The organism is Burkholderia sp. PR2, assembly GCF_052372875.1.
GTDB lineage: Bacteria > Pseudomonadota > Gammaproteobacteria > Burkholderiales > Burkholderiaceae > Burkholderia > Burkholderia diffusa.
This window is the reverse complement of sequence record NZ_JBQRWH010000001.1, coordinates 455445-511515: the sequence shown is the minus strand read 5'-3', so window position 1 is coordinate 511515 and position 56071 is coordinate 455445. Positions and strand designations below refer to the sequence as shown.

The 56071-nt window shown below is 67.7% G+C and carries 55 protein-coding genes and 1 pseudogene (1 of these 56 running past the window's edge); 21 read left to right on the top strand and 35 right to left on the bottom strand.

Annotation, left to right across the window (positions count from 1 at the left end):
* Positions 1-34: 34 nt before the first annotated feature.
* The 8 genes from ACT2FV_RS02310 to ypfJ all read right to left on the bottom strand — a co-directional run bounded on the left by ACT2FV_RS02310 (position 35) and on the right by ypfJ (position 9954).
* Positions 35-1243, bottom strand: a complete 1209-nt coding sequence (locus ACT2FV_RS02310; protein WP_151048491.1) for a porin — start codon at positions 1241-1243, stop codon at positions 35-37.
* A gap of 171 nt (positions 1244-1414) precedes the next feature.
* The gene (locus tag ACT2FV_RS02305) at positions 1415-2353 is read right to left on the bottom strand and encodes a helix-turn-helix domain-containing protein (protein ID WP_444503104.1); all 939 of its coding nucleotides are present in this window, start codon (positions 2351-2353) and stop codon (positions 1415-1417) included.
* A 60-nt stretch (positions 2354-2413) separates the two neighbouring features.
* Entirely contained in the window at positions 2414-3004 is a 591-nt protein-coding gene (locus ACT2FV_RS02300; protein WP_444503103.1) for a DUF3156 family protein, read from the bottom strand.
* Positions 3001-4503, bottom strand: a complete 1503-nt coding sequence (locus ACT2FV_RS02295) for an APC family permease (RefSeq protein WP_059599171.1) — start codon at positions 4501-4503, stop codon at positions 3001-3003. The genes ACT2FV_RS02300 and ACT2FV_RS02295 overlap by 4 nt, the downstream gene beginning before the upstream one ends.
* A gap of 253 nt (positions 4504-4756) precedes the next feature.
* Positions 4757-6097: an aspartate aminotransferase family protein gene (locus tag ACT2FV_RS02290; protein WP_444503102.1), complete on the bottom strand. Its 1341-nt coding sequence runs from the start codon at positions 6095-6097 to the stop codon at positions 4757-4759.
* A 95-nt stretch (positions 6098-6192) separates the two neighbouring features.
* A complete protein-coding gene (locus ACT2FV_RS02285) occupies positions 6193-7695 on the bottom strand; it encodes an aldehyde dehydrogenase family protein (protein ID WP_444503101.1) in 1503 nt (500 codons plus the stop codon).
* Between the two features lie 218 nt (positions 7696-7913).
* Positions 7914-8654, bottom strand: coding sequence for a helix-turn-helix transcriptional regulator (locus ACT2FV_RS02280; protein ID WP_151052099.1), 741 nt, complete (start codon positions 8652-8654; stop codon positions 7914-7916).
* Between the two features lie 421 nt (positions 8655-9075).
* Positions 9076-9954, bottom strand: coding sequence for a KPN_02809 family neutral zinc metallopeptidase (gene ypfJ, locus ACT2FV_RS02275; RefSeq protein WP_059599167.1), 879 nt, complete (start codon positions 9952-9954; stop codon positions 9076-9078).
* Between the two features lie 426 nt (positions 9955-10380).
* Between ypfJ and ACT2FV_RS02270 the strand changes: the two genes are divergently transcribed.
* The 5 genes from ACT2FV_RS02270 (at position 10381) to ACT2FV_RS02250 (ending at position 15334) form a co-directional block, all read left to right on the top strand.
* Positions 10381-11172, top strand: coding sequence for an SDR family NAD(P)-dependent oxidoreductase (locus ACT2FV_RS02270; protein ID WP_059599165.1), 792 nt, complete (start codon positions 10381-10383; stop codon positions 11170-11172).
* A 190-nt stretch (positions 11173-11362) separates the two neighbouring features.
* Positions 11363-12397, top strand: coding sequence for a LysR family transcriptional regulator (locus ACT2FV_RS02265; RefSeq protein WP_444503100.1), 1035 nt, complete (start codon positions 11363-11365; stop codon positions 12395-12397).
* Positions 12398-12496: 99 nt separating this feature from the next.
* A complete protein-coding gene (locus ACT2FV_RS02260; RefSeq protein WP_444503099.1) occupies positions 12497-13195 on the top strand; it encodes a hypothetical protein in 699 nt (232 codons plus the stop codon).
* A gap of 68 nt (positions 13196-13263) precedes the next feature.
* Positions 13264-14583 (top strand): MFS transporter, encoded by a 1320-nt coding sequence (locus ACT2FV_RS02255; protein ID WP_059599233.1) that lies wholly within the window; start codon positions 13264-13266, stop codon positions 14581-14583.
* Between the two features lie 49 nt (positions 14584-14632).
* Positions 14633-15334, top strand: a complete 702-nt coding sequence (locus ACT2FV_RS02250) for a DUF2848 domain-containing protein (RefSeq protein ID WP_151052232.1) — start codon at positions 14633-14635, stop codon at positions 15332-15334.
* Between the two features lie 76 nt (positions 15335-15410).
* Here the strand turns inward: ACT2FV_RS02250 and ACT2FV_RS02245 are convergent, their stop codons facing one another.
* The gene (locus ACT2FV_RS02245) at positions 15411-16391 is read right to left on the bottom strand and encodes an NAD-dependent epimerase/dehydratase family protein (protein ID WP_444503098.1); all 981 of its coding nucleotides are present in this window, start codon (positions 16389-16391) and stop codon (positions 15411-15413) included.
* Positions 16392-16490: 99 nt separating this feature from the next.
* Between ACT2FV_RS02245 and ACT2FV_RS02240 the strand changes: the two genes are divergently transcribed.
* Positions 16491-17390, top strand: a complete 900-nt coding sequence (locus ACT2FV_RS02240) for a LysR family transcriptional regulator (RefSeq protein ID WP_444503097.1) — start codon at positions 16491-16493, stop codon at positions 17388-17390.
* A 40-nt stretch (positions 17391-17430) separates the two neighbouring features.
* Here ACT2FV_RS02240 and ACT2FV_RS02235 read toward each other — a convergent pair whose 3' ends face one another.
* The 3 genes from ACT2FV_RS02235 to ACT2FV_RS02225 are packed head-to-tail and all read right to left on the bottom strand — an operon-like array spanning position 17431 to position 18968.
* A complete protein-coding gene (locus tag ACT2FV_RS02235) occupies positions 17431-17751 on the bottom strand; it encodes a DUF7660 family protein (protein WP_151049051.1) in 321 nt (106 codons plus the stop codon).
* Between the two features lie 26 nt (positions 17752-17777).
* Positions 17778-18044 (bottom strand): hypothetical protein, encoded by a 267-nt coding sequence (locus ACT2FV_RS02230; protein WP_151049052.1) that lies wholly within the window; start codon positions 18042-18044, stop codon positions 17778-17780.
* 51 nt (positions 18045-18095) lie between these two features.
* Entirely contained in the window at positions 18096-18968 is an 873-nt protein-coding gene (locus tag ACT2FV_RS02225; RefSeq protein WP_444503096.1) for a LysR family transcriptional regulator, read from the bottom strand.
* 160 nt (positions 18969-19128) lie between these two features.
* Between ACT2FV_RS02225 and ACT2FV_RS02220 the strand changes: the two genes are divergently transcribed.
* Positions 19129-20589, top strand: coding sequence for an MFS transporter (locus tag ACT2FV_RS02220; RefSeq protein WP_444503095.1), 1461 nt, complete (start codon positions 19129-19131; stop codon positions 20587-20589).
* Positions 20590-20652: 63 nt separating this feature from the next.
* Here ACT2FV_RS02220 and ACT2FV_RS02215 read toward each other — a convergent pair whose 3' ends face one another.
* Positions 20653-20856, bottom strand: coding sequence for an oxidoreductase-like domain-containing protein (locus tag ACT2FV_RS02215; RefSeq protein WP_444503094.1), 204 nt, complete (start codon positions 20854-20856; stop codon positions 20653-20655).
* 12 nt (positions 20857-20868) lie between these two features.
* Between ACT2FV_RS02215 and ACT2FV_RS02210 the strand changes: the two genes are divergently transcribed.
* Positions 20869-21000: a hypothetical protein gene (locus ACT2FV_RS02210; RefSeq protein ID WP_257129478.1), complete on the top strand. Its 132-nt coding sequence runs from the start codon at positions 20869-20871 to the stop codon at positions 20998-21000.
* A 32-nt stretch (positions 21001-21032) separates the two neighbouring features.
* On the opposite strand, the gene ACT2FV_RS02205 is transcribed toward ACT2FV_RS02210, so the two are convergent.
* Positions 21033-21746, bottom strand: coding sequence for an SDR family NAD(P)-dependent oxidoreductase (locus ACT2FV_RS02205; protein WP_444503093.1), 714 nt, complete (start codon positions 21744-21746; stop codon positions 21033-21035).
* Positions 21747-22067: 321 nt separating this feature from the next.
* Here ACT2FV_RS02205 and ACT2FV_RS02200 point away from each other — a divergent pair, with 321 nt between their 5' ends.
* A complete protein-coding gene (locus tag ACT2FV_RS02200) occupies positions 22068-22745 on the top strand; it encodes a dihydrodipicolinate reductase (protein WP_444503892.1) in 678 nt (225 codons plus the stop codon).
* A 91-nt stretch (positions 22746-22836) separates the two neighbouring features.
* Here ACT2FV_RS02200 and ACT2FV_RS02195 read toward each other — a convergent pair whose 3' ends face one another.
* Together ACT2FV_RS02195 and ACT2FV_RS02190 are read right to left on the bottom strand one after the other, a co-directional pair.
* Positions 22837-23646, bottom strand: a complete 810-nt coding sequence (locus ACT2FV_RS02195; RefSeq protein ID WP_444503092.1) for an SDR family oxidoreductase — start codon at positions 23644-23646, stop codon at positions 22837-22839.
* Positions 23643-24476, bottom strand: coding sequence for a molybdenum cofactor biosynthesis F family protein (locus tag ACT2FV_RS02190; RefSeq protein WP_151049091.1), 834 nt, complete (start codon positions 24474-24476; stop codon positions 23643-23645). Before ACT2FV_RS02190 ends, ACT2FV_RS02195 begins: the two co-directional genes overlap by 4 nt.
* Before the next feature lie 170 nt (positions 24477-24646).
* Between ACT2FV_RS02190 and ACT2FV_RS02185 the strand changes: the two genes are divergently transcribed.
* The 3 genes from ACT2FV_RS02185 (at position 24647) to ACT2FV_RS02175 (ending at position 27261) form a co-directional block, all read left to right on the top strand.
* On the top strand, positions 24647-25444 hold the full coding sequence (locus tag ACT2FV_RS02185) for an AraC family transcriptional regulator (protein ID WP_151049059.1): 798 nt from the start codon (positions 24647-24649) through the stop codon (positions 25442-25444).
* 193 nt (positions 25445-25637) lie between these two features.
* Positions 25638-26561, top strand: a complete 924-nt coding sequence (locus tag ACT2FV_RS02180) for a DMT family transporter (RefSeq protein ID WP_151049061.1) — start codon at positions 25638-25640, stop codon at positions 26559-26561.
* Positions 26562-26712: 151 nt separating this feature from the next.
* Entirely contained in the window at positions 26713-27261 is a 549-nt protein-coding gene (locus tag ACT2FV_RS02175) for a permease (RefSeq protein WP_124628271.1), read from the top strand.
* Between the two features lie 90 nt (positions 27262-27351).
* Here the strand turns inward: ACT2FV_RS02175 and ACT2FV_RS02170 are convergent, their stop codons facing one another.
* A complete protein-coding gene (locus ACT2FV_RS02170) occupies positions 27352-27486 on the bottom strand; it encodes an entericidin A/B family lipoprotein (RefSeq protein ID WP_006752948.1) in 135 nt (44 codons plus the stop codon).
* 233 nt (positions 27487-27719) lie between these two features.
* Between ACT2FV_RS02170 and ACT2FV_RS02165 the strand changes: the two genes are divergently transcribed.
* The gene (locus ACT2FV_RS02165; RefSeq protein WP_059526663.1) at positions 27720-29015 is read left to right on the top strand and encodes an aspartate carbamoyltransferase; all 1296 of its coding nucleotides are present in this window, start codon (positions 27720-27722) and stop codon (positions 29013-29015) included.
* A gap of 157 nt (positions 29016-29172) precedes the next feature.
* Here the strand turns inward: ACT2FV_RS02165 and ACT2FV_RS02160 are convergent.
* Positions 29173-29451, bottom strand: a pseudogene (locus ACT2FV_RS02160) (VapC toxin family PIN domain ribonuclease); the annotation flags it as partial.
* Between the two features lie 231 nt (positions 29452-29682).
* On the opposite strand from ACT2FV_RS02160, the gene ACT2FV_RS02155 reads away from it, so the two are divergent.
* From ACT2FV_RS02155 to ACT2FV_RS02135, 5 genes are all read left to right on the top strand, one after another.
* On the top strand, positions 29683-31926 hold the full coding sequence (locus ACT2FV_RS02155) for a TonB-dependent receptor (RefSeq protein WP_124628203.1): 2244 nt from the start codon (positions 29683-29685) through the stop codon (positions 31924-31926).
* A 3-nt stretch (positions 31927-31929) separates the two neighbouring features.
* Positions 31930-32685: a tetratricopeptide repeat protein gene (locus tag ACT2FV_RS02150; protein ID WP_124628201.1), complete on the top strand. Its 756-nt coding sequence runs from the start codon at positions 31930-31932 to the stop codon at positions 32683-32685.
* On the top strand, positions 32682-33365 hold the full coding sequence (locus tag ACT2FV_RS02145) for a Fe2+-dependent dioxygenase (RefSeq protein ID WP_124628199.1): 684 nt from the start codon (positions 32682-32684) through the stop codon (positions 33363-33365). Before ACT2FV_RS02150 ends, ACT2FV_RS02145 begins: the two co-directional genes overlap by 4 nt.
* A gap of 415 nt (positions 33366-33780) precedes the next feature.
* Positions 33781-34365 (top strand): nucleotidyltransferase family protein, encoded by a 585-nt coding sequence (locus ACT2FV_RS02140; RefSeq protein ID WP_059600060.1) that lies wholly within the window; start codon positions 33781-33783, stop codon positions 34363-34365.
* A 200-nt stretch (positions 34366-34565) separates the two neighbouring features.
* Positions 34566-34709, top strand: coding sequence for a hypothetical protein (locus ACT2FV_RS02135; RefSeq protein ID WP_179955245.1), 144 nt, complete (start codon positions 34566-34568; stop codon positions 34707-34709).
* Positions 34710-34798: 89 nt separating this feature from the next.
* On the opposite strand, the gene ACT2FV_RS02130 is transcribed toward ACT2FV_RS02135, so the two are convergent.
* The 8 genes from ACT2FV_RS02130 to panE form a co-directional block, all read right to left on the bottom strand.
* Complete coding sequence (locus ACT2FV_RS02130; RefSeq protein ID WP_444503091.1) at positions 34799-35557, bottom strand: SDR family oxidoreductase; 759 nt, start codon at positions 35555-35557, stop codon at positions 34799-34801.
* Complete coding sequence (locus ACT2FV_RS02125; protein WP_444503090.1) at positions 35554-37101, bottom strand: FGGY-family carbohydrate kinase; 1548 nt, start codon at positions 37099-37101, stop codon at positions 35554-35556. Before ACT2FV_RS02125 ends, ACT2FV_RS02130 begins: the two co-directional genes overlap by 4 nt.
* Positions 37102-37135: 34 nt before the next feature.
* Positions 37136-38224, bottom strand: a complete 1089-nt coding sequence (locus tag ACT2FV_RS02120; RefSeq protein WP_444503089.1) for an alcohol dehydrogenase catalytic domain-containing protein — start codon at positions 38222-38224, stop codon at positions 37136-37138.
* A 46-nt stretch (positions 38225-38270) separates the two neighbouring features.
* Entirely contained in the window at positions 38271-39278 is a 1008-nt protein-coding gene (locus ACT2FV_RS02115; protein WP_124628186.1) for an ABC transporter permease, read from the bottom strand.
* Positions 39265-40785: a sugar ABC transporter ATP-binding protein gene (locus tag ACT2FV_RS02110; protein ID WP_124628184.1), complete on the bottom strand. Its 1521-nt coding sequence runs from the start codon at positions 40783-40785 to the stop codon at positions 39265-39267. Before ACT2FV_RS02110 ends, ACT2FV_RS02115 begins: the two co-directional genes overlap by 14 nt.
* 62 nt (positions 40786-40847) lie before the next feature.
* The gene (locus ACT2FV_RS02105; RefSeq protein ID WP_444503088.1) at positions 40848-41789 is read right to left on the bottom strand and encodes a substrate-binding domain-containing protein; all 942 of its coding nucleotides are present in this window, start codon (positions 41787-41789) and stop codon (positions 40848-40850) included.
* Positions 41790-41906: 117 nt separating this feature from the next.
* Positions 41907-42866 (bottom strand): AraC family transcriptional regulator, encoded by a 960-nt coding sequence (locus tag ACT2FV_RS02100; protein WP_059600066.1) that lies wholly within the window; start codon positions 42864-42866, stop codon positions 41907-41909.
* Between the two features lie 295 nt (positions 42867-43161).
* A complete protein-coding gene (gene panE / locus ACT2FV_RS02095) occupies positions 43162-44100 on the bottom strand; it encodes a 2-dehydropantoate 2-reductase (protein ID WP_151049083.1) in 939 nt (312 codons plus the stop codon).
* A 258-nt stretch (positions 44101-44358) separates the two neighbouring features.
* On the opposite strand from panE, the gene ACT2FV_RS02090 reads away from it, so the two are divergent.
* Positions 44359-45912 carry a methyl-accepting chemotaxis protein gene (locus ACT2FV_RS02090; RefSeq protein WP_174906407.1) on the top strand — a complete coding sequence of 518 codons (1554 nt, stop codon included), beginning with the start codon at positions 44359-44361 and terminating at the stop codon, positions 45910-45912.
* Between the two features lie 123 nt (positions 45913-46035).
* Here the strand turns inward: ACT2FV_RS02090 and ACT2FV_RS02085 are convergent, their stop codons facing one another.
* The gene (locus tag ACT2FV_RS02085; protein ID WP_151049087.1) at positions 46036-46713 is read right to left on the bottom strand and encodes a response regulator transcription factor; all 678 of its coding nucleotides are present in this window, start codon (positions 46711-46713) and stop codon (positions 46036-46038) included.
* Between the two features lie 373 nt (positions 46714-47086).
* Here ACT2FV_RS02085 and ACT2FV_RS02080 point away from each other — a divergent pair, with 373 nt between their 5' ends.
* A complete protein-coding gene (locus tag ACT2FV_RS02080) occupies positions 47087-47578 on the top strand; it encodes a hypothetical protein (protein WP_059600069.1) in 492 nt (163 codons plus the stop codon).
* A 58-nt stretch (positions 47579-47636) separates the two neighbouring features.
* On the opposite strand, the gene ACT2FV_RS02075 is transcribed toward ACT2FV_RS02080, so the two are convergent.
* The 8 genes from ACT2FV_RS02075 to ACT2FV_RS02040 form a co-directional block, all read right to left on the bottom strand.
* The gene (locus ACT2FV_RS02075; protein ID WP_151049089.1) at positions 47637-49058 is read right to left on the bottom strand and encodes a sigma-54 dependent transcriptional regulator; all 1422 of its coding nucleotides are present in this window, start codon (positions 49056-49058) and stop codon (positions 47637-47639) included.
* Between the two features lie 112 nt (positions 49059-49170).
* On the bottom strand, positions 49171-49755 hold the full coding sequence (locus ACT2FV_RS02070; protein WP_059600071.1) for a hypothetical protein: 585 nt from the start codon (positions 49753-49755) through the stop codon (positions 49171-49173).
* Between the two features lie 155 nt (positions 49756-49910).
* The gene (locus ACT2FV_RS02065; RefSeq protein ID WP_174919667.1) at positions 49911-51587 is read right to left on the bottom strand and encodes a chemotaxis protein CheA; all 1677 of its coding nucleotides are present in this window, start codon (positions 51585-51587) and stop codon (positions 49911-49913) included.
* A 44-nt stretch (positions 51588-51631) separates the two neighbouring features.
* On the bottom strand, positions 51632-51913 hold the full coding sequence (locus ACT2FV_RS02060; RefSeq protein ID WP_124901261.1) for a hypothetical protein: 282 nt from the start codon (positions 51911-51913) through the stop codon (positions 51632-51634).
* 77 nt (positions 51914-51990) lie between these two features.
* Positions 51991-52581 carry a hypothetical protein gene (locus ACT2FV_RS02055; RefSeq protein ID WP_151051884.1) on the bottom strand — a complete coding sequence of 197 codons (591 nt, stop codon included), beginning with the start codon at positions 52579-52581 and terminating at the stop codon, positions 51991-51993.
* 111 nt (positions 52582-52692) lie between these two features.
* Complete coding sequence (locus ACT2FV_RS02050; protein ID WP_124901259.1) at positions 52693-53019, bottom strand: hypothetical protein; 327 nt, start codon at positions 53017-53019, stop codon at positions 52693-52695.
* Positions 53020-54193: 1174 nt separating this feature from the next.
* Positions 54194-54430 (bottom strand): hypothetical protein, encoded by a 237-nt coding sequence (locus tag ACT2FV_RS02045; protein WP_151051886.1) that lies wholly within the window; start codon positions 54428-54430, stop codon positions 54194-54196.
* A gap of 495 nt (positions 54431-54925) precedes the next feature.
* Positions 54926-55852 carry an AraC family transcriptional regulator gene (locus ACT2FV_RS02040; protein ID WP_124628159.1) on the bottom strand — a complete coding sequence of 309 codons (927 nt, stop codon included), beginning with the start codon at positions 55850-55852 and terminating at the stop codon, positions 54926-54928.
* A 183-nt stretch (positions 55853-56035) separates the two neighbouring features.
* On the opposite strand from ACT2FV_RS02040, the gene ACT2FV_RS02035 reads away from it, so the two are divergent.
* Positions 56036-56071: the start of a (2Fe-2S)-binding protein gene (locus tag ACT2FV_RS02035; protein ID WP_124628157.1), read on the top strand. It continues 426 nt past the right edge of the window; only the first 36 of its 462 coding nucleotides appear in the window; its start codon is at positions 56036-56038; the stop codon falls past the right edge of the window.

The following is a 56071-nucleotide window of genomic DNA, read 5'->3' as shown; positions in this document are numbered from 1 at the left end:
CGGCCGCCCCGACCGCCTCGCCACGCGCGCGCCGTCAGAAGTTCACGCGAATCCCGGCCATCACCGCCAGCTGCCGGCTCGAATTGCTGTTCGCGAGCACCGGAATCTGCGCGTAGTTCACCGCATTGCCGTTCGCGTCGGTGCCGAGCCCCGTGCCGCTCGAGATCTGGCCGATCGCGACCGCATACAGCGCGGTGCGCTTCGACAGGCTGTAGTTCGTGCCGACGTTGACCTGATGGAAGCGCGTCGTGCCGCGCCCGTCCGTGTGCGCGGCATTGAAGATGTATGCGACGCCGCCCTGCAGCGCGGGCGTGAACATGTACGTGACGTTCAGCTCGCCGATGTCGAACGTGAACGCCTGCTTGCGCGGCTGCGCGTCGGTCGAGAAATAGCGGCTGTCGCCGAGGCGCGTGTGCGTGTAGGTCAGTGCGACCGTCGCGGCGCCGAGCGTCACCGAGCCGCCCGCGCCGAACGCACGCATCGAGCCGGCGTCCTGGAGCAGGCAGTACATCGCGCCCGGATTGCTGCACGCGAAGTCGCCGATATAGCCGCTCGCGCCGCCGAGCGCGGCGTCGAGCGGCTGGTGCAGGTCGAGATAGCCGACCGAGAACGCGACCGGCGCACGCGTGTAGGTCGCGGCGACCGCATAGCCGCGCTTCGCGGAAAAGTCGCCGGCCTGCCCGCCGAAGCTGAACGTGCCGCCGAACGTCAGGCCGTTGAAGTCGGCGCTGGTGAACTTCACCGCGTTGTTGAAGTTGAACGCGGCGTTCAGGTTGTCGACGTCGCCGAGATGCGAGCCGTACGGCGTCGCCCAGTTGTTGCTCGATACGTATGCGCCGAGCATGTCCGTGTACGAATCGTACTGGCGGCCGAGGCCGAGCGTGCCGATCGAATCCTGGCGCAGCCCGACCCACGCCTGCCGGCTGAACGCGGTGCCGCCCTGCAGCGCCTGCCCGTTCGCGGACAGGAATTGCTGCTCGAGCGAAAACACCGCGTCGAGCCCGCCGCCGAGCGGCTCGGCACCCTGAAATCCGAAGCGGGACGGCACGAGGTTGCCGCCGCCCATCTGCCATGCGTGGCCGCTGCCGGTGCTGCCGTCGGCGCGCGTGAACTGCTGGTTCGTCGAATAGATGATGCCTGTGTCCACGGTACCGTACAGCGTCACGCTGCCCGATGTTTGCGCGTGTGCGTTCATGCAGCCCAGCGCGGCCGCGGCCGCGGCCAGTCTTCTTCCGATCTTCATGTCCCGCCCCTCTGATGTCATCGATTCGCAGTGCAGATCGATGGTGTTGTCGATATGGGTGACAGGACTCTATCCAGCGAAAATTCGGGACCCCTATCCCAAATCAGCAAATGATGAAGCGAACGGGCGACACGCGACCGCGCCCGGCAAAACCGGCGCGATGCGCAAACGTCATTCGGGACGCAGGGTCTGCGACGGCAACTCGCCGAACAGGTCGCGATACTCGCGTGCGAAATAGCCAAGATGCGTGAAGCCCCAGCTCGCGGCGGCCTCGCCGACGCCGAGTTGCTGCGCCGAGGTCGTGCGCAGCAGGCGCCGCACCGCATTCAGCCGGATCGTGCGCAGATAGCCAACGGGCGTGACGTCGGCGACGCGCTGGAAGCTCGTCTGCAGGGTGCGGCGGCTGCAGCGCAGCGCGCGGCACAGTTCGAGCACGGTGACGGGTTCCTCGGGCCGGTCGCGCAGGTGTTTCTCGCAACGGCTGACGATATCGCTGTAGGTCGCGTGCGTGATGTCGCGGCGCTCGGCGCCGATGCCCTGGTCGAGCGCATCGAGGAACATGCCGAGCATCGCGTCGCGGAACATCTTGCGGGTGGCCGCATATTCGAGGCAGTCGGGGTTGCGCTGGGCGTCGTCGATCAGCGACGACAGCCGCGCGCCGAGCGCGACGCCTTGCGCGTCCGACAGCCGCGTGACGTGCCGCAGCTTGCGCGCGCCGGCCGCGCCGAACTCGGCTTCGCACAGCTCGTCGATCATGTCCGACGCGGCGCTGATCCCGACGAGCCCCATCCCTTCCGGCGTGTGGAATTCGAAATCCTCGCCGGCGCGCAGCGCGAGCAGCGCATAGCCGTCGACCGGCTGGCCCTGGAACGTGCCGGCGAGCGGCATCGACAGCGGCACCGCGAGCGACGTACGCCCGGCCGGCGCAACGCCGGTTTGCGCGACACGCCGGTTGGTCGTCTCGCGGAAGAAATGGAACTCGTCGTACAGCACCTGCGTGACGGTGCCTCTGAACCGGCCCGGCGTCATCTGGCGGTAGACCTGATGCCAACCCGCGATCGCGAGCCCGTGGTCATGCACGTCTTCGTGTGAGCGTGACTGGAACAGCATCGGCATCTCCGGTGAAACCCTGAATCCGCGTTGCGCCCGCACGGCGCGCAACGGCATAGCTTACCCCCGCAAAATTCCGCGTAGTGCAGTTTCGAATGCAAGGCAGGCCACCGACAGCTCGGTGGCCTGCTCGCCGGTCAGGCGGACATAGCGCCGAAACGACGGCATCCGGTTCACGATCTCGCTGCCGCCGAACGGCACGACGGCGAGCGTCCAGCGCCCGTCGCGCGCGGCGATTCCGCATTCGGTCAGGTGCAGCGGGCGTAGCGCATCGGCAAGTGACGAATCGGCGACGAGCGCGGCCACCGCCCTCACGAATCCGGGGTCGCATCCCGGCGCAGGCGCGGCCGCGATGCCGGTGCGCCGCAGCCAGCCCGTCTGCAGCACGCGCGCATGGCCCTGCGCGGGCGGGCCGTCGGCACTGATCGACACCTGCACGCTGACCGTATGCATCAGGAACTGACGGTCGACGCGTTCCTCGATGCTCACGCGCACGCCGTTCGGCAGCCGGGCCAGCGGTTCGGCAGCGCCGCAGTGCGCATCGCGCACCGCACCGAGGTCCGCCAGCACGCGCGCGGCGATCGCGCCGGGCCGGTAGCCGGGCGGCGGCGTGTCGGGCGCCGCGCGCCACCGAGTGAATGCGAGCCTCACGACGCGACGTGCTCGTTGCGCAGCACTTCCTCGACCGGCACCGGTTTGAACGGATGCCGGCGCTGCACGACAACCGTCCAGAACAGCGCGTACAGCGCGGTGAGCCCGAGCATTGCGCCGAACGGCACGTAGATGTCGCGCGCGTTCATGCCGGGTGGCGTGATGTACCAGATCGCGAGCACGATACCGACGCTCGACACGATCTGCGGCAGCGGGAACAGCGGCGAACGATACGGACGCGGCAGATCCGGGCGGCGGATGCGCAGCATCACGACCGACGCGGTGACGAGCAGATACGCGGTGCCCCACGCGCAGGTCGCGGCGAGCACGAGGTGCAGGATACTGTCGAGGTTGCCGTTGATCAGCCACGCATGGAAGATCGGCACGATCGCCGACGCGACGATGCCGACCACCGGCGTCTTGAAGCGCGGATGCAGATACGCGAAGCAGCGCGGCAGCGCGCCGTCGATCGCCATCCCGTACAGGATGCGCGGCAGCCCGGCCATCAGCGTGTTGATCGTCGCGGCGCCCGCGCACAGGAACGCGATACCGAACCACACGCGGCCGAAGGGCCCCAGCACCTGCAGCGCGAACGCGGGGATCGCGCCCGGCGTGTCGAGCAGGTGCGTGAGGCCGTCCGGGCTCACCGGCACGTTCGCGACCTGGCGGCGGATTGCCGCGCCGTACAGGAACATGCAGATCGCGACGCCGACGAGGCCGAGCGCCATCGCGCGCGGGATCGTGCGACCGGGGGACTTCATTTCCGGCGCGAGCGGCGTGACGAACTCGCAGCCGACGAACATGAACATCGCCATCCCGACCAGCGACAGCACCGCCGGCACCGACGTGCCGACTTCCGAGCCGCCGAACCAGCCGTCGAGATGCACGGCCGGCGCGGCCGCGAGGCCGAGAATGCCGAAGATCATCAGCGACAGCCACATGCCGGCCGTCAGCACGATCTCGAGCTTGCTGAACACCTTGATGCCGATGATGTTGGTGATCGCGAAGGTGACGACGAGGCCGACGCCGACGAGCCAGGAACTGTTGTGCTTCTCGAACGCGGCGTTCAGCGATTCGAAGTTGACGAGCGCCATGATGCCGCTCAGGATCGTCTCCGCCGTGCCGGCGAACACGTGCACGAGGAAATACGCGGAAATCGTGCCGGTGATCGCCCAGAAGCGGCCGAGCCCGCACGACAGGTAATCGTAAACCGAGCCGGCCGTGGGCAGCATCGCGGCGGCTTCGGAGAAGGTGGTCGCCTGCGCCTGCATCATCACGAACGCGATGATCATCGCGACCGCGAACGCCCAGCCGCCCATTCCGAAGCCCGACGTCGCGGTGAGAATCACCGGGCTCGCCATGATGAGGCCGACGGCGCTCGCCAGCGCGGTCGGAAAACCGACCGCGCCCGCCTTCAGCACCGTGCCGCCGCCTGCTTCAGCCGACTTGCCGGCGGGCGTATCGCCCGCGGCGCCGGTCACTCCAGACCATCCCGACATGTTCGTCTCCTTCCCTTTTTGGGCGGAGCCGGCGCTGCGGCGCCCGCTCCGTTCCGTGCTTCGCGGTCGGCCCGGGGCGGCGCATAAGCACGTCGCCACCGGAGCCCCAGTCGATCCAATCCGGATCCGATGTCGAAAAAATACGCAGGCAAAATAATCCGGTCATAGCGCAAATCGGCAAACCGGCGGTGGAGAACGGGTTATCCCGCCCTCCACCGCCGGTTCGGCGTCACGCGATTCCCGCTTTACGGCCTCACGCGAATGGCACGGCCTCGAAGCCCGCCGCGAGCGCGTCGACGATCCGGTCGAGCTGCTCGCGCTGGATCACGAGCGGCGGCGACAGGATGATCTTCGTGCCGACCGGGCGCACCAGCACGCCATGCTCGCGCGCCACTTCCGCGACGGCGTTCGCGTAGCCCGACAGTGGGTCGATCGGCTCGCGGGTCTGCTTGTTCGCGACGAGGTCGAGCGCGAGCATCAGCCCCTTGCCGCGCACCTCGCCGACCGCCGCGAAGCGTTCGGGGAACGACTGCAGCGCTTCAAGCAGATACGCGCCCTGCTTCGCCGCGTTCGCCGGCAGGTCTTCCTTCACGACGATGTCGAGGCTCGCGATCGCGGCCGCGCAGGCAACCGGGTGGCCGGCGTACGTGTAGCCGTGCATGATCGCGCCGCCAAAGTCCGCGTTCGCGGCGAACGCATCCTCGATCCGCGCGTTCACGGCCGTCGCGCCGAGCGGCACGTAACCGGACGAGATCCCTTTCGCGAGACACATGATGTCCGGGCGCACGCCCCAGCCGCGACTGCCGAACATGCTGCCGCTGCGGCCGAAGCCCGTCACGACTTCGTCGGCGATCAGCAGCACGCCGTAGCGATCGCACACCTCGCGCACGAGCGGCCAGTAGTTGGCCGGCGGCACGATCACGCCGCCCGCGCCCTGCACCGGCTCGGCGATGAACGCGGCGACCGTGTCGGGGCTCTGGAACTGGATCTCGCGCTCCAGCATTTCCGCGCAGATCCGGCCGAGTTCCTCCGGATCCTGCGTGAACGGATTGCGGTACAGCCACGGCGTCTCGACGTGGAAGCAGCCGGGCAGGTTCGGTTCGTAGTTGCGGCGGAACACCGTGTTGCCGTTCACCGATGCGCCGCCGAAGTGCGTGCCGTGATAGCCCTGCTTCAGCGAGATGAACTTCGTGCGATCGGCCTGGCCGCGCACCTTCCAGTACTGGCGTGCGATCTTCAGCGCGGTCTCGATCGAGTCGGAGCCGCCCGAGCTGTACAGCACGCGGCGCATTCCTTCAGGCTCCAGCATGTCGATCAGCTTCTTCGACAGCTCTTCCGCGCGCGGATGCGAGATGCCGTCGAACAGCTGGAAGTATTCGAGTTCATCGAGCTGGCGCACGATCGCATCCTTCACTTCCTGGCGGTTGTGCCCGACGTTCACGTTCCACAGACCCGCGACGCCATCGACCAGCTGCTTGCCGGTTTCGTCGAACACGTAGCAGCCGTCGCCGCGCACGACGCGGATCGGCTTGCGCTGTTTCATTTCGTTCGGGTGCAGCATCGGGTGCCAGAACTTCGCTTCGTTGTAGCTCATTGCAGTCTCCACTTTCGGATCGTTTGAACCGCGATCGCTCGCGTTCGAGGATCGGGGGTCGAGGTTTTCGGGGTGTTCGGAACGGATGCCGCGCGTCAGTGCGCGATGCACACGGATTTGGTTTCGGTGAAGCCTTCGATCGCGTACTGGCCGAACTCGCGGCCGATGCCCGACTGCTTGTAGCCGCCGAACGGCATCGACGGGTCGAGCGGAATGTGACAGTTCACCCACACGGTGCCGGCCTCGATCTGCGGCACGAGATTCATCACGCGCTTCAGGTCGTTGCTCCAGATGCTCGCGGCGAGGCCGTACGGCGACGCGTTCGCGAGGCGCACGGCGTCGGCCGCATCGTCGAACGGCACGACGACGATCACCGGGCCGAACACCTCGTCGCGCACGATCGCGCTGTCGGGATGCGGATCGGCGATCACGGCAGGCTTCACGTAGTAGCCGGGCAGGTCGTCGGCCGGCGTGCCGCCCGCGAGGAACGTGAGGCCCGCGCGGCGCGCCCCCTCGATGTGCTGCACGACGTTGTCGCGATGGTGCGCGGAGACGAGCGGGTTGATCTGCGCGGTGGTGTCGAGGCCCGCGCCGAGCTTCATCGACTGCGCGACGCCCGCGAGGCCGTCCGCGAGTTGCGCGAACTTGCTGCGGTGCACGTAGATGCGCGACGCGGCCGCGCACACCTGTCCCTGGTTGAAGAACGCGCCGGCGGCGACACCGTCGAGCGCCTGCGCGACGTCGACGTCGTCGAGCATCACGATCGGGTTCTTGCCGCCGAGTTCGAGCGAGAAGCGCGTCATGTTCTGCACGGCCGCCGCGCCAACCTGCTTGCCGGTCGCGGTCGAACCCGTAAACGAGATCTTCGCGATCGACGGGTGGCTCGAGAGTGCGGCGCCGCACGTGCGCCCGCCGGTGACGACGTTGAACACGCCGGGCGGCACGCCGGCGTCGAGGGCGAGTTCGGCGAGGCGCAGCGCGGTGAGCGGCGTTTCCGGCGACGGCTTCAGCACGATCGTGCAGCCGGCCGCGAGTGCCGGGATCAGCTTCCACACGGCGATCATCAGCGGGAAATTCCACGGCACGATCGCGGCGACCACGCCGACCGGCTCCTTGCGCGTATAGGCCGTATAGCGCGCGCCGGGCGGGAACGGGATCGACACGTCGAGCGTCTGGCCGGTGATCTTGGTCGCCCAGCCGGCCATGTAGCGCACGTATTCGACGCTCGCGCCGACCTCGATCGCGCGCGACACGTGGATCGACTTGCCCTGGTTCAGCGTTTCGAGCTGCGCGAGCGTTTCGGCATCGGCTTCGATCAGGTCGGCGAGCTTCAGCAGGATGCGCTCGCGGTCGGCCGGGCGCAGCCCGCTCCACACGCGGGTGTCGAACGCATGCTTCGCGCTGGCGACCGCGCGCTCGACGTCGTGCGCGTCGGCATCCGCGACCGTCGCGAGCCGCTCGCCCGTCGCCGGGTCGTACACGTCGAGTCGCGCGGCCGCGTGCGCGGGCTGCATGGCGCCGTCGATGAAAAGGCCGAAATCGCGTGCGACGAAGGTGCGCACGGTGTCGCTGACCGCGACGAAGTGTGTGGTGCTCATGGGCGTCTCGATGATTGTCGTGGCTGGGCCGCGTGCGCTCCGGCATGCGGGTGTCGAACCACTGTATCGACGAGGGATCGCGCCCCGTGAGCGCAAATTGGCAAGCGCGCGGGGGATCGAAACGCGGGTGAGTCGGGAACGGGGAATGAAGGCGACCGAGCGCCGCGCTATCGTCAGATGAATCGCGCGGGATGCACGCGGGTGCGGACGCGGAAAAACTACAGGAACAACGTGCCGACCAGCTCGGTGCGGTTCGACACGCCGAGCTTGCGGTACATCCGCATCAGATGCGTCTTGACGGTCGGCTGGCCGAGCGCGAGATCGCGCGCGATCTCCTTGTTCGAGCGGCCGTCGCGTACGAGGCGGGCGATCTGCTCCTCGCGGTAGGTCAGCCGCGCCTCGCAATCGATCCGGTGAATCCCGCGCCGTGCGCGCAGCAGCGGGCTCAGCGCGGCTTCGGCAACAGGCTGCAGCCGTGCCAGCGCGTCGATCTCGCCCGGCGCGAACCGGCCCGCCGTGCCGTTGCCGACGCCACCGCCCGCTACGCCCTTCCCGAAGCGCAGCAGCGAAAACGCGCCGATCGTCCGGCCCGCGTCGTCGCGCAGCCAGATCTCGACGACGTCGGCAACATCGTGGCGCCGCAGGAAACGGGTCCAGTATGCGGACGCATCGCGTCTTTCCTCAGGCAATTGGGAAGCGAGCGTCACGACCGCGTGAGCGCCTGCCGCGCAGCGCGACGGGTGCAGCGGATCGAGCATCCGGTAGCGCGCGATGTAGGTGCGATGCATCGACTCGGGCATGCCGAACAGCTCGAAATCGGCCGGCTCTCCGCTCAGGTCGAGCCGGTAGAACACGATCGCGGACGGGCTCGCAAACGCGTCGAACGCATCGACGCACGCGCGCAGCGCGCGCTGCCAGTCGGCGGCTTCGTGATCGGCGGGAACGGATGAGGTCGGCATGATGGGAGCGGCCGGCGGCCGCACGCGTCGAAGTTCGGGCCAGCCTACCGGCGCCGAAAATGGGCCAGTGAGCACAAATCGGCAATTCGTCTGCTGGTGCTGGATGGCGGACGCGCCGGCCGTGTTGCGACAACCGAATCGACGTCAGGACATCATGCGCCGCGAGCCCTGCGGTCGACGATGGCCGTCGAGGGTGGCGCGAGACATCGCACGCACCGGCCGTCTCCCGACGACGGAATCCGCGTCGGGAAGGCATGCGCCGTGAGCCGCAGGACCGAGCATGGACGTCGAAGACGGCGCGGAACATCGCGCACGCCGATCGAGCGCGATCGGAACGATCGGCGAGGTTTCCGGAGCGGCCGCGCGGGCGGCCTCGAAACGAAGGCGCGGCACCATGCGCGCCCCGCCCTGTCAGTGAATCTCAGTGCGCGTTCGCGGCGAACGTGTCGCAGGCGCTCACTTCACCCGATTCCATCCCGCGCCGCAGCCAGTACACACGCTGCTCGCTGGTGCCGTGCGTGAAGCTCTCCGGCACGACGTAGCCCTGGCCTTGCTGCTGCAGCCGATCGTCGCCGATCGCGGCGGCCGCCTTCAGCCCCTGCTCGAAATCGCCTGGCTCCATCAGCCGCTGGTTCGCGCGCTGCGCGTTGTTCGCCCACACGCCGGCGAAGCAGTCGGCCTGCAGTTCCATCCGCACCGACAGCGCGTTCGAGCGCGCTTCGCTCGAACGGCGGCGCGCGGCATCGACCTTGTCGGAAATGCCGAGCAGGTTCTGCACATGATGACCGACTTCGTGCGCGACCACGTAGGCCTGCGCGAAATCGCCTCCCGCGCCGAAGCGCTTGCGCAGTTCGTCGTAGAAGCCGAGATCGATGTACACGTTGTGGTCGCCCGGACAGTAGAACGGCCCCATCGCGGTCTGGCCGGTGCCGCACGCGGTCGGCGTCGAGTTCGTGAACATCACGAGCTTCGGCGGTTGGTACTGCGCATGCAACTGGGTGTTGAAGACGCCCGTCCACGTGCGCTCGATATTGCCGAGCACCTTGCGCGTGAACACCGCGCCGGGATCGTTCGCCGGTGCGCCCTGGTGCTGCGTAGGCGCGGGCTGGGCCTGCTGCTGCCGGCCCTGCAGCGCCGACGCGCCTTCGAGCACGACGCGCGGGTCGATCCCGAAAAAATACGATGCAGCCAGCGCGACCACGATCGTGCCGATGCCGATCGTCGCCCGCCCGCCGCCGAACCCGCCACCGCCGCGTCGATCCTCGACGTTCACGCTTTCTCTTTCGTCGTCCAGCCTCATTGCCGGCCCCTCCCTGTTCCTGTCGATGGTCCGGCCGCGCAATGCGCGACCGGGCGATCAGCCACCGCGCCCTGCGCCATCGGCAGAGCTGATGTATCCGTATCGGTCGCATGCGCACGCCGATCTTGCCGCCTGCCGCTCCGCTTGCACGACGGAATCGGGCGGCCGTCGCGCCCCGCACTGATGGGCGGGCGCGCCCGCGCCATTTTGCCGGGCTTTTGCGACGCATCGCAAAAATACGGAGGATAGAGCGATTCGGCGCCGGACATCGTCAGCTTTTGCAAAATGACCGCGATCCGGCCGGTCGGCCCGGTGCGCGATACCGCCCTCGCCCGTCCGGCCGGTATGCGTTCATCCTTTCGGCGGATACCGGCGTGCGTCGGCGCCACCTAAAGTGACCGGAAACGACACCCTCCGGAGAACGACATGACGCACCCGCAACCCCGTACGATCGCGATCACCGGCGCAGGCACCGGCATCGGCGCCGCGTGCGCGCGCCGCTTCGCCGCCCGCGGCGATCGCGTCGCGCTGATCGGGCGGCGTCGGGCGCCGCTCGACGCGCTCGCCGCCGAGACGGGCGGCCTCGCGCTCGCCGGCGACGCCGCGAGCACGGCCGACTGGGCGCGTTTCCTGCCTGAGATCGCTGCACGGTTCGGCCCCGTCGATGCGCTCGTCGCATGCGCGGGCGGCCACGGTCTCGGCCGCGCGGACGAAACCGACGACGCGCAATGGCGCGACGCGATGCATGCGAACCTCGACACCGCGTTCGTCAGCGCACGCGCATGCCTGCCCGACCTGATCGCGCGGCGCGGCAGCATTGTGCTGGTCGCGTCGATCGCGGCGCTCGTGGCCGGGCCCGGCGTATGCGGCTATACGGTCGGCAAGCATGCACTGCTCGGGCTCGCGCGTTCGCTCGCACGCGACTACGGGCCGCACGGCGTGCGCGCGAATGCGGTGTGCCCGGGCTGGGTCCGCACGCCGATGGCCGATGCGGAAATGGCGCCGCTGATGTCCGCTCACGGCGACACGCTCGACGGCGCCTATGCGCGCGTCAGTGCCGACGTGCCGCTGCGGCGCGCGGCCGATCCGGACGAAATCGCGGCCGTGTGCGCGTTCCTGGCCTCGCCCGACGCGTCGTTCGTGACCGGCGCGACGCTCGTGGCTGACGGCGGCGCGATGGTCGTCGATGTGCCGACGCTCGCGTTCGACAAGCTGTGATGCCTGAAGACACGAAGCCCACGTGACACCGCGTTGCGGGCGGCCGCACAAGGTCGGGCGCGCGTCTTCCGGCACTCGAACGCCCGCCCCCCGCCCCGGCACGCACGGCGCGCGTTCACGCCCCGGAAATCCGCTAACATCGACCGATCCCGCCGCCCCCGCGCGGCACTGCCTCACCGCTCGGAATTCGATGAACATCCGGTTTCTTGAAACCTTCGTCTGGCTCGCGAAGCTGGAGAACTTCCGGCTCACGGCCGAGAAACTGCACACGACGCAGGCGGCCGTGTCGAGCCGCATCGCGTCGCTCGAAGAGGCGTTCGACGTGCGTCTGTTCGACCGCAACACGCGCTCGGCCACGCTCACGCCCGCGGGGCGGCGCATGCTCGCTTACGCGGAGCGAATCGTGCGGCTCGACAGCGAGATGCGGCGCGACATCGACGCGGCGAGCGACGCGGGCCTGATCCGGATCGGCGTGATCGAATCGATCGTTCACAGCTGGTTTCCGGCGCTGATGGCGCAATTGCGCGAACGCTATCCGCGCCTCGACGTCGAAATCACGAGCGATACGACGCTGCACTTGATTCGCCTGTTGAGCACCGACGGCGTCGACCTGATCCTGCAGACCGACCCGGTGCCGGGCCCCGACTTCACGAACCTGCCGCTGTGCGAATTCCCGGTGCGCTGGGCGGCCAGCCCGCGCCTCGGGCTCGGCGGCGAACGGCTCGACATCGCGCGGCTTGCCGCGTATCCGATCATCAGCTTCTCGCGACATTCGGGGCCTCACGCAACGATCGAGCGGCTGTTCGCGGTCGTCGAACGGCCGGCCAGCATCAACTGCATCACGTCGGTCGCCGCGATGATCCGGCTCGTCGCCGACGGCTTCGGCGTGGCCGCGCTGCCGCCCGCGATCATCGGGCGCGAACTGCAGGAAGGCGCGCTCGAACTGCTCGACGTCGAACCCGAATTCCCCGCGCTGCCGCTCGTCGCGTCGTATCGCACGCAGGGCCTGCCCGTCGCCGCGCGCATCGCGGAACTGGCGAGCGAAGTTGCACGCGCGATGCCGGCCGCGTCGAGTCATGCGAAGACGGGCGCATCGGCAAAGGCCGAGGCTGTCGACGAAGCTCCCGTCCGTCCGGCAAGAAAAACCCGGACCGCAACGGCAAAACGCATGCCGGAATCCGCACCGCCCGCCACCCCGGCGAAACGCCGTCCGCGCCGCTCATAAGAAAACCTGTTCACCGCGAATTTGTTTTCTTGTTGGACGGGCACGGCCCGTCTTCGGGACACTGCGGTTCCTGACACACCCCGTCACGAGGAACCCGCCATGACCCGCCTTTCCCTTCCACACGGCCAGCTCTGCGTCTGGACGGACATCGACCCCGCGCACGAAGCCGATTTCAACGCGTGGTACGACCGCGAGCACATGCAGGAGCGTGTCGCGATTCCCGGCTTCACGCATGCGCGACGGTTTCGCGCGACGGACGGCGGCCCGCGCAAGTACCTCGCGCTCTACGTGACGGACACGCTCGACGTGTTCCGCAGCGACGCGTATCGGCGCGCATTCACGCGGCAGACCGCCTGGTCGCTCGCGAACTTCGAACGGATGACGGGCACGCAGCGGCGAGTCGGCGACCTGACGATCGAGGCCGGCGACGGCGAAGGCATGCATCTCGCGCTGTTCATGCTGCAGCCTGAGCACATCGACGTGCCGCACCTGCGCGAGCGCTTCGACGCGGTGCTGAGCGAACCCGGCATCCATGCGGCACGGCTGTTCCGCACCGTGCCGGACCTGTCCGCGCCGATCGGTGCCGATGCGGCCGCGCGTCCGGCCGCCGACGCGCTCGTGCTGATCGAGGGCAGCGATGCGGCGGCCACCCGCCGCGTCGCCACCGCCATCTCTACCGCCATCGCCGGTCACGACGAAGTGCGCACCTTCGACCTGCTTTGGCGCGCCGCCGCGCCGCCGCCGGCGGCCGGTCGCGATGCCGAAACGAAAGCGGCCGCCGCCGCCCTGCCGGCCTGAATCCCGACTTCGCCACCGGCCGCGTCATCCGTCATCGGCACGCGCGTCATCCCGTCATCCTTCACGACATGCCCGACACCATGAGCACTCTCGCCCAGCCCGCCGCCCACGCACCCCGCCGCGTCCGCAACAGCCGACTCGCGACCGCGAGCATGATCGGCACGTCGCTCGAGTGGTACGACTTCACGATCTACAACACGCTCGCCGCGCTCGTCTTCAATCATCTGTTCTTTCCGTCGGTCGATCCGCTGGCCGGCACGATCCTCGCGTTCTCGACCTACGCGGTCGGCTACGTATCGCGCCCGCTCGGCGGCTTCGTGTTCGGCAATCTCGGCGACCGCATCGGCCGCCGTGCGGTGCTGATGCTCACGCTCGTGCTGATGGGCGTCACGACCGCGCTGATGGGCGCGCTGCCGACCTATGCGCAGGCCGGCATCCTGAGCCCGATCCTGCTCGTCGCGCTGCGCTTCGTGCAGGGCGTCGCGCTCGGCGGCGAATGGGCCGGCGCGGTGCTGCTGTCGGTCGAGCACGGCGACCAGAAGCGGCGCGGGCTGTCCGCATCGTGGACGCAGATCGGCCCGTCGTTCGGCACGCTGCTCGGTACCGGCTGCATCGCGCTCGTGACACTGTCGACCACGTCGGGCGACTTCCTGTCGTGGGGCTGGCGCGTGCCGTTCGCGGCCAGCGCGCTGCTCGTCGTGTTCGGTTTCTGGCTGCGGCGCGGCGTCGACGAAACGCCGCAGTTCGAGCAGCTCGCCGAATCGCACGCGACCGCCGAGGTGCCCGTCGCCGACGTGCTGAAGTATCACTGGAAGCGCCTGCTGATCGCGGGCGGGTCGCGGATCGGTTCGGACGTGCTGTACGCGCTGATCGTCGTGTTCACGCTGACCTACGTGACGACCGTGCTGCATCTGTCGCGCCCCGTCGCACTGACGGCCGTGATGATCGGCACGGCGTGCAACGCGCTCGCGGTGCCGTTCTTCGGCGCGCTGTCGGACCGCTTCGGACGCCGCCCCGTGTACCTCGCCGGCGCGATCGCCGGGATCGTGTGGGCGTTCGTGTTCTTCACGATGCTCGATTCGGCGCGGCCGGGTGCGATCGTCGCGGCGGTTGCGATCGGCCTCGTGATCCATGCGGCGATGTACGGTCCGCAAGGCGCGTTCGTCACCGAACAGTTCCCGACGCGCGTGCGTTACGCGGGCTCGTCGCTGGCCTACACGCTCGCTGGCATCGTCGGCGGCGGTTTCGCGCCGCTCGTGATCGCGACGCTGTTCCGCGAGACAGGAACGACGACGGCCGTGTCGCTGTACGTCACCGCGTCGCTCGTCGTCACGTCGATCGCGCTGCTGGCCGCGCGCGAGACCGCGCACCGGCCGCTCGCGGATTGAGCGTCCCTGCCGATCGTTTCATTCATTCGCACTTCAAACGGATACCCGCATGCAAGCCCTGTCGTTCAACGTGATGTCCCCGCAAGGTGCGTCCGCTCATGTCGACGTCGAGATCGAACGTGTCGTGATTGCCGGCTGGGCCGGCCGCGATCCGGACGCGATCCGCGCGCACATCGACGAACTCGCGGCGCTCGGCGTCGCGCCGCCGTCGACCACGCCGTGCTTCTATCGCGTGTCGTCCGCGCTGCTCACGCAGGCGGCATCGATCGGCGTGCTCGGCGCGCGCTCGGGCGGCGAGATCGAGTGCGTGCTGATCGACAGCCCGGTCGGCACGCTGGTGACGGTCGGTTCCGACCATACGGATCGGGAAGTCGAGGCCTACGGCGTCGCGGTGTCGAAGCAGGTATGCGCGAAACCGCTCGGCCGCGATGCGTGGCGCCATGCGGACGTTGCCGATCACTGGGACGCGATCGAGATGCGTTCATGGTTGATCGGACCCGGCGGAGAACGCGTCGCGTATCAACATGGCGCCGTCAGCGGGCTGCTCGCGCCCGATGCGCTGTGGCAGCGCTTCGATGACCGGCGCACGATGCCCGCGCGCTGCGCGATGTTCGGCGGCACGGTCGCCGTGCACGGCGCGATCGCGGCGATGGGCGACGGTGACACATTCGAGATGGAACTGCACGATCCGGTGCTCGGGCGCAGCCTCCGGCACCGGTATGCGGTCGAGGTATTGCCGGTCGTCGCGTGACGGCAGGTGGCAGGCGCGCATGCGATCACGGACATGAACCGCATGCGGGCCCGCCATTCGCGTGCGCCGCTCGCCGTCATCGCAAGCAGCCCAGCCCGGCCAGCGCCGCCTCCACCGCGGTATCGAGCGGCGTCATCGGCTCGCGGCCCAGCACCGCCGTCACCCGCGCGTTGTCCATCCGGAGCGGCTCGCGCCACAGATAGCGCATCTCGAGCATCTCGCGCATCGTCGTGACGAACGGTGCCGCGGCCCACACAAGCCACCACGGAAATCGCCGCACCGTCGGCCGCATCCCGTGCCGCTGCGCGACGCGGCGCACGGCCTGCGCCATCTGCGTGCCGTCCGCGTCCCAGTGCCCGCCGAGATGGAAGCGCGCGAACGGCGCCAGCGTGTCGCGTCGCTCGAGCAGCTCGACCATCGCGCGCGCGACGTCCGGCACGTACGCCCATTGATGGCCGACGCCCGGCCGGCCCGGCACGCTGATGGCCGCGACGGGCTGCCCGGCCTTGACGAGCCCCTGCCCGAACCAGTTGTTGCCCGCATGCCCCCCGAAGAAATCGCCGGCCCGCACGATGATCGTCCGGACGCCCTGCGCGGTCGCCGCCTGCAAGCGCCGCTCCATCTCGACGCGGATCGCGCCCTTGCGCGTCACCGGATGCTGCGGCGCCTCTTCGCGCAACACGGGAAACGCGTCGGGGCCGTAGTTGTAGATCGTCCCCGGCAGCACGACGGTCGCCTGCGCCGCCGTCGCCGCCGCGATCGTGTTGTCGAGCATCGGCAGCACCTGCGTCGACCAGCTCCGGTAACCGGGCGGGTTCACCGCATGCACGATCACGCTGCAGCCGCGCGCCGCGCGGACCACCGCCTCGCGATCGAGCGCGTCGCCGCGCATCCAGGCGATCCCGTCGCGCTCCACCGTCTCGGCGTCGAGCGCGCGCTTGAGCGCGCGCACCTGCCAGCCGGCATCGCGCAACTGACGCGCGACCTCGCCGCCGATGCCTCCGCTCGCGCCGAGCACGAGTGCCTGTCGTTGCGTTCCGCCTGCGTTTGCCGTCATGGTCGTTCTCCGTGAATGAACCGTTGTCTGCACGCATTCTGGCGCGAGGCCGCCTAGCAAGGAATTGCCGAACATGATTGATTAGCTATACATTTATGTATGGCCATCGATCTGAACTGGGAACGCTACCGCACCTTCCTCGCCGTGCTGACGGAAGGCTCGCTGTCGGGCGCGGCGCGCGCGCTCGGCATCACGCAGCCAACGGCCGGCCGTCATGTCGCGGCGCTCGAGGCCACGTTCGGCCAGACGCTCTTCACGCGCTCGCCGTCGGGGCTGCTGCCGACCGAGGCAGCGCTCGCGCTGCGCGGTCACGCCGAGGCGCTGCGCAGCGCGGCAGCCGCGTTCGAGCGCGCGGCCGCGAGCCACGGCGCGGGCGTGCGCGGCACCGTGCGGATCTCGGCCAGCGACGTGATCGCGGTCGAAGTCCTGCCGCCCATGCTTGCGCAGTTGCGGCGCGACCATCCGGGGCTCGTCATCGAACTGGTGCCGACCGACCGCATCCAGGACGTACTAAACCGCGAGGCCGACATCGCAGTGCGGATGGCGCCGCCCGCACAGGACGCGCTCGTCGCACGGCGCATTGGCGAGATCGACGTCGCGCTGTATGCCCGCGACGACTACCTGGCGCGCAACGGGACGCCGTCGTCGACGGACGAACTCGCGCATCACGCGCTGATCGGCTTCGATACGGTGACGCCATTCATCCGCTCGGCGGGGCGCGGGATGCCGCAGTGGAAGCGCGATGCGTTCGCGCTGCGCACTGACAGCAATCTCGCGCAGCTCGCGATGATCCGCGCCGGCTACGGGATCGGCTTCTGCCAGAACCGGCTCGCGCAGCGCGATGCGCGGCTCGTGCGCGTGCTGCCGGACGGGCCCGCGATGAAACTGGAAACGTGGGTGGTCATGCACGAGGATCTGCGGGCGAGCCCGCGTTGCCGGGCCGTGTTCGATGCACTGGCTACCGGGCTGCGCACGTATGCCGAAGGGACGGCCGACTAGGCCGCTCCAACCCGCTGCGCCCGCCAGTCGACGCGATGCGCTATTCGTGGATCTTGCCGGCGAACAGGATGTCGGCCATGCGCCGCCACGGATTGTCGGGCAGGTCGTAGCAGCGCGGCCCGTCCTCGGACGCCTCGGCCCAGTCGACCATCGCCTCCAGGTACTCGCCGATCGAGCGGTTTTCCCAGCCGAGCGCGGCGGCCGCGAATGGCGACGGCGGCACGTCTGCGTCGAGCTGGCGCTCCTTGTGCCAGTCATGGCCGAGCACGCGCAGGAATTGGATCAGCGAGCGCTCGTCGACCACCCGCTCCAGCGCGTGCTGCAGCCGCGCCGCCATCTTGCTTTTCAGTTCGTCGTTCATGCGTATCGTCCCCCGCTACGCAACGTTCAGAAAGCTTCCACCTCGCACCAACCGGGGTACGTTTCCTCGACGATGAAGAAATCGTCGAAGTAGACCAGCCCGAGCCGCTCGAGCGACCTCATGCACGCATCGGCCGCGTCGCCGCCGAAGAACGGGCCGAGCGACACCAGCCGGTCCGACTCGTCGAAATACTCGGCGAAATTGAATTCGCGCATGACCGCGGACAGGTCGACCGCTTTTTCGACCAGCGCCGCGCGCCGAACGACGATCCCGAAATCTCTCGATATTTTCATTGGTACCGCCCCCGTCGAATACGTGCGTCTGCGCCGACGCGCATGCCTGCGTCACATCAGCAACTGGCGCGACAGCACCTCGCGTGCCTGCGTGACCGTCTCGCGTTCGCCCGGCATCGGCGGCGTCAGCGAGAACACGGCGTCGGGCAGCGCCGGCAGCCGGTATTTCGCGCCGAGCCGCACGAGACCCTCGCCGATCGCCGATGCGCACAGGCAGCCGACGCCGAGCCCCGCCGTCAGCATCGACTGCAGCCCCGCGACGCCCGACGCGCTGTGCACGAGCACATACGGCGCGTGCTGCTCGTCGAGCGAGCGCACGGCGATCTGATGCATCATGCAGTCGTCCGGCAGCAGCACGAGCGGCAACGGCTCGGGCAACTGCTCGGCGAGCGCGGGCGATGCAACCCACGACAGCGGCTCGCGCCGCAGCACCCAGCGCGTATCGGCCGACGCGGGCCGGAACGGCCCGCTCGACAGGTTCATCACGACGCCGAGATCGATCTGTCCGCGCGCATGCGCGGCTTCGATCTCCGCGCTCTTCATCGCGCTCACGTGCAGGCTCAGTTGCGGGTAGCACTCACGCAACCGCGCGAGCAGGCCCGCGACTTCGTGCGTCCGGTAGTAATCGGTGATCGCGACGCGCAACTCGCCCTTGATCGCCTGGCCGCGCACTTCGTCGAACGCGGCCTCGTTCAGCGCGACGATGCGGCGCGCATGCTGCAGCAAACGTGCGCCGGCCGGTGTCGGCTCCACGCCGCGCTTGCTGCGCGCGAACAGCGGCACGCCGGCGCGCGATTCGAGCTTGCGCACCTGCTCGCTCACCGTCGACTGTGACAGATGCAGCACCGGCGCGGCCGCCGTAAGGCTGCCCGCATCCGCCACCGCCGCAAAAGTGCGCAACTGATCCAGGTCGAAACCGCGCATCGCCCTCTCCATCCATCGAATAACCCGATGGATGCTACCACCAATTCCCGCTTTTCCGATTCATCGGCAATCCGCAGAATATGGGTTCAACGGCTCGCACGAGCCCGGTTCAACGGGCTTCGACATGCGTTGCAGCCCTCATTCTTCCGGACTTCCGTTCATGACCGACAACACCCTCGCCCCTTGCGCGCCGGCCGGCACGGCCGCCAAGGCACCGCCGCGCAGCCATCACGGCTGGGCGCTCGTGGTCCTGCTGGTCGGCGCCATTCTGCCGCCGCTCGACTACTTCATCGTGAATCTCGCACTGCCGGCCATCCGCGACGGCATCGGCGCGCGACCGTCCGAGCTGCAGCTCGTCGTGTCGGCCTACGCGTGCGCGAACGCGGTCGTGCAGATCACCGGCGGGCGTCTGGGCGATCTGTACGGCCGCAAGCGGATGTTCATGATCGGGATGGCCGGCTTCGTCGTCGCATCGACGCTGTGCGGGCTCGCCGGCAGCGGCGCGGTGCTGGTCGGCGGCCGCGTGCTCCAGGGCCTGTTCGCCGCGGTCCTCGCACCGCAAGTGCTCGCGACGATCCGCAGCGTGTTCAGCCCGCAGGAACAGGTGCGCGTGATGGGTTTCTACGGTTTCGTGTTCGGTCTCGCGGCCGTGATCGGCCAACTGGGCGGCGGCGCATTGATCAGCCTCCATCCGTTCGGGCTCGGCTGGCGCGCGATCTTCCTCGTCAACGTGCCGATCGGCGTTTTCGCGCTACTTGGTAGCTGGCGCTTCATCCCGGAAAGCCGGCCGCCACGCGGCCAGCGTATCGACGTGCCCGGCACGGTGCTGCTGTCGCTGTTCCTGCTGATGCTCGTCTACCCGCTCACGCACGGACGCGAGGCGGGCTGGCCGCTGTGGATGGTCGCGTGCATCGCCGGGGCGCTGCCGATGCTCGGCGCACTGCTGGCGGTCGAAGCGCGCCGGATCGCGGGCGGCCGCGATCCGCTGCTCGACGTGCGCCTGCTGCGCAATCCGGTCGTCGTGCTCGGGCTCACGCTCGCGTTCCTGTTCTACATGCTGAGCGCGTTCTTCCTGAGCTACGGGATCTATCTGCAGGGCTGCCTGGACTGGTCGCCGCTCGCGTCGGGGCTGGCGATCCTGCCGCTCGGCATCGGCTTCCTCGCGAGCCCGCTGTTGATGCCTCGCCTCGTCGACCGGTTCGGCGGCCATCGCGTGCTCATGCTCGGCTTCGCGATGCTCGCGGCCGGCGTCGCGACCGCCGCCGCACTGGCCGGCGAACACGCGCCCGGCCCGGGCTTTTACGCGGGCGTCGCGGCGATCGGCATCGGGCAAGGCCTCGTGCTGCCGTCGGTCGTGCGGATCGTGCTCGCGGAAGTCGACGCGGCGCGCGCCGGGGTTGCATCGGGCATGGTCAGCACGATGCTGCAGATCGGCGCGGCCGTCGGGGCGGCGACACTTGGCGGGCTGTTCTTCGCGCGGCTCGGCGCGCAGCCGGGTGCGCTCGACTACGTGCAGGGGTTCAGGACGGCGATGTGGGCGCTGGCGGTCGTGTTGCTCGTTTGCGTCGCGTTGTCTGCCGCGCTGGGACCGATGCATCGACGCGTGCGCGCCGGTACGTGACGACACGGGTCGGACCACACAGCGCCGGCAGCGAATCGGGGCATGCGCGACCGCTTGCGGGCATCAAGCCCGTTTGTGATGCTTGAGTTGCTCGTGCCGCGCTTCCCATTCGGCCAGCTCGACGCGATAGCGCGCCAGCGCTTCGTCGTACAGGTCGAAAACGCACGGCGAGCAGCCGCTGTTGCAGCAGTCTTCCAGTTCGGGTTGTTCGGGCGGGGTCGGACGCGGATCGTCGGCGAGCGTATCCGCGGAGGCAGGCTTGGTCACGGCTTCAGTCACATGATGTCGAACGCCCAGTATACGGTGATGGTCCGCGGCATGCAGGCCGCCGGCCGTATGCAGCCGTGCAACCTGCTGATCGACATCGCGGCGATCGCGCACATTCCGCGTGCGCGATTTCGCATGCCCTGACGTCGAAATCGAGTGCGATCGCCCGTCAGCCGCTACGCCACGCGACCACTCACGGGAATCGATGCGCCGGTGATCGCCTGCGCGTCAGTCGACAGCAGGAACCCGATCGTCGCGGCGATCTGTTCGGGCCGGACCCAGCGCGTGAAATCCGCATCGGGCATGTCCGCACGGTTCGGCGGCGTGTCGATGATGCTGGGCAACAGCGCATTCACGGTCACGCCGCGATCGAGCAGTTCCGCCGCCAGCGCCTCGGTGAGTCGCGCGACGCCCGCCTTCGCGGCCGCATACGCGCCCATTCCCGCGCCTGCCTTGAACGCCGCACCCGCGCCGATGTTGACGATGCGGCCCGCCGGGCTCGCCACCAGGTACGGCAGCGCGGCCTTCGACGCATTCAGTGCCGTCTTCACGTTCAGTTCGTACATGCGGTCCCACGTGGCCGCGTCGCCATCGGCGATCGTCTGCCACACGAACGCGCCTGCAATGTTCAGCAGCGCGTCGACCCGGCCGAATTCGCGATTCACGGTGTCAAGCGCGCGTGCAGCTGCCTGCGGATCGACGAGATCGATGCCGCCGAGGCGCAGCGCATCGGCCGGCACGCCGGGCAACGCCTGCGCGTCCGGCGCGCTGCCACGGCCGATCAGCGCGACGCGAGCGCCGCGCTGGCCGAGCCAGGCGGCTGTTGCGATGCCGAGGTGGCCGAATCCGCCGGTGATCGCGACTGCCTTGCCGTTCAGGTCGTGTTCCATCGATGTGCTCTCCAGGGTCGAAGGGGGTTGGATGATACGCGGTTCGGTGCGATGCCGGCCGCGACACGGGCGTGCCCGGCCGGGGTGTCGACAGCGTAGCGCCGTTCACGCTTCCGTGTGTGCTGCGACGGATGCGTCACCATCGACGAGGTCGATCTGTTGATCCGCCGCGGCCGTGCAGGTGCGCACCACACACAGCGGCAGGCCGCCGGGCATAATGCGCGATCACGGCGCGCCGCGCGGTGCACCGTGATCGCGCCGGGTCGTCGAACGACCCGCGCCGTTTCCGTATCGAACCCCGAACCTCAATTCGTCTATCCCATGCAAGTACTCGTCGTTGGCACCGGCAAGCTGGCAACCGAACTGCTCGGCTCGCACCGGCTCGCACCGGCAACCTGTCGCGTGATGGCCTGGTCGGACCCCGCCCGTGGCAACGTCCGTTCGATCGTCGTTCACGCCGGATCCGGCCGCGAGCTGCCTGCCGCGATCGAATTCTGCCGCGCCACGGGGTCGCCACTCGTCGAGCTGTCCACCGGCTCCGACCTCGAAACCGGATCGCACGACTTCCCCGTCGTGCTCTGTCCGAATACGAACATCCTGATGCTCAAGTTCATGAGCATGCTGGAAACCAGCGGCCATCTCTTTCGCGACTGCCACATCAGCGTGACGGAGTCGCACCAGGCCAGCAAGACGTCCGTGCCCGGCACCGCGGTCGGCGTCGCTCAGTCGCTCGGCGTTCCGGCGCAGGACATCCACTCCGTGCGGGACCCCGCCGAGCAGCGCGACGCCTTGCAGATTCCCGACGATCAGCTCGGCCGCCATGCGTTCCACCGGATCCGCATCGAGGACGGCGCATGCAGCCTGCAATTCGAATCCCGCGTGTACGGCGCGTCGCCTTACGCGGATGGCGTGTCGCGGATCATCGAGGCCGTCCGGCAGCAAGAACTCGAACCTCGCCGGTACTCGATCGTCGAGTTCATTCATAACGGCTGGCTATAGTAGCGACCGGCGCGACGGTGCGCGGGTCGCACCGACTGCGCCCCTGCCGGCCCATTCGACGGCCCTCGTCGCACGATCGCGCGCGCCGCCCTTACCCGTCACCCAGCACGGCTCCGCTCTCCGGCAACGTCGCGCCGCCGTCGACGACGATCGTCTGCCCGGTGATGTACCCCGCATCGGCCGACGCGAGAAACAGCATCGCGTTCGCGATGTCCTCCGGCTCGCCCATGCGCGCAAGCGGAATGTCGCGCGCGATCTGCGCGGCGACCGACGCATCGCCGAGATTGCCCGCTGCCGGCGTGCGGATCATCCCCGGCTCGACGCCGTTGACCGTCACGTTGCGGCGCGCGAGTTCAAGCGCCGCAGCGCGAATGAAGCCGTTTACGCCTGCCTTCGACGCCGCGTAGTGCGCGAGCCCCGGATAGACGACGCGCGGCCCGGTCACCGACGACGTGACGAGCAGCCGCCCCGCCCCCGCACGCTCGAATGCCGGCAGCGCGGCCTGTGCGAGCCAGAACAGCGCCGACAGGTTGACCGACAGCGTGCGCTCGAGCAGCGGCGCATCGATCTGCTCGAACGGAGTCAGCGGGAAGTACGCGGCGTTATGAACGACGACGTCGAGCCGGCCACCGTCGCGCTCGACCGCCGCGACGAGCGCGACGAGTTCGTCTCGGCTCGCGGCGTCGACGCGATACGCACGCGCAGCGCCGCCCGCGCTGGCAAGCGCGTTCGCCTGCACGGCAGCGGCATCGCCGTTGAGATCGGCCAGCGCGACGAATGCATCGGATTGCGCGAAACGGCGCGCGATTGCCGCGCCGATCCCCTGCGCCGCGCCCGTGACGAGCACGACGCGGCCACTGAAATCCGCACGCAGGCGGCCGCTGCCCGGCACGGCGTTCATCGCTGCGCCTCGCCGGCGATCGGATGCACGGTTTCGTTCAGCACCTGCGCATGCGCGCCGATCGGGAAATTCGACAGCATGCCGAAATCGGCGCCCTGGTATCCAAAGATCTTGCCGTCCGTCTTGCGTTGTGCGAGGTCGATCAGCACGACGCCGAGCGTCGGCACCACCTTCTCGCGCCATACGAACAGATACAGCTGCTCGGCGAGCCTGAAGTAATGGCAGCGGTCCACGTCGGCCAAGCCGCCTTCGACGCCCTGCAGACACTGCCATGCGTAGAAGTTCTCGTTCAGGTAGATGTGCTCGTAGCATTCGGTCGGGCTGTAGCGATACATCGTCCGCTTGCCGATCAGTTCGCGCGTGGGCCCGTGCAGCGGGCCCGGCTGCGCATGGCCGCCGAGCGTGCCGTGCCGGAACGTCGCATCGACACCCGTCAGCGGCAGCCCGCGCGCGACACGCGTGAACGCGTCGACATGCGTTTCGGCTTCGGTCGGCAGCGTGCCGATCACCGACGTCCACACGCCGCCGCCGACGTCGATCACGAGACTGACCGACGTCGCGCGTGCTGCCGGGTCGATGTAGTCGACGAAGTACAGGTCGTCGCGCAGCCGCGTGACACGGCAAGGCGCCCGGCCGCCCGTGCCGGTTGCCGCGTCGAGCCATTGCAGCGCGCCCGCTTCGAACATGTAGACGCGCCATGCGCCCGATGCGTCGCCGAGGGCCAGCGACCGCCCGGCGAGCTCGTCCACGGGCGCGAGGATGTTCGCGTCCGGCGCGAAGCCGTCCGCGAGCGCGCCCACCTGAATGAATACCGTGTCCTGTCGTTCCACCTGCCGTCTCCCGCGCAGCTTCAGGCCCGGCGGGCCGTGTACGCTGCTCATGTGCACATGGTGCGGGCTGCGCACGCCGCGCGGTATCGGCCAAAAGGATGAAGGGCGCGCGGCGCCGGAACGCGCTAAAGTGCACGTGATCCGCGCCGCTGCCGGCGCGAGGAGCGCCCATGCACCGTGTCACCCATTACCGACGCACCGATGAAGGCATCGAGGCGATCAGCCTCGAGTCCGACCGCACGTTTCCGCGGCACGCGCACGACGACTTCGGGGTCGGCGTGATCGTCAGCGGCGCGCACCGGTCCTGGAGCGGCCGCGGGCAGGTCGACGCGCTGACCGGCGACGCGATCATGGTCAATCCGGGCGAGATACACGACGGCATGCCGATCGAAACGGGCACGGGCCGGCGTTGGCAGATGCTGTACCTTGCGCCCGTCCTGGTCGCGGGCGTCGCGGCGGAAGAAGGCCTCGGGGGCGTCGAGCTCGTACATCCCGCCGTGCGTGACGCGCGGCTCGCGGCCGCGTTCGGACGGTTGCATGCACGGATCGTCGCAGGAAACGACACGCTGCCGCTCGCCCGCGACGAGGCGCTCGTCACGCTGGTCGCCGGGCTGCTTGCGCGGCACTCGAATCGCGCGCTGCCACCCGCCGGCGTCGCACCGGCGATCCGGGTCGCCCGCGAGCGGCTCGATGCGGCGCCCGCCGCACCCGTTTCGCTGGCGGAACTCGCCGGCCTGAGCGGCGTGAGCCGCTTCCAGCTGCTACGCGGATTCGCGCGCGAACTCGGCATCACGCCGCATGCGTATCTGATGCAGTCGCGCACGCGGCTGGCGCGCGCACTGCTCGCGAACGGCCGGCCGATCGCGGATGCCGCGGCCGAAGCCGGTTTTGCCGACCAGAGCCACCTGACGCGCGCGTTCGCACGCCAGTTCGGGATCACGCCGGGACGATTCACGCAGGCAGGCTGAACAGGCCTCGCCGTCGCTGCGCGGCCACCGGTGCGCGACGATGTCGACCGTCGCCGTCCGGCACGTTGGATGGCGGCGCTGCCGGTCAACGGGAGACACCGGACGCATCGCCTTCCCGCTCACCCGCCCCGCTCGCCGACGCGCTGCAATTTCGTTCAAGACGCCCGTGCCGCCGCACGCGACGATGCGGCACATGAAGACACGACTGATCGGCTATCTCTATCTCGCCGCCGCAATGGCAGGCGTAGGCAGCACCGTCATCGCGAGCCGCCTCGCGGCCGGCGGCCTGCCGCCGTTCGCGGCCACCGCACTGCGCTTCCTGATCGCAACCCCGCTGCTGTTCGCGCTGATGCGAGCGCAGCGAATGCGATGGCCGCGGGTCTCCACACGCGACGCCGTGCTGCTGGTCGTGCAGGCTGCGGCGGGCGGGGTCGGCTATACGGTGCTGCTGATCATCGGCACGAAGTTGTCGTCGCCCATCGATGCAGGCGTGATGCTCGGCACGCTGCCGGCGATGTCGACGCTGATCGCGGCGGTCGTGCTGCGCGAGCGGCAGACGCCGCGCGACTGGGGCGCGGCCGCGCTGGCCACCGCCGGCGTGCTGTTCGTCACGTTCGCGCCCGGCCAGGCCATGCCGTCGCTCCCGACGCTCGCCGGCGACGCGCTGGTGCTGGCCGCCGTCGCTTGCGAGGCCGTGTTCATCCTGCTCAACCGGCGGCTGTCGGCGCCGTTGCCGCCGCTCGCGCTGTCGACGGCGATGTCGGGCCTCGGCTTCGTGCTCGCGCTGGTGCCGGCCGCGTTCGAATGGCACGCGCTGGCGACCGGCTGGAACATCGGCGCGGTGTCGGCGATCGCGTACTACGCGCTGGTGCCGACCGTGCTCGGCTATCTGTGCTGGTACGCGGGTTCGGCTCGCACGAGCGGCACCGAAGCCGCGCTGTTCACGGCGGTCGCGCCGGTCTCGGCCGTGCTGTTCGCGGTCGCGCTGTTCGGCGAGTCGCTGGGCGGCACGCGCGTGCTCGGCATCGCGCTCGTCGTCGCGGGGATGCTGGTGGGTGCGACGCGGCGGCGCGAGCCGCCGGCACGCATCACGTCAGCCGGTTGTCTCGATGGCTAGCCCGTTCGTCGATCGATGGCCATCACCGCCCACCATCGACGACTGTAGGAATGTGTCCGCACGCGGCAAAATCGTTGCGTACCGTCGCGCAAGATGCAATATTCGCGTGGCCGGGCCATTTGACCACCATCGAACAATAATTCGCATCGCCATGAACAAGAAGGAAGCCAAAACAAGAATCGCGGCGCTGCTGTCCGCGGGCGCGAGGAAAGCCGACGTGCTTGCCGAGCTGGCCGGACAGGGCCTCAAGGATCGCGTGCTCGCGCGCCTGATCGCGTCGCGCCCCGACCCCGAACTGTGCAGGAAAAACAAGGTGCATACCCGGGTCCTGATCGCGCTCGGCATCGCGCAGTTGTTGATCAGCGTCGCACTCGCCTATCTCATCCTGGTGGACGGACTCAACATGGGCGCCGCGGTGCTGTTCCTCGCGTTGACGGTGCCGCTGTCGCTGCTGTTCATCTGGGGCTTCGCGACCCATCGCGTCGGCGCGTATCACGCGTTCATCATTCTGTCGCTGCTGCAAGTGCCGAAGACCATCGCCGATCTCGGCCGCGATCCGTCGGCCGCGCTGCCGACCCTCGGCGTGACGGTCATCCTCGTCGGCTACGTCTGGTTCGTCCGCAACCGGCTGTTCCCGGACTTCGGCTGGTTCACGCCGCGCAAGGTCGAGGGCCGTTACGCGTTCGTGGAAAGTGCCTGACGCCGCCCACCGCGCGCCATGAAAAAGGCGCCGGGCCGTCCCGCGATCGCGGGACGGCCCGACGCCTTCTACATTCCGGAACCCGGTAGCTTACTTCGCCTTCTCGGCGGTATCGCTAATTGCCTGGCCACCCTTCGAAATGTCCTGTCCCACGCCTGCAACGGTATTGCAACCAGCGAGCGCGGCGGTCACGACCAGCAGCACTGCAGCAATCGTACGCGTCATTCTCATTCTCCTTGGAGTCAACATGCCCGGCCGGGCGAATCGTATGCGGCGTGATGCCCTGCGGCTCGCAGGACACGGGGCCTGACCTGATTATACGGAGACAGCCGCCGCGCGCCAGTGTTCGCCGGGCCGGCGTGACGCAGGCCACACGGGCCGTCGCGCAGATTTTCCTTGACTTCGGCCAGCCTCGAACTAATATACGCACCGCGTATATTTCTCATCAGGTGCCGCCGATGACCGTTCCCCAGCAAGCCTTCCTGCGCGACGCGATGCGCCGCCTCAACATGACCCGCGAAGCGTTCGCGAACCGCATCGGCGTAAGCCGCCGTGCGCTGGACACGTGGCTGTTGCCCGACGATTCGCAGGAATCGCGCGGCATGCCCGAGATCGTCGAGCGATTCGTGTCGGAAATCGTCGAACGCCCGGCACCGGACGGCGGGGACTATACGCAAAGCGTAGAAAAGCAGGGGCTCGCGAAGCAATTCCTGTTCGAAGGCAAGCCGCAGCTGATTTCCGTGGACCAGTTCTCCCGCGATTCGGTCGAGGCGCTGTTCCGCGTCGCCGACGTGATGCAGCCGATCGCGCGCCGCCACAAGATCTCCCGCGTGCTCGAAGGCGCTGTGCTCGGCAACCTGTTCTTCGAGGCCAGCACGCGCACCCGCGTGTCGTTCGGCGCGGCTTTCTGCCGGCTCGGCGGCTCGGTATGCGACACGACCGGCTTCACGTTCTCGTCGATGGCCAAGGGCGAATCGATCTACGACACGAGCCGCGTGATGGCCGGCTACGTCGACGCGCTCGTGATCCGCCACCCGGAGAAAGGCTCGGTTGCGGAGTTCGCGCGCGCGACCAACCTGCCGGTGATCAACGGCGGCGACGGCCCGGGCGAGCACCCGAGCCAGGCGCTCCTCGATCTCTATACGATCCAGCGCGAGTTCTCGCGGCTCGGCAAGATCGTCGACGGCGCGCATATCGCGCTCGTCGGCGACCTGAAATACGGCCGCACCGTGCACTCGCTCGTCAAGTTGCTCGCACTGTACCGCGGGCTGAAGTTCACGCTCGTGTCGCCGCCGACGCTCGAAATGCCCGCGTACATCATCGACCAGATCGCGACGAACGGCCACGTGATCGAGCAGACGAACGACCTCGCGGCCGGGCTGCGCGGTGCGGACGTCGTCTACGCGACGCGGATCCAGAAGGAGCGTTTCACCGACGAGTCGTTCGAAGGCTACACGCCGGATTTCCAGATCAACCAGGCGCTCGTCGATTCCGTCTGCAAACCCGACACGCTGATCATGCACCCGCTGCCGCGCGACAGCCGGCCCGGCGCGAACGACCTGTCGGTCGACCTGAACCGCGATCCGCGCCTCGCGATCTTCCGGCAAACCGACAACGGCATTCCGGTGCGAATGGCGATCTTCGCGGTGCTGCTCGGCGTCGAGAATCTGGTTCAACACTCGATGCGCGATGCGACGTGGCGCCCACCGGCGTACCTCGGGCCGGAGGATGCGGTGTTTCACGGGATTGATTGACCCGCATCCAGTGTCGCGCCCGTCCGGTCTTGAGACTGCTTCGGCTCAAGGGGCGCGCACAGAAGTAACGCACACGACGCGCCGCCTTGCACGGCGCGTTTTTCATTTTCGATGCAGATAATGCGGGAGCGGCCGGCCCCTGCGTCAGCTGGCCTGCGGGGTCGATCACGCACAAGCCCGCCGCTGCGAACGGCGCGACGTCGCGTGTGGCCACGATCAAGCCGTTCGCTGCGGCCGTTGTGGCGATAAAGCTATTGGCCGATGCCAGCGCGTTGTCCGTCGCACGAGCCTTCGCACGAAGGCTCGCAAATGCTTTGCTGGCTGCATCAGCGAACGCCAGGACCAGGCCGCGAAACAGCGGCACGATGCGCTCCTCGATGCTCTGGTGCAGCCAGTCCCGCCTCCGCCCTTCCGGCAACACCGCCACACCGCCACGGCGAATCGCATTTCCGCGAGACCGATTCGACCATCCGGCCCGCCCCGCAAGCGTTCAAACCCTCTGCAACATTCGTCAACACTCTCATCACAAATGCAAACAAGAACGCTTCTCATTTACTGAGAAATTACATAGAATGCCGCCTGAAACCAAATCGTAATAATTCCCGACGGCGTGCACATTCCCGTGGCGCGTCGTTCCGGGGGCCACACCGCGAGGTCGAAGCGCATCATGAAGTCCCGTCCTGAAGAGCTGAAGCTCGGCAAGTTCACCACCCTGTGCAGCGTGCTCGCCGCGAGCCCGGCGTTCGCCGACGGCACGCCGCCGCCCGCACCGGTCAGCACCGAAGGCCATCTCGCGCCGATCGAGGTCCAGGGCAAGACCGAGCACAGCTACAAGGCCGACTTCTCCGCATCCACGAAATTCACCGCGCCGCTCGTCGACACGCCGAAATCCGTGACCGTGATCCCGCAAGAGCTGATCCAGAACAGCGGTGCGGCGACGCTGACCGAAGCGCTGCGCACCGTGCCGGGCATCACGTTCGGCGCCGGCGAAGGCGGCAACCCGCTCGGCGATCGTCCGTTCATCCGCGGCTACGACACGCAAGGCAGCATGTTCGTCGACGGGCTGCGCGACACGGGCGCGACCACGCGCGAGATCTTCAACACCGAGCGCGTCGAGATCACCAAGGGCTCCGACGGTGCATACGGCGGCCGCGGCGGCGCGGGCGGCAGCATCAACCTGATCACGAAAGCGCCGCACCTCGGGACGACGGCTGCCGCGAGCGCCGGCCTCGGCACCGACCGCTACCGCCGCTTCACCGCCGACGGCAACTGGCAGTTCGCCGATCACGCAGCGTTCCGCCTGAACCTGATGAGCCACAACAACGACGTCGCCGGCCGCGACGCCGTCAACAACGAGCGCTGGGGTGTTGCGCCGTCGATCGCGTTCGGTCTCGGCACGCCGACGCGCGTGACCGCGAGCTACTACCACCTGTCGACCGACGACCTGCCCGACGGCGGCATTCCGTACTTCTACACGACGGCGAACAAGCCCGCGAACGTCGACACGATCCATCCGGCGCCCGTCGACCGCCACAACTTCTACGGCCTGATCGACCGCGACTTCCGCAAGACCACGTCGGACATCAGCACGATCAGGATCGAGCACGACATCACGCCGAACCTGACGATGCGCAACACCACGCGCTACACGGAATCGACGCAGGACTACATCTGGACGCAGCCCGACGACAGCCAGGGCAACGTGGTCAACGGCAAGGTCTGGCGCCGCAACAACAACCGCAACAGCTCGATCAACAGCCTCGCGAACCTGACCGAACTGTTCGGCGAATTCCGCACCGGCCCGTTCAAGCACAGCTTCACGACCGGCATCGAACTGTCGCGCGAATGGGGCAAGCGCGATTCGTACACGGTCGCGACCGACAAGGGCACGATCTGTCAGAAAGGCATCGGCGCGCCGTCCGGCTACAACTGCACGAGCCTGTGGTCGCCGAACCCGAACGATCCGTGGGCCGGTTCCGTCACGCGCAACAACGACTATGCGCATGCGCGAACCACGACCAAGTCGATCTACGGCTTCGACACGATCGAGCTCACGCCGCGCTGGCAAGTCAACGCCGGCGTGCGCGTCGACGACTACTCGACCCGCTTCACCGACACCAGGGCGAACGGCGGCAAGACCTACACGCGCGACGACACGCTCGTGAACTGGCAGGCCGGCGTCGTGTTCAAGCCCGCGCGGAACGGCAGCATCTACGCGTCGTATGCGACGTCGTCGACGCCGGCCGGCATGCTGCTCGGCGAAGGCAGCGAAACGCAGTCGCTCACGCCCGGTCGCGGCGGCGTCGGGGCGAACGCCGATCAGCTGTCGCCCGAGAAGAACCGCAGCATCGAACTCGGCACGAAGTGGAACGTGCTCGACGACAAGCTGTCGCTGACCGCCGCGCTGTTCCAGATCGACACGACGAACGCCCGCGTGACGCTGCCGAACAACCAGTACGCGATGGTCGGCAACAAGCGCGTGCAGGGTCTCGAACTCGGTGTCGCGGGCCAGATCACGAAGCAGTGGCAGGTGTTCGGCGGCTATACGTACATGAAGAGCGAGCTGCGCGACAACGGCAAGGATGCCGCGAACAACGGCCACCGGTTCCCCAATACGCCGAAGCACAGCCTGACGATGTGGTCGAACTACGACGTGACGCCGAAGTTCACCGTCGGCGGCGGCGCGTTCTACATGTCGGAAGTGTTCGGCGATCCCGCGAACCTGCGTGCGGTGCCGTCGTACTGGCGCTTCGACGCGATGGCGCAATACCGGATCAACAAGAAGCTCGACCTGCAACTGAACGTGAACAACCTGTTCAACCGCACGTATTTCGATCAGGCGTATCCGGCGCACTATGCGTCGATCGCGCCGGGCCGCTCCGCGTTCGTCACGCTGAACGCGCGCTACTGATCGATGGAGACCGTCTCGCTGAAGGCGCTCGCGTCGGTGTCGCCGCGCGCGTTCGCCGACATCCTGGCCGGGCCGCCCGAGCGCGCCGCGGCGTGGGTCGCGGCAGCCGCCGAAAACGGGATCGTCGACGCGCAAGCCGTCTACGGCCAGTACCTGCTCGACGGGCACGGCGTCGCGCGCGATCCGGCCGCCGCATTCGGCTGGTTCCGGCATGCGGCACGAGCCGGTCACCCGATGGCGATGAACATGCTCGGCCGCTGCTACGAGTTCGGCTGGGGTACGGCCGCATGCGCACCGGTGGCCGTGTACTGGTACCGGCTCGCCGCGCAGGCCGGCCTCGACTGGGGCATGTACAACCATGCGACGGCGCTCGCGCTCGGCAACGGCATCGCCGAGGATCGCGCCGCCGCCCTCGACTGGTTTCGCCGCGCCGCTGCGCTCGGCCATGCGAAATCGATCAACCTGATCGGCGGCTTCTACGAGGACGGCTGGGTCGTGGCCGTCGATGTCGACGCCGCGTTCGACCACTATCGCCGCGCCGCCGAGGCCGGTGATTTTCGCGGCCAGTTCAACTACGCGCGGCTGCTCGCCGATCGCGGGCGCGTTGACGAAGCCCTCGCCTGGCTCGCGCGCGTGCCGGCCACCGCCACCCCCGCATTCGTCGCGAAGATGCGCGCGTATCTCGCGTCGTCGCCGCTCGATGCGTTGCGCGCGGCGGCGCTGCAGCTGCCGTCTCATGACATGGAGTCCGAATCATGATGCTTCAGATCCCCGGCGTGCTGACCAAGGCGCAGGTCGCGCAATGCCGCGAAATGCTCGATGCCGTCGACTGGGTCGACGGCAACGCAACGTCCGGCACGCAGTCGGCGCTCGCGAAACGCAACCGGCAGTTGCCGGAAGGTTCGCCGGTCGCGCGCGCGGTCGGCGATGCGATCCAGGATGCGCTGGCCCGGCATCCGCTGTTCTTTTCGGCGGCGCTGCCGCTCAAGGTGTTTCCGCCGCTGTTCAATCGCTACGAAGGCGGCGAGGCGTTCGGCACGCATGTCGACAACGCGATCCGGCTGCTGCGCGGTACGGATTTTCGCGTGCGCAGCGACCTGTCGGCGACGTTGTTTCTCGAGGAACCGCACGCGTATGACGGCGGCGAGCTGTGCGTGGAAGATACATATGGCGTGCATCGCGCGAAGCTGCCGGCGGGCGATCTCGTGCTGTATCCGGCGTCGAGCCTGCATCGGGTGACGCCCGTAACGCGCGGCGAACGTGTCGCGTCGTTCTTCTGGATCCAGAGCATGGTGCGCGACGACGGCGATCGCACGCTGCTGTTCCAGCTCGATACACAGATTCAGACGTTGTCGGCGGAAAAAGGCGCGAAGGATCCGATGGTCATTTCACTGACGGGGATTTATCACAACCTGTTGAGGAAGTGGGCGGATGCTTAGGGTGGCTTTTCGGATTCGTGCGTATGCGCACGTGAAGACGCTCTGGTGACCGTCATCTACCCGTCAGCCAAATCACGCACCGACGGAGCGTGACTTCGGCCGACAGGCGATTCGTCTGACCGAACCGATGGCGACGCTCTTGCGAAACCGTCCGCTATCGATCAACGCACCGCCCCATACCGGTTTCACGCATTACCACGCGAATAGTGGCATTGGCAGCGCTACGACCGCGATTGCCTCGTGATGCAAAGCGAATCGCTCGCCATATCCAGCCCTGTCGAGCACACTCTGCTCGACGAAGCTGCCCGCGGACATTCTTTCCGGCGGCAATGCGCACGCATCGGTAACATCGGCACTTGCCGATCCCCGCCCACTCCCGCACAATCGGCCCACCTGCCTTCCTCCCCCCGCGCCGATGTCCTATGCGTCACTCGCCACCGGCGTCCTGCTCGCCGGCGGTCTCGGTCAACGCTTCGACCCAAGCGGTCTGCACAGCAAGCTGCTCGCGCTGCTTCCCGACGGCACGCCGGTTGCGGTCGCGGCTGCCCGTCGCCTCGCCGCGGCCACGGCCGACGTGATCGCCGTCGTGCGCCCCGGCGCGGAAAAACTCGCGATTCTGCTGAACGAAGCCGGCTGCCAGGTCGTCTACGCGCCCGACGCGATGCGCGGCATGGGCGCGAGCCTCGCAGCCGGCGTCCGCGCGACGCCGGAAGCAACCGGCTGGCTGGTCGCGCTCGGCGACATGCCGTGGATCGCGGCATCTACCTACGAAATGCTCACGCGCGCGCTCGACGCCGATGACGCATCGATCGTCGCCCCCGTCCATCGCGGCGTACGCGGTCATCCGGTCGGCTTCGCCGCGCACCATTACGATGCGCTGGCCGCGCTCGACGGCGATACGGGTGCCCGCGCGTTGTTCGCAAGCACACCGGTCAACCTGCTCGACGTCGACGATCCCGGCATCCTTCGCGACGTCGACACGCCTGCGGATCTGCGCTGACATCGGAACGCGCCGGCCGCGCCGCACATCGTGGATGCCGGCCTTCGCGCGATCCGGCGCGATACCTGCAGAGGCTCGCATATCGCCGGCAATCCGCATGCCGCCGCGAGAATCCCGCTGCAAACACCCGCCCGATTGCCTATAACGGAGACGAGGCACGCCCGCCGCGCCACCGCCGCCACGCATTACGCGAGTTTCCCATGGACCACACGACCCCGACGCCCGAGCCCCCGGCCGACCCGAACCGCGATCCGGAAGACGATCCGTTGTCGCCACCGCCACCGGGGCATCCTCACGACAACCCGCAGCAACCCGACGGACCGCCGAGCAAGGACCCGGTCTAGCCGGCATCCGCCGGTGCCATCCGACCTGCTCCGACATTCGCCCCGACAAGCGACGGCCACTGCCGTGCGAGTGCCGCCGCTCGCGCCCGCTACCGCGCCGTATACCCGCCGTCGATGGCCAGCGACACGCCGCTGATCATCGACGCCGCGTCGCTGAGCAGGAACAGGATCGGCTCGACCACCTCGTCCGGTTCCGCGAATCGCCCGAGCGGAATCGCCGCGAGCATCGGCGCGCGCTTCTCCGGGTCGCTCCACGCGAACTGCGCCATTGGCGTGAGCGTAACGGTCGGGTTCACGCTGTTCACGCGGATTCCGTGCGCGCCGAGTTCGATGCAGAGCACACGCGTCACCGCATCGAGCGCCGCCTTCGATGCGCAATAGCTCAGATGCGCCGGCAGGCCGACGAGCGCGGCCTGGCTCGATACGTTGACGATACTGCCCCGCGCGCATGCCGCGCCGCGCCCCGCGCGTTCGATCATCTTCCGCGCGACGGCCCGCGCAACCAGCGCCGCGCCGCGCGCATTGACGGCCATCACGCGATCGAAGTGCGCCGCACTCACCTCGAGCGCCGGTTCGAGCGACGCGATCCCCGCGCAATTGACGAGCCCGTCGAACGCATCATGCACGGCGAGCGCCGCATCGATCGCGTGTTCGTCGCCGCCGATATCGATGCGCAAGGTTTCGCATGCGATCTCGCCCGCAAGCGAATCGAGCGCGGCCACATCGCGCCCCGCCGCGACGACCCGCGCGCCTGCATGGGCCAGCGCAACCGCGCAAGCGCGCCCGATCCCGCTCGACGCACCGGTGACGAGCACTCGCGCACCGCTGAAATCGAATCGTGTCTTCATGATGATGCGCGCAGTTCGTGCATGATCGGCTTGAGTGCCGGATACAACGCCGTATAAAGCGCGAAGCGCGCCGCATACGCATTCGCGCGCGCGGCATCGGGGCGCGCGCGTTCGACGAGCGTGACCCAGCCGCCCTGCGCGTCGCCGTGCGACACCAGCCCCGCGCCGACGCCCGCGAGCAGCGCGGCGCCCATCGCGGCTTCGACGTCCTGCTCGATCGTCCATACCGGAAAACCGGTCACATCCGCGATGATCTGCATCCACAGCGCCGAATGCGCGGCGCCGCCGACGACGATCAACCGGTCGTCCAGCGCCACCGCGCCGCGCCGGCCGGCCTCGATGTTGTGACGCAGCGCGAACGCGACGCCTTCCAGCACCGCGCGATACAGGTGCGCGCGTGTGTGCGCGAGGCTCAGTCCGACGAATGCACCGCTCGCCTTCGCGTCCCACACCGGGCTGCGTTCGCCCATCAGGTACGGCAGGAACAGCACGCCGTCCGCGCCGGGCGGCACGCTTTCGGCCGCTTCCTCGAGCAGCACGTGCGGGTCGCCGTGCGGCAGCAATCGCGCCGCATCGATCTCCGCATGACAGAACTGATCCCGGAACCACGCGACCGATGCACCGGCCGTGATCGCGCCGCCGAACACGTACAGGTCGCGCTGACCGTTGAACACGTGCGGCATGCTGACGAGCCCGTGCCGCGCATCGACGTGCTGGTTCACGTAGCCCCAGCACATGCTGGTGCCGATCATCGCGACATGCTGGCCGGTGCGCGTCGCACCGGCCGCGAAGGTCGCGACGGCCGCATCCACGCCGCCCGCGACGACCGGCGTGCCGGCCGGCAGGCCGAGCCGTTCCGTCCATTGCGACAGCAGCCCGCCGACGACGTCGGTCGATTCGACGAGCCGCTCGGGCATCATGGTCGCGGGGATGCCGAGCATGTCGAGTGCATCGTCGGACCACTCGCGGCGCGCGACGTCGTACACGCCGCCGATGTTGCCGGCCGAACTGTGGTCGACCGCGACTTCGCCGGTCAACAGATAGATCACGTACGCGTTCGGCGGCAGGAAATAACGCACATTCGCCCACACATCAGGGCGCTGCTCGCGCAGCCACAGCATCTTGGTGAACCCGTAGTAGCTGTCGACGCCGTTGCCTGTGATCACGCGCAGCCGCTCGACGTTCACGTTCTCGTTCACCCAGTCGACCTCCGCGGTCGCGCGCCGGTCCATCCAGATCAGGCACGGGTGCAGCGGCCGCATGTCGCTGTCGACCGGAATGCCGGAGCCACCGTACAGGCTGCTCACGCACATGGCGCGGATCGCGTCGGCCGGCACGCCGTGCGCGCGCGCGTCGCTCACGCAGCCCGCGATGCAGTCGAGCACCGCATCGAACCACACCTGCGGCCACTGCTCGGCCCACAGCGGGCGCGGCGTGTCGGGCTGGTAGCCGGCCGAACGGCGCGCGACGATCGTGCCATGCCGGTCGACGAGCAGCGCCTTGGTGCTCTGCGTGCCGATGTCGACGCCTATCACGTATTCCATGGTGTCTCCGGTGAGGGATCGCACGAGCCGTCGTTCAACGCGCCGGCTTCAGCAGCACCTTGATCGATTCGGGCGACTTCGCGACGCGGATCGCTTCGTCCCAGTCCTCCAGCGCGAAGCCGTGCGTGACGATGCCTTTCGACGTGACGAGTCCGCGCGCGAGCAGGTCGATCGCGACCGGATAGCAATATGGCCCCAGATGCGCACCGCGCACGTCGAGCTCCTTGCGATCGCCGATGATCGACCAGTCAGCGGTCGTGTCCTCGCCGAACACGCTGAACTCGACGAACCGGCCGAGCTTGCGGATCAGTTCCAGCCCCTGGTTCACGCCGACCGGCGCGCCGGTCGTCTCGATGTACACGTCGCATCCGTAGCCGTCGGTCAGCGCGCGGACGATCTCGCGCGCATCGTCGCGCGTCGGATTGATCGTCACGTCCGCGCCGTATTGCCGCGCGAGTTCGAGCCGCTCGTCGATCAGGTCGATCACGACGAGCTTCTTCGGCGTCTTCAGGTGCGCGACCTGCGTCATCATCAGGCCGAGCGGGCCCGCGCCCGCGATCACCACGACGTCGTCGAGCTGAAGGTCGCCACGATTCACGGTATGGATCGCGCACGACAGCGGCTCGATGATGGCCGCATCCTCGATCGACACACCCAGCGGAATCCTGTGCACGATCGCCGTCGGCGGAATGCGCATGTACTCGGCCATCCCGCCGTCGGCGACCTCGCGCTGGAAGCCGAAGATGTTGTGCACCTCGCACATCCAGTATTGGCCCGACTTGCAGTAGCGGCACTTCCCGCATGGCACGATCTGCTCGGCGATCACGCGGTCGCCCAGTGCGACACCGAAATGCTCGGCCGCGCCGTCGCCGAGCGCTTCCACGTAGCCGAAGAATTCGTGGCCGGGAATCACGGGCGCCTTTACCCATGGGCTCGGGCCGCCCCAGAACATTTTCGCGCCCGTGTAGCATTTGCAATCGCTCGCGCAGATCCCGCACGCGGCGATGCGGATCACGAGCTCGTTCTCGCCCGCGCGCGGCTTCGCGACCTGCTCGACGCGGTAATCCTCGGGGCCGTGGCAAACCACCGCGGTCATGCGCGGCTGGGCTTCGGGTGTCGTCATGAGTTGTCTCTTCCGTTGATGTTTCGGATGTCTGATGAATGAATCGTTACCGGGACCGTTCGCGGCTTATGTAGATCGCGAGCAGGATGATTCCGCCCTTGATCACGTTCTGCACATACGGGTTCACGCCGATCATGTTCAGCCCGTTGTTGAGCACACCGAGCAGCAACGCACCGACGAGCGTGCCGAGGATCGCGCCGCGCCCGCCGGAGATCGACGTGCCACCCATCACGACGGCCGCGATGGCGTCGAGCTCGAAACCGACGCCGGCGTTCGGCTGCCCGCTCATCAGGCGCCCGGTCAGCACGATGGCGGCAAGCGCCGACGTGAGCCCGGCCAGCGTGTAGACGATCAGCTTCACGCGCGCCACGCGCACGCCGGTGAGCCGCGTCGCCTGCTCGTTGCCGCCGATCGCATACACGTAGCGGCCGAACGGCATCCGATCGAGCAGCAGCCATGCGATCGCGTAGACGACCAGCATGATCAGCACCGGCGCCTGGATGCCGAGCACCTTGCCGCTGCCGAAGAACGCGACCCAGTCGGGCAGCCCGTCGATCGGATAGCCGCCCGTATAGATCAGCGCGAGGCCGCGCGCGATGCCCATCGTCGCGAGCGTGACGATGATCGGCGGCATCCCCGCGAACGCAACGAACACGCCATTCAGGAAGCCGAACCCGAAACCCACCGCGATGCCGATCGCGAGCGCGGCGACCGCATTCACGCCGGCCACCATCAACCCGGCCGCCAGCGTGCCGGACAGCGCCATGACCGAGCCGACCGACAGGTCGATCCCGCCGGTCAGGATCACGCAGGTCATGCCGACCGCGATGATCGCGTTGATCGACACTTGCCGCAGCACGTTCTCCAGGTTCGCGGCGGACAGGAAGCTCGGGCTCGCGATCATCATCGCGATGCACACGACGATCAGCCCGACGAGCGGATAGAACAGCGTCGAGTGCCGCAGTTGCGTCCACATCGCGCGCGGCGGCGGCATCTCGCCGGCCGCGGCCGCGAGTGTCGGGGAAGCCGGGGAAGAAGAATCAGGCAAGTTCATGGGTCGCTCCTCGCGTGCCGCCCGTGGCATGGGTCATGACCGTGTCGGGATCGATCTCGTCGCCTTCGAGCGTCGCCTCGATGCGGCCCTGCCGGAACACGGCGACGCGATCGCACATGCCGACGATCTCCGGCAGCTCGGACGAGATCATGATGATGGCGTAGCCGCGCGCGGTGAGTTCGCGCATCAGCCCGTAGATTTCTGCTTTCGCGCCGACGTCGATGCCGCGCGTCGGCTCGTCGAAGATCAGCACCGTCGCGTGGTGATTCAGCCACCGCGCGATCACGACCTTCTGCTGGTTGCCGCCCGACAGCGTCGCGACCTCGGTATGGATCGACGGTGCCTTCACGCCGACACGCCGCATCACGTCGTTCGTCGTACGGGCTTCACCGCGGCGATCGATCAGCCAGTGCATCGACCGGTACTTGCCGAGGTTGTTCAGCGAGATGTTGTCGCGAATCGAGAACGACGTGACGAGCCCTTCCGCCTTGCGGCTCTCCGGCAGAAGGCCGATGCCTGCGCGCAGCGCATCGGCCGGGTCGGCGAGCTTCGCCGCCGCGCCGCGCACGCGCACGTCCTTGCGGTGCGCGCGCGTCGCGCCGATGATCGCGAGCGCGGTTTCGGTACGGCCGGAACCGACGAGCCCCGCGAAGCCCAGAATCTCGCCCGCATGCAGCGCGAAGCGGTTGACCGGGCCGTCGCGCTCGATCTGCAGCGCGTCGACTTCGAGCACGGCGGGCGCATCGGCGGCGCGCGCCGGCTTCGGCGGGAAGCTGCTTTCGAGCCGGCGTCCGACCATCATCCGCACCAGTTGCTCGACGTCCGTGCGCGCGACGTCGGTGGTCGCGACATACTGACCGTCGCGCAGCACCGTGATGCGATCGCACACCGCGAAAATCTCGTCGAGATGATGCGAGATGAAGATCATCGCGACACCCTGCCGCTTCAGCTCGCGCATGATCGAGAACAGGCGTTCGGCCTCGGCCGGCGTGAGCGTGGCGGTCGGTTCGTCGAGGATCAGGATGCGCGCGTCGAGCGACAGTGCCTTGCCGATCTCGACGAACTGCTGCTGCGCGACCGACAGCGTGCGCAATGGCGCGTCGAGATCGATCGTCACGCCGAGCCGCGCGAAGATGCCGGCCGCGACGCGCCGCATCCGCGCACGATCGCGCACACCCCAGCGGGTGCGCAGCTCGCGGCCGAGGAACAGGTTGTCGACGGCATCGAGGTGCGGAATCAGGCTGAATTCCTGGAACACGATGCCGACTCCGGCCTCGACCGCGTCGTGATAACTCGCGAAATGCCGCGCGCTGCCGTCGATCTCGATCGTGCCGGCATCCGGCTGCTGGATCCCGCAGAGGATCTTCATCAGCGTCGACTTGCCGGCCCCGTTCTCGCCGAGCAGCGCATGAATCTCGCCGCGCGCGATTTCGAGGTGAATGTCCGACAGCGCCTTCACGCCGGGAAAGCTTTTCGTGATGTGATCGAGCGTCAATATCGTGTCCATCGGCTTCTCCGTGCGAAGGGCGTCGGCCGGGCCGCCGCCCTCCACGTCGCGTTGCGCGTCGCTCACCAGCTGAATCCCTTGGCATTGCCGCGATCGACGACCTTCACGTCGACCGGAATCGCCTCCGGCACCGTCGCGCCCCACTTGCGCGCGATCGCGATGCCGAGCGCGATGCGCACCTGGTCGGCCGGGAACTGCGCGGTCGTCTCGATGAACTTCGAGTTCGGTTTCTGGATCGCCGCGATCGCCTCGGGGGCGCCGTCGACGCTGGTCAGCCTGATGTCCTTGCCCGATCCCTCGATGGCGGCGAGCGCGCCCATCGACCCGCCGTCGTTCACGCTGAAGATGCCCTTCAGGTTCGGATGCGCGGAGATCATGTTCTCCGTCACCGACAAAGCGGTCGCGCGCTCCTGCTTGCCGTTCTGCGTGTCGACCAGCTTCACGTTCGGGAATTTCGCAAGGCCGGCCTTGCATCCGCGCACGCGTTCGAGAATCGGCACGACCGGAATGCCGTCGAGGATCGCCACCTCGCCGCTGCCGCCGATCGCCTTCGCGAGGTATTCGCACGACATCACGCCCGCGTCGTAATTCTTCGAGCCGACGAACGAATCGACCGGGCCGTTCGCGTTCGCGTCGACGGCCACGACCACCGCGCCGGCCTTCTTCGCCTGCGTGATTGCCGACTGGATGCCGGTCGAATCGGTCGGATTCACAAGCAGGATGTCGATCTTCTTCTGCAGCATGTCCTCGACGTCGCTCACCTGCTTGCTGACGTCGTGATGCGCGTCCGTCACGACGACCTGTGCGCCGATCGACGCGGCCGCGTCGTTCAACGCCTTCTGCATCGTCACGAAATACGGGTTGTTCAGCTCCTGGAAAGTCATGCCGATCCGCAGCGGCGCCGCATGCGTGACCATCGGGAACCAGGTTGCGACAGCTGCCGCGGCAACGGTCGCGATGCGGGCGGCGCGGCGGCGGGATGAAGCGAGCGATGCGTGCGTCATGACGGTGTCTCCGGTTATGTGCGGTTTTTTCGTGGGTAAGCGAGCCCCTCGCGACGCGAACGGCGCGATCGGCTGGGTGAAACGGCAAGGAAAGTCAGGCGGGCGAATGCCCGTCGATCATCCGGGCTGCGGTACGAGCCCGAGCGCACCGGACGCGACCACGCGCGGCGGCATCGGATTGCCGGTGGGCGCGGCGTGCAGCGCGAGCTCGCGGCTGCGTGCGTTCAACCGCTGCAGCGCGCGGAATTCGGACGGTGCCATCCCCTTCACCGCGCGGAACTGGCGGTTGAAGTTGGACACGTTGTTGAAGCCGGCCTGGAAACAGATGTCGGTGATGTTCGCGTCGTCGGCGAGCAGCATCTGGCATGCGGATTCGATCCGCAGCCGGTTCACGTACTGGACGAACGGCAACCCGGTGTGGCGATGGAACGCGCGCGAGAATGCGCTGACGCTCTGTCCGGTCAATTGCGCGAGATCGGATTCACGCAGCTCGGATGCGAGGTTCTTGCCGATGTACGACAGCGCGTGGCTGAGCCGCGTCGGCGTCACGTGAGCCTGGTCGTACGCGGGACTCGCGAGCAGCGTGCGTTCGGCCGCGCCGCACAGCCGCTCGAGGATCGTCATGAACAGCGCGATGCGACGCATCCCGCGCGCGTTCAGCAGTTCATCGAACAGCGGTGCGATCGCGGCGCTCGTGTCGTCGTCGAAGCCGACGCCGCGCCGCGCGTCGTCGAGCAGCGCCTGCGCGTCGCGGCATTCGGGAAACGCGTCCATGCAGCGGCGCACGAACGACGGATCGAACTGGATCACCAGGTTACGGCGCTCGACGGTTTCCCCTTCCGCCATGTCGCTGACCCAGTTGTGCGGCAGGTTCGGGCCGAGCAGCACCAGATGGCCGGGGCCGAATGAGCCGATGTGGTCGCCGACGAAATACTTGCCGCTCGTCGCGACGATCAGGTGCAGTTCGAATTCGGGATGGAAATGCCAGCGGATCGTGCGATACGGATAGCCGTGCGACCAGACCTTGAACGACTCGTCGCGTCGCACGTCGACCACTTCCAGATCGGGATGCATCATCCTGGCGTCTCCATTCCCATGTCTCGCTGGCCGGGCCGTTCGGCGGTTCGCCTCGTTCGCCGCGTGAGTCGTGCGGCAACGCGACCGGTCGCATGGAAAGCAATGTAGGTCGATCGCGTGCGCGGCTCCACCAACTTTACGCCTGATTTTCGATACTTTTTTGCAGGTTGCGGGTGGAAAGGGACACGAAACGCAAAATTGTGCGGTGCGGCACCCCGTCGACCGAACGCCGACGGGAAGTACGCGCGCGCCGCAGAACGGCCGCCATGCGGATCGACGACGGCCGCTGCCTCGGCTACGCCGCCGCGCTTTCCCGCGCGACACGCACCTCGTACGCCTTCAGGTGGTTGTGCGCGATCCGCAGCAACGACAACGCATCCGCCGCCCGCGGGTCACGGCGGGCAAGCAGGTCGCCGATCACGTGATCGGCTTCGACCCGTGCGCGGTTTTCGACGTCGCGCAGCATCGATGCGGTCAGCGGCGACGGCGTCAGCACCATCCGCTGCATCCGCTCGACCGCGGCGGGATCGGGCCTGTAACCGTTATGCGCGGCGATCGCGCTGCATTCGTCGAGCATCGTCTCGAGCAGGCGGCGGCCGTCCGGCGCGGCGAGAATGTCGCCGACCGAACCGCGAAACAGCGACGTGCTCGCCGCGAGCGTCGCGAGGAACACCCACTTGTCCCACATCCGCGCGGCGATGTCGTCGCTGAGCGTCGCATCGAAACCCGCGCCGCCGAGCACCTCGGCCACCGCGCGCACGCGCGCCGATTCGCCGCCAGCGAGTTCGCCGAACGACAGCCCCGCCGTGTCGTTCAGGTGCACGATCCGCTGCTCGCGATCGAGCGTCGCCGCGATCACGCACAGGCCGCCGAGCACCTGCGCGGCATCGAACCGGTCGCGCAGCACGTCGAGATGGCGCATCCCGTTGAGCATCGGCAGGATCAGCGTCGTCGGCCCGACGAAGGGCGCGAACGATGCGATCGCATCGTCGAGGCTGTACGCCTTGCAGCTCAACAGCACCAGGTCGAACGGCGCGGCCGCGTCGCTCGCGCGCAGCGTCTGCACGTTCGCGAGCGTCAGGTCGCCGCGCGGGCTGCGAATCAGGAGCCCGTCGCGCGCGAGCGCGGCCGCTCGGCCGTCGCGCACCAGGAACGTCACATCGCGCCCCGCCGCCGCGAGCCGGCCGCCGAAGTATCCGCCGACCGCGCCGGCTCCCACCACCAGAATTCGCATCGTTGCCTCCTTTCGGGTTCGTTCGACGTCGCCGCCGTTCGCCCGACCGTCGGGGCACGACGCGCAGCCGCCATCGCCCGACAGTATAGCGACGCCGAGTATGTATATGCATAGATACCCGCACCGCGCGCGACGGTATCGCGCCGCTGCCGTCTCTAAGGGATTTCCCGCCTACGGCAACGTCCGCTTCACGCCGTCAAAGAATTATCCCGTCACGCCGTTTCGGCGCGCTTGTTCGACTGACCGACCTCACTACCCATGCGCACCCTTTCCCTGAACCAGAAACTCGCCTCGATGGTCGTCATCCTGTGGCTCGGCCTGCTCGTGATCGCCGGCATCGGCGCATGGCAGACGCGCGCATCGATGATCACGGACCGCCGCGACCAGCTTGCGTCGCTGGTCGCGCAGGCGACGAACGTCGCCGACCACTACTACAAGCTGTCGCAACAGAACGCATTGCCGGAAGCGGACGCGAAGCAGAAGGCGCTCGAGGCGATCGCCGCGATGCGCTACGGCACCGACGGCTACGTCTCGATCAACGATTCGAAGCCGGCGATCGTGATGCATCCGATCAAGACCGAGCTCAACGGCAAGGACGTATCGAATTTCACGGATCCGAACGGCAAGCACCTGTTCGTCGAGATCGTGAAGGCCGGCAACGTGGAGGGCGGCAAGGGATTCGTCGAATATCTGTGGCCGAAGCCGGGTGCCGACAAGCCGCAGGACAAGACCAGCGCGGTGCAGCGCTTCGCGCCGTGGGACTGGTATCTCGTGACGGGCATGTACACGGACGACGTGCGTTCGGCCGTGCTCGCGAGCGTCGGCCGCTGGCTCGCGATAACGGCCGTGCTCGGCGCGATCTCGACGATCGTGATGGTGCTCGTGCTGAAAAGCGTGCGCGCGAACCTCGGCGGCGAGCTCGAAGTGGCGCTCGACGCCGCGCAGCGCATCGCACAGGGCGACCTGACCGGGCGCGTGAGCGTGAAGCACGACGACCGCGGCAGCCTGCTGCATGCACTGCACACGATGCAGAGCGGGCTGATCGACATGGTGTCGCGCGTGCGCGCGGGCACGGAGAACATCAACGTCGGCGCGAGCGAGATCGCGTCGGGCAACACCGATCTGTCGCAGCGCACCGAGGAACAGGCGGCCGCGCTCGTGCAGACCGCATCGAGCATGGACCAGATGACCGCGAACGTGAAGCAGAACGCGGACAGCGCCGCCCAGGCCGCGACGCTCGCGGGCCAGGCCGCGCAGGTCGCGACGCGCGGCAGCGAGGTGGTCGACGATGTGGTGCGCACGATGAACGAGATCACCGACCGCTCGCACAAGATCGGCGACATCATCGGCGTGATCGACGGGATCGCGTTCCAGACCAACATCCTCGCGCTGAACGCGGCCGTCGAAGCGGCGCGCGCGGGCGAACAGGGCCGCGGCTTCGCGGTGGTCGCGGCCGAGGTGCGCTCCCTCGCGCAACGCTCGGCGACGGCAGCGAAGGAGATCAAGTCACTGATCGTGTCGTCGAACGAAACCGTCGAGCACGGCGCGTCGCTCGTCACGCACGCGGGCGAGACGATGGCCGAGATCGTGCAGTCGGTGCGGCGCGTGAACGAGATCCTCGACGAGATCAGCCATGCGTCGCGCGAGCAGAGCGCGGGGATCGAGCAGGTCAACCGCGCGGTGGGCGAGATGGATCAGGTCACGCAGCAGAACGCGGCACTCGTCGAGCAAGCCGCGGCCGCCGCGCATTCGCTGCGCGACCAGGCCGAAGCGCTGCGCGACGCCGTCACGCGATTCGCGTTGCCGGCCTGACGTCGCTCCATCCGTCGGCATCCCGCCGGATTCCGACGGATTTCGCCTGACCGGCCGGCAATGCGCGGCCGGCCCCTGCACGACCCAGGCCCCTCTCGCGCTGCTTGCGCGCTTCGTCCACGCTTACCCCGCTCCGCCCGGCCGGCTCATGGCCTTGACACCGCCGAACCCGATCCCGGCCGCCCGCTGGACCAGTTCGATGTCGTTGGTCACGCCGAGTTTCTTCATCGCGCTGATCTTCTGCGCGCTGACGGTCTGCTTGCCCTTGTTCAACCGCTGCGCGATCGTCTTGATCGGCAGGCCGGCCAGATAAAGGCGCATCACCTCGATCTCGCGCGTCGACAGTTTCACCGGCGCCTGTTCGTGCTCGGCGACCGCATCGAGCGCGCGCCGGACGAGCGGCGACTGATAGCGCCCGCCGCTGTAGCTCGAATGGATCGCGGTGACGATGTGACCGACTTCGTCGAACTTGCTGACGAGGCTCGTGCCGCCTTTCGCGAGAATCGAGCGGAAGATCACCGGATTCTCGTTCCCGACGAGCGCGACGACTCCGACGTTCGGGCGCGTGCTGTGCAGCCAGTCGAACAGTGCGAGACCGTCCAGCTGCACGTCGCCGCGAATCGGATAGTCGACCAGCACGATGTCGCAGTCGAGGCGGCCGAGCACCTCGATCAGATCGCCCGGGGTCCGGGAGACGCCGACGAGATCGATTGCGCACGCGTCGCCTGCAATGTGCTCCATGCCAGCGAGCGTCAGCGGCGAGTCGTACGCGAAAACAGTGCGAATTCTGAATTTCCCCATGCGCAGTTCCAGAAGGTTCGCCGGGCCGCACGACGCGGAATGCGTGCGCGGCCGGATCGGCATTGAATCGACGTTCAGGATATTTTTATCCCGAACATCATTCTAGGCAGCAACGCGCGGCCGGGATATGGGGCGCCGTCTGAATTGATCCGTGCAGGCGTGATACGAGTTTGATATCGGCGCCGGTCGGCTCGTCCGGCGGCAGCCGGGGTCGGCCGGACGGCCGACGTTGCGGGTCGCGCGGGCCGCACGGACGGCCCGCGGGGTAAAATTGCGGCCTTTGCTTGCCACTCCGGGCGACCGGCCAGGGGCAGCGCGCCATTGCCGGCCGCGCCCGCCCGTTCGCCGGCTACCCGTACTCCCCGCTTCCCCCATGACCGAATCCGATCTGCAACCCGACGACACCACCATCCACGAAGACGGCCTCTGGCGCGACAACGGCTGGACGGCCCGCATCATCAAGAACGAGGACGACGACGGCTGGGCCGTCGAGATGATCAAGGACGGCGAAGCCGAGCCCGCGCTCGTCGGCCCGTGGACGATGGGTCGCGACAAGAAGAATCCGAAGCCGATGGATGCGAATGCGTTCCGCACGCTGGTGAAGACCGCGACCGAGGTGCTGATGCGACACGAGCAGCAACGCCGTGCGATGCTCCACAAGGAAGTGACGGTGCAGGACGACGCCGGACAGGATGTGTCGGTCACGCTCGACATCGTGCCGGACGAGTTCGAGCCGTATGCGCAACTGAAGGCGTTCGACCCGTACGGCGAGCTGCTGGCCGACGCGAAGGTTTCCGCCGGGTTCAAGCTCAACAAGGCCAGTGCCGCGCGCTGGGTCGAATCGGGCTTCGAACGGCCGGCCTGACGCCACGGGCCGGCGCCCGCGCGAGCCCGGGCCGCATGCCGCGCGGGCGCAACCGGCATCAGCCGTGCAGGCCGTGCGCGGTCATCAGGCGGTACAGCGTCGCGCGCGAGACGCCGAGTTCCGCCGCGACGTCGGCATGCTGGCGCCGATGCCGCAACAGCGTTTCCTCGATCGTGCGCCGCTCGGCCTGGCGGCGCGATTCCATGAGCGTCGGCGGCCGGTGCGACGTGTACTGGCTCAGTTCGAGATCGACGGCCGAGATCAGCGGGCCATTCGTCATCACGACCGCGAAGCGGATCCGGTTGATCAGTTCGCGCACGTTGCCGGGCCATGCATAGTCGTGGATCGCCTCGATCGCGCACGGCATGAAGCCGCGAATCCGGTGCGCGCTGTCGCCGCGATAGCGCCGCAATATGTGGTCGGCAAGCAGCATGATGTCGCGGCCACGCGCGCGCAGCGGCGGCTCGTCGATACGCAACACGCACAGCCGGTAGTACAGGTCCGCACGGAACCGGCCCGCGCGCATCGCGGCCTCGAGATCGACGTGGGTCGCGGACACAATCCGCACATCCACCGGAATCGACGCATGCCCGCCGAGCCGCTCGATCTTGCCCTCCTGCAGGAACCGCAGCAGGCTCGCCTGGCTCTCGAACGGCATGTCGCCGATTTCATCGAGGAACAGCGTGCCGCCATGCGCGGACTCGATGCGGCCGATCTTGCGCTGATGCGCGCCGGTGAACGCGCCGCGTTCATGGCCGAACAGCTCGGCCTGCAGCAGCGTCGCCGGAATCGCCGCGCAATTCACGGCGACGAACGGCGCGTCGGCGCGCGACGAATGCCGGTGGATCGCCGACGCCGTCAACTCCTTGCCGGTGCCGGATTCGCCGGCGATGAACACGGTGGCCTCGGTGTTCGCGACCTTGCGGATCGTCGCGAACAGACGGCGCATCGCGTCGCACGCGCCGATCATCGTACCGCCGGGCGGCGCGGCATCGGCGGCCGGATCGCCTTCCTCCAGTTTCAGCATCCCGTACGCATGGCCGACGAGATAACCGATCGTCGTATAGGCCGTCGCATTGCGCACGTAGCCGAAGCAGCACTGGCGGATCAGGCGCGCGATGGTGGCATCGCGCAGTCGCTCGTCGTCGGCGAGCGCGACCCAGCCGATCCGCGGATCGCGCAGCAGCGCCTCGAACGACGCGACGTCGGGCGACGCGAAGTCGTCGAAATCGACGATGCCCGCATGCAGGCGGTTCGCCTTCACGAGATTGAGTGCGTCCGCAACGGATTTCGCGCGCCACATGTCCCAGCCGCGCGACGCGAGACAGTCGACGAGCCCCGCATCGGGACGCTGCGACAGATACACGAGCGGGCGTGACTGCACGCTATGGAGACGCGGGACCGCGACGAACTGTGGCGTGCACGGGGCCCGTTCATCCTCCAGCGGGCCTGACAGTCTGATTGGGCAGCATTGGTTCACGATGGCCTCGCCGCATGGGGTTGTCTGGCGGAATGGACGGCGCGAAACGGTGCGCGGCAGGCCGCCCTGCCCACGCGCGACGCTGCCGGCATGTCCGCTCGGGAAAGTTTCGTCATCGGCAGAACACGACACGCTGCAGGTAGATCTGCGGTTCGACGACGGGCCGCGCGGTCTGGTTGAGATCCTCGCGATAAGCACGGTAGGTCTTGCCGTTCACCGTCACTTCCGTCGCAGTCGCCGTCTCGATCGTGTTCAGCCCTTTGCGCTGCCAGTCGCTGACCCGCGCCGACGCGGACACGCTCGACTCGCCTGCGATCTTCTGCGTGATCGCGCTGCTGTCGCTCCACGGCTGCGTCTGCATGTCCTCCGCGTGCTGCATCGCGCCGATCGTCTTGCCGGTCGGCGTCGGCCCGGTCTGCGCTTCGAACGGCGCGCCACGACCGTACACCGGCGATTGCCACGACGGTGCGTGTCCTTCCGCCGGCATCATGTAGATCATCTGCGGATCGCCGACCATCATCATCGGCACGCATGCCGTGTTGTCCGAGCGGCCGAGCGTCGTCAGCGCCTGCTGGACGCTCGCGGCATTCGCGAGGGTCTGCTCGCTCAGGATGACAAAGACCGCAGGGTTCTGGAAAACCGACTGCGCGGCGGCTTGTGTGCCGACCAGCATCAGCGCGACCAAAAAGATCCTCATGATTGAGGCCTCCTTGTACCCTCGTCAGGCAAAAAGAGGTGTTGACCTCGGGGAGGGACCAACACCCGTCAAACTTGCGACCTGCGTCGCGCCGCGGATCCCGGCGGCGCCCGTGCGATCGGCATGCCGGTCGCACGGGCGCCCTGTCCGCATGATTACGACGACGTGCTCGTCGAGATGACGGTCGGCGCCGGCATCATCGGCGCGGCCGGGGCGGCCTGCTGGTCAACCGTGGCCGGCGCCGGATCGGATGCGGCCGGCATGTCGGCGGACGGTGCGGGCGCGGCAGCGGATTCGACGGCTTCCGTCGCCTTCGCGTCGGCGGCCGGCGTGTCGGCAACCGCAGCCGCTGCGGCGGGCTCCGCGGCTTCCGGCGCAGGTGCTTCGGCTGCCGCCTGCGTGGCCGGTTCGGCAGCCTTCGCATCGATCGCGGGCGCGGCCATTGCAGCGTCCTGGGTCCGCGGTGCGGCGTCGGTCGCGGCCGGTCCGGATTGCGCGATATCCGGCGTCTCCGTGACGGCGGCCGGCGCTGCCGCGGCTTGCGCGGCGGTGTCGGTTGCAGCCGGTGCAGGTTCCGGTGCCTTGTCGGCGACCGCCGGCGCGGGTTGTTCCGGCGCCTTCGTATCGACCGCAGGCGCCGCCGTAGCTTGCGCCATGGTGTTGGTTGCAGCCGGCGCGGGTGCCGAGGCCTTGCTGGCAACCACCGGCACGGGTTCCTTCGCCTTCGTGTCGACCGCAGGCGCCGCCGCGGCTTGCGCCGTGGTGCCGGTCGAGGCCGGCGTGAGTTCCGGAGCCTTGTCGGCAACCGCCGGCGCCGCAACGATGGCCGCAGCCGGCACCGCGCTCACCGCGGCCGGTGCTGCCGCAGGCGCGGCGCTCACTGCCGGTGCGGCCGCGGCAACCGGTGCGGCAACGGCGGCAGGCACGAGGGCAGCCGCTTGCGTCGCCTTCACGGCGGCCGCCTGTACTGCAGCAGGCACCGCGGTCGTCGCCGGCGCGGCGATCGACGGCGCGGGCACCGGCGCCGGGATCGGCGCCGCCTGGACCGCGGTCGTCGCCACCGGGCGCGTCTGCACGGGCGCGGCGGCATCGAGCGGCGGCAGGCCCATGCGGTTGCGCACGAGCGGATCGCGATACTTCACGTCGTCGGCCACGGTCGCTTCGGCGGAGGGCGCGACGTTCGAGCGCGCAAGCGGCGCGGTCGTGCCCGGGCACAGGTGCCCGGTCGCTTCCACCGCGCGCCGGTTCGCGTCGCTCTGGCAAAGCAGCGCGAGCGCGACGTCGGTCAGCCCCATCGCGCGGAATTCACGCGCGTCGAGACGACGCACGCATGCCTGGTCGACCAAGGTCGTGCCGCCCGTCGCGCCGAAGCCCGGAAACGACACGCCGACGCTCACCGAGCCCATGCAGGTATCGGACAGCGTGGTCGTGAGACCTGGCGCCTGGATCGCCGGGTTCGTCTTGATCGTCTGGGTGCCCGAGTAGTTGACGTTTTCCGCCGCCTGGGTGTTGTACGGGCTGGTGCCGGGCGAGCCGGCCGCGAGCGAGCTCGTGCTCTGCGGCGTCACGTTCGAGCCGCCACTCGTGGAAGACGGCAAGTTCAAGTTCACCTGCACGCTCGAATTGCCGCTGCTCCGAACGCCGCTGCTGCTCGTGGCATTGCCGCCGGTCGTGTTGTTCGTGTTCATGCTCGCGCCGCCGCCAAGGCTGACTGCCGTCGACGACGTCGAGGACTGCGCGCTTGAAGTCGAATCGGCGGTCTGCGCTTGGGCACCGATCGTGGCCATCGCGAACATTGCCGCACATGCCACCCTGATCTTGTTGCTGTTCATTTCAATCTCCGGACGTGGTTTGACCTCCCACCCAGGCAACCGTATTAATTCCCCTGAATTCCTTCAGCTTTGCCTGCTTCCCCGAACTGCTTCCAGCCGCTGCCCAGCTGGGACCATGAACCGCCCGACATGCCCGGCCATTGCGGGGCCGCCGATGCACCGATGGCGCTGCCCGACGAAAGCGTGTGTTGTTGTGACGGTTTGGTTGTCTGGTCAGGATTGCTTGACGTTTGCACATTCGATTGCACGTCGTCGGCAGCACGGTCAGCGCCATACGCCGTCAGAGACGCGAGCATCAGAGCGGCGGCAATCAGTTTCTGCTTCATGCCAACTCCTTACGGTGACAACAAGGCGAGGAAAGAGAGACCAGCGTCGTTGGGAAGCTGGCCCCCCGACACGCGAATCAGGGACTGCCGGCGGTCGCGCCGGAGCTGCCCTGACTGCCGCCCGATGCGAACGGCGATCCGGCCGGACCCGTGCCCCATACCGTCGACGAGTTGTAGTGGTTCGAGCCCGCGACCGTTCCCGACCACCCACTTCCCGCCATGCCAGCGGCCCCCGCGTTGGCAATACCGTTGTCGTTCGCGCCGGTTGCCGTGTAGTGGTTCGCGCCGAGTACGATCGTGGCGGTCACCCCTCCCGACAGCGCATTGGCGTTCTCGCTCGTGTTGCCGGTTCCACCGAACGAGCCTGCGGCGCCGATACCGCCGCCTGCCGCGAACGCGCCTCCGTTCGTGCCCCAGCCGCTGGCCGTCGAAGTCGAGTCGTGATAGGCGGATGCCGTGCCGGTGGATCCGGCGGGTGTCACGGTGCTTCCGGCGTTCGCGCCCGCGACCGAAGTCGAGTTGCTCGTGTAGCTGCCGGTACCGACCAACACCGAACCGGAGACGCCTGCCGCGACGGATTGCGTCTGGTTGAATGTCGTCGGACCTGCCGCCAGCACGGCTGACGATAGGGCGGTGAGCGCTGTCGCTAAAATGACGTTGGCTTTCATAGCAATTCCTTGCTGTGAGGAAATTCGGTGGCCAGGTCGCCGGGTCCGCCCTCGCGGGACGAAACCCGGCATCCCTGTCACCTATCCATGACGAACGCTATGCGCCGCGGCTTAGTAGTGATACATCGTCCAGCCGGTCGATCCGGCATTCGCGCCGCTGGAACCACCAGCTTGTGCGCCGCCGAAGCCGAAGCCGCTCACCGTCGATGTGTTGGTGTGGTTCGTGTACGAGATCGAGCTGCTCGCGCCGCCACCGGCCGTTGCACCGGCAGCGCCGAGCGCCGCGCCGGAATCCATGGCAGTGAACGAACCGAACCCGACGACACCGGCCATCGTCTGGCCACCGCTCGACGAATTGCTGGTCGAAACCGTGCCGCTCGCTGCGAACGCTGCACCCGAAACCGCCATAACTGCTACTGCAATCAGAAGCTTCTTCATGGTCGACTCCATAACGGCGTGGACGGAACAAGCGAGGAAAGCTGCACGCCTTCAACTTCCCTGCCTCGAGCAATCCCTAAAAATAAGGATCACTATCCAATCACAAAAAAAAGATTCATCTCGAATCCGAGACCACGTAATCGTTGGACATTCCAACTTCATGTTCGTATTTTTTAGTTTTCCGAATTTTTATGAAAATTTTCGATATCGAATATCGATTTTCAAAAATCAGAAAACAAATTGCCTCACGCACCCGAATACAGGAACTCGACATTCGGGACTGGTTTTTTCGAAATTCGCACCCGCGACATACCAGCACATGGCATTCGCTTCAGCGATCGAAAATGCGTGAAAATGGTTAACTACCGAAAATGCAGCGCCAGCGAAAACATGCACGTCATCGTGGCGATAACGGGCCTGCATTACGGTCAGTCGGCATCGCTTCTCCCTGAGTTACCGATCAACGATCTTCCGGGCAATCCGGCCAACGGGTATTCGAGCTAGTCCGGCCAGCGCCGGCATATGCCCGGCGCACTCGATACGGCCGTGCACGGTAGAAGTCGGCTCGGGGTCGAACTGTCCGGCACGAACAGCCCGGTCCACCCGGACGTGATGGAAGAAGGGGAGCACCGCTGTCGGCCGGTTGTCATGCGGAACGACAGGCGTTCCAGCACGTGCAACGCGCGGATGCCGGGAAACCGGCAACGAACCCGCGAGGCTGGCACTGCATCGCGAGCCGTACTCCGATCTGTCCGACTACCCCACGGATGCGCAAGGAATGCGCGGAAAGAATGACTGCTTCTGGTCTTCATCGCTGTTTCCCCGACTGCTTATTGACGAACACGTCGCCCCCCCATCTTTGTCGCATCAGGTTGACCGCTCGCCGGTACGCCCAATGCTGCAAGCGGCATGCCATGCGTGATTCCACCGGCGGTTGCACGACGCTTACCGTCCGCGACACGCGGCCATATCGCCAGGAATCGCTTTTTTCGTTTCAGGAATGTATCGCGACAACCGTAGGCAGCTTGCGCCGATCATTGAATGCCGCGAAGCAAGGCTGAAAAAGGCGGACGAATGCGGCCCGCGGGGCCTCCCGCAAGGGGGTGGCGAACGGGTGTTTCATACTTGAGAAGTGCGCGGTCGCACATTGCGGCCGATCTGCACATCGGCCCTGTCAAACCGCCTGCTGCAGCCCGTTCGACGGCGTTCGCATGCCCGAAAAACGACGAATCGAAATACGCGGCGCCCGGTGCAGCGGAGCCTGCACGGCCGATATCGGCAAAGCTTGCGGATGTGCACACCAGCCGCCGCGAAACGCAATTGATTCATCCGTGAAAATACCGACGGGATCAGGTATCGACCGACAACGCGAACGTGCGGCAAAAACGGCAATTGAGGTGCAGGCTGACATGGCTTTCACGCCACCTGCATATCGGAAAAAATGACGGCGTGTGCCGCACGAACCCTTCAACACCCTTTATTCATTTTTACTGGCGTCATTCGATTCGGCGACATTCAATGTCAATAACCGTCGTGCTCCAATCGCTGGATGACGACACACGATGCGCGCGAGAAACATTTCCGATGCGATATCGGCGCGAATCTCATTGCTGAAACATGTTCGTGCAAAGCACGATTCATGCAGAAAATTCGTGACGGCGCGACTTTTTTGCGAGTTTCGATCGGTCGATTCGTGTGCTGCCGGCAAGTGTCGCACCGGTTCGCGCAATCCAGGGATGCATGCGTGAAACAGAAGTTCGCGCGCGGCGCGGCAGCGCTGTCCGCCGCTCCCTCGCATCCTCACGCAGCAACCCTGGCACGCCGATTGTATGTCGTCCCGATTCGGCAGACCGCGCATCGCGCGACGAAGCCACGCGCGATGCAATCGAAATGAACCGCGCGGCCGCTATGTGCCGAGCAATTCCTTCTTGCGCAGATGCACGACGTCGCGCATCGGCGGCGCGCCGAACAGCCGGCTGTATTCGCGGCTGAACTGCGACGCGCTTTCATAGCCGACGGTCGCGGCCACGGACCCGACGTCGCCGCCCTGCCGCAGCAATAGCCGCCGCGCCTCGTGCAGCCGCAGCTGCTTCTGATACTGCAGCGGGCTCAGCGTGGTCACGTGCTTGAAGTGGTGGTGTAGCGACGACACGCTCATGTTGACCGCCTGCGCGAGCGTGTCGACGCGCATCGGCTCCGCGTAGTGATCGCGGATCCATTCGATCGCGCGTGCGATCCGGTGCGTCTGGCTGCCGGCAACGGCCATGTGCCGCAGCCGCGTGCCCTGCCCGCTCGTCATCAGCCGGTACAGCAGCTCCTTTTCGATCAGCGGCGCGACCACCGGAATGTCAGCCGGCGTTTCGAGCAGCCGCAACAGCCGCAGCGCGGCATCGAGCAGCGGCGGCGTCAGCTCGGCAAGTGCGATGCCCTCGCCTTCGGGGCCGGCATCCGGCTCCGGCAGCCGCATCTCGGCCGCGAGCTCGACGATGCGTTGCGGATCGAGCGTGAGCGACAGGCACAGGTAAGGCGCGTCCGGCGAAGCCTGCGTGACGCGCGAGAGAATCGGCAAGTCGATCGACGCGATCAGGCAGTTCCGCGTGTCGTATTCGTAAGCCTGGCCGCCCACGATCACACGCTTCGCGCCCTGCGCGGCGATCACGAGCGCGGCGCGCGACACGCCGCAGCCGAGATCGACCGGATGCCCATGCCGATGCAGCATCAGCGCGGGCACGGCCGTCGAGTGGGAGCCGTCCGTCGGCGCGAAGCGGGCAATCAGCGATGCCAGTTCGCGCCGCCCGGATTCGCGCGACGCCGCGATTTCGGTCATGTCCATGACGGGTTCCTCGCTTCGTTTCCCTGAACCGCGCGAGCATAGCGAATCGCTTGCCGTCGCGCCGGGGATTTGCAGGATTGTTCAATAAATTTGCAGGATTGGGTAGACGCAAAAATCGCGCGCTCGCGCACACTGCCCGCTAACCTGGCGCATGCCGGGTTTTCCCCATGGAGACATACAAACATGCCTACCTCGTTTGTCCTCAACGGCAAGAACGTT

Coding starts and splice junctions, on each gene's coding strand:
- ACT2FV_RS02180 (WP_151049061.1), top strand. CDS start 25,638: ATGAAGACACGACTGATCGGCTATCTCTATCTCGCCGCCGCAATGGCA.
- ACT2FV_RS02185 (WP_151049059.1), top strand. CDS start 24,647: ATGCACCGTGTCACCCATTACCGACGCACCGATGAAGGCATCGAGGCG.
- ACT2FV_RS02085 (WP_151049087.1), bottom strand. CDS start 46,713: ATGGGGAAATTCAGAATTCGCACTGTTTTCGCGTACGACTCGCCGCTG.
- ACT2FV_RS02290 (WP_444503102.1), bottom strand. CDS start 6,097: ATGAGCTACAACGAAGCGAAGTTCTGGCACCCGATGCTGCACCCGAAC.
- ACT2FV_RS02110 (WP_124628184.1), bottom strand. CDS start 40,785: ATGGACACGATATTGACGCTCGATCACATCACGAAAAGCTTTCCCGGC.
- ACT2FV_RS02295 (WP_059599171.1), bottom strand. CDS start 4,503: ATGTCGGGATGGTCTGGAGTGACCGGCGCCGCGGGCGATACGCCCGCC.
- ACT2FV_RS02120 (WP_444503089.1), bottom strand. CDS start 38,224: ATGACGACACCCGAAGCCCAGCCGCGCATGACCGCGGTGGTTTGCCAC.
- ACT2FV_RS02140 (WP_059600060.1), top strand. CDS start 33,781: ATGTCCTATGCGTCACTCGCCACCGGCGTCCTGCTCGCCGGCGGTCTC.
- ACT2FV_RS02220 (WP_444503095.1), top strand. CDS start 19,129: ATGACCGACAACACCCTCGCCCCTTGCGCGCCGGCCGGCACGGCCGCC.
- ACT2FV_RS02205 (WP_444503093.1), bottom strand. CDS start 21,746: ATGGAACACGACCTGAACGGCAAGGCAGTCGCGATCACCGGCGGATTC.
- ACT2FV_RS02280 (WP_151052099.1), bottom strand. CDS start 8,654: ATGCCGACCTCATCCGTTCCCGCCGATCACGAAGCCGCCGACTGGCAG.
- ypfJ (WP_059599167.1), bottom strand. CDS start 9,954: ATGAGGCTGGACGACGAAAGAGAAAGCGTGAACGTCGAGGATCGACGC.
- ACT2FV_RS02240 (WP_444503097.1), top strand. CDS start 16,491: ATGGCCATCGATCTGAACTGGGAACGCTACCGCACCTTCCTCGCCGTG.
- ACT2FV_RS02260 (WP_444503099.1), top strand. CDS start 12,497: ATGACCCGCCTTTCCCTTCCACACGGCCAGCTCTGCGTCTGGACGGAC.
- ACT2FV_RS02225 (WP_444503096.1), bottom strand. CDS start 18,968: ATGCGCGGTTTCGACCTGGATCAGTTGCGCACTTTTGCGGCGGTGGCG.
- ACT2FV_RS02285 (WP_444503101.1), bottom strand. CDS start 7,695: ATGAGCACCACACACTTCGTCGCGGTCAGCGACACCGTGCGCACCTTC.
- ACT2FV_RS02070 (WP_059600071.1), bottom strand. CDS start 49,755: ATGAGGATCTTTTTGGTCGCGCTGATGCTGGTCGGCACACAAGCCGCC.
- ACT2FV_RS02115 (WP_124628186.1), bottom strand. CDS start 39,278: ATGAACTTGCCTGATTCTTCTTCCCCGGCTTCCCCGACACTCGCGGCC.
- ACT2FV_RS02050 (WP_124901259.1), bottom strand. CDS start 53,019: ATGAAGAAGCTTCTGATTGCAGTAGCAGTTATGGCGGTTTCGGGTGCA.
- ACT2FV_RS02165 (WP_059526663.1), top strand. CDS start 27,720: ATGACCGTTCCCCAGCAAGCCTTCCTGCGCGACGCGATGCGCCGCCTC.
- ACT2FV_RS02065 (WP_174919667.1), bottom strand. CDS start 51,587: ATGAACAGCAACAAGATCAGGGTGGCATGTGCGGCAATGTTCGCGATG.
- ACT2FV_RS02130 (WP_444503091.1), bottom strand. CDS start 35,557: ATGAAGACACGATTCGATTTCAGCGGTGCGCGAGTGCTCGTCACCGGT.
- ACT2FV_RS02210 (WP_257129478.1), top strand. CDS start 20,869: ATGATGTCGAACGCCCAGTATACGGTGATGGTCCGCGGCATGCAGGCC.
- ACT2FV_RS02045 (WP_151051886.1), bottom strand. CDS start 54,430: ATGTCAGCCTGCACCTCAATTGCCGTTTTTGCCGCACGTTCGCGTTGT.
- ACT2FV_RS02235 (WP_151049051.1), bottom strand. CDS start 17,751: ATGAACGACGAACTGAAAAGCAAGATGGCGGCGCGGCTGCAGCACGCG.
- ACT2FV_RS02255 (WP_059599233.1), top strand. CDS start 13,264: ATGCCCGACACCATGAGCACTCTCGCCCAGCCCGCCGCCCACGCACCC.
- ACT2FV_RS02265 (WP_444503100.1), top strand. CDS start 11,363: ATGAACATCCGGTTTCTTGAAACCTTCGTCTGGCTCGCGAAGCTGGAG.
- ACT2FV_RS02100 (WP_059600066.1), bottom strand. CDS start 42,866: ATGATGCATCCCGATCTGGAAGTGGTCGACGTGCGACGCGACGAGTCG.
- ACT2FV_RS02040 (WP_124628159.1), bottom strand. CDS start 55,852: ATGGACATGACCGAAATCGCGGCGTCGCGCGAATCCGGGCGGCGCGAA.
- ACT2FV_RS02310 (WP_151048491.1), bottom strand. CDS start 1,243: ATGAAGATCGGAAGAAGACTGGCCGCGGCCGCGGCCGCGCTGGGCTGC.
- ACT2FV_RS02200 (WP_444503892.1), top strand. CDS start 22,068: ATGCAAGTACTCGTCGTTGGCACCGGCAAGCTGGCAACCGAACTGCTC.
- ACT2FV_RS02195 (WP_444503092.1), bottom strand. CDS start 23,646: ATGAACGCCGTGCCGGGCAGCGGCCGCCTGCGTGCGGATTTCAGTGGC.
- ACT2FV_RS02105 (WP_444503088.1), bottom strand. CDS start 41,789: ATGACGCACGCATCGCTCGCTTCATCCCGCCGCCGCGCCGCCCGCATC.
- ACT2FV_RS02135 (WP_179955245.1), top strand. CDS start 34,566: ATGGACCACACGACCCCGACGCCCGAGCCCCCGGCCGACCCGAACCGC.
- ACT2FV_RS02170 (WP_006752948.1), bottom strand. CDS start 27,486: ATGACGCGTACGATTGCTGCAGTGCTGCTGGTCGTGACCGCCGCGCTC.
- ACT2FV_RS02250 (WP_151052232.1), top strand. CDS start 14,633: ATGCAAGCCCTGTCGTTCAACGTGATGTCCCCGCAAGGTGCGTCCGCT.
- ACT2FV_RS02150 (WP_124628201.1), top strand. CDS start 31,930: ATGGAGACCGTCTCGCTGAAGGCGCTCGCGTCGGTGTCGCCGCGCGCG.
- ACT2FV_RS02245 (WP_444503098.1), bottom strand. CDS start 16,391: ATGACGGCAAACGCAGGCGGAACGCAACGACAGGCACTCGTGCTCGGC.
- ACT2FV_RS02060 (WP_124901261.1), bottom strand. CDS start 51,913: ATGAAGCAGAAACTGATTGCCGCCGCTCTGATGCTCGCGTCTCTGACG.
- ACT2FV_RS02055 (WP_151051884.1), bottom strand. CDS start 52,581: ATGAAAGCCAACGTCATTTTAGCGACAGCGCTCACCGCCCTATCGTCA.
- ACT2FV_RS02145 (WP_124628199.1), top strand. CDS start 32,682: ATGATGCTTCAGATCCCCGGCGTGCTGACCAAGGCGCAGGTCGCGCAA.
- ACT2FV_RS02175 (WP_124628271.1), top strand. CDS start 26,713: ATGAACAAGAAGGAAGCCAAAACAAGAATCGCGGCGCTGCTGTCCGCG.
- panE (WP_151049083.1), bottom strand. CDS start 44,100: ATGCGAATTCTGGTGGTGGGAGCCGGCGCGGTCGGCGGATACTTCGGC.
- ACT2FV_RS02155 (WP_124628203.1), top strand. CDS start 29,683: ATGAAGTCCCGTCCTGAAGAGCTGAAGCTCGGCAAGTTCACCACCCTG.
- ACT2FV_RS02090 (WP_174906407.1), top strand. CDS start 44,359: ATGCGCACCCTTTCCCTGAACCAGAAACTCGCCTCGATGGTCGTCATC.
- ACT2FV_RS02230 (WP_151049052.1), bottom strand. CDS start 18,044: ATGAAAATATCGAGAGATTTCGGGATCGTCGTTCGGCGCGCGGCGCTG.
- ACT2FV_RS02125 (WP_444503090.1), bottom strand. CDS start 37,101: ATGGAATACGTGATAGGCGTCGACATCGGCACGCAGAGCACCAAGGCG.
- ACT2FV_RS02305 (WP_444503104.1), bottom strand. CDS start 2,353: ATGCTGTTCCAGTCACGCTCACACGAAGACGTGCATGACCACGGGCTC.
- ACT2FV_RS02080 (WP_059600069.1), top strand. CDS start 47,087: ATGACCGAATCCGATCTGCAACCCGACGACACCACCATCCACGAAGAC.
- ACT2FV_RS02270 (WP_059599165.1), top strand. CDS start 10,381: ATGACGCACCCGCAACCCCGTACGATCGCGATCACCGGCGCAGGCACC.